Source organism: Streptomyces asoensis (assembly GCF_013085465.1).
GTDB classification, from domain to species: domain Bacteria; phylum Actinomycetota; class Actinomycetes; order Streptomycetales; family Streptomycetaceae; genus Streptomyces; species Streptomyces cacaoi_A.
In genome coordinates, this window is the sequence record NZ_CP049838.1 from 7662527 (window position 1) to 7720197 (window position 57671).

At 71.5% G+C, this 57671-nt stretch carries 49 protein-coding genes and 1 pseudogene (2 of these 50 running past the window's edge); 27 read left to right on the forward strand and 23 right to left on the reverse strand.

Annotated elements, in window-relative coordinates; all coding sequences use genetic code 11:
• The 5 genes from G9272_RS34395 to G9272_RS34415 form a co-directional block, all read right to left on the reverse strand.
• Positions 1 to 13, reverse strand: the 5' portion of a protein-coding gene (locus G9272_RS34395; RefSeq protein WP_171400123.1) for a substrate-binding domain-containing protein. The gene continues 1004 nt to the left of window position 1, outside the view; only the first 13 of its 1017 coding nucleotides appear in the window; its start codon is at positions 11 to 13; its stop codon lies beyond the left edge, outside the window.
• Positions 14 to 259: 246 nt separating this feature from the next.
• Entirely contained in the window at positions 260 to 1105 is an 846-nt protein-coding gene (locus G9272_RS34400; RefSeq protein WP_437184334.1) for an SAM-dependent methyltransferase, read from the reverse strand.
• 258 nt (positions 1106 to 1363) lie between these two features.
• Entirely contained in the window at positions 1364 to 2377 is a 1014-nt protein-coding gene (locus G9272_RS34405; protein WP_171400124.1) for a sporulation protein, read from the reverse strand.
• A gap of 242 nt (positions 2378 to 2619) precedes the next feature.
• Positions 2620 to 3072, reverse strand: a complete 453-nt coding sequence (locus tag G9272_RS34410; protein WP_171400125.1) for a DUF6114 domain-containing protein — start codon at positions 3070 to 3072, stop codon at positions 2620 to 2622.
• Entirely contained in the window at positions 3072 to 3737 is a 666-nt protein-coding gene (locus G9272_RS34415) for a DUF6230 family protein (RefSeq protein ID WP_171400126.1), read from the reverse strand. Before G9272_RS34415 ends, G9272_RS34410 begins: the two co-directional genes overlap by 1 nt.
• A 686-nt stretch (positions 3738 to 4423) precedes the next feature.
• Here G9272_RS34415 and G9272_RS34420 point away from each other — a divergent pair.
• Entirely contained in the window at positions 4424 to 5059 is a 636-nt protein-coding gene (locus G9272_RS34420; protein WP_171400127.1) for a Tat pathway signal sequence domain protein, read from the forward strand.
• A 75-nt stretch (positions 5060 to 5134) separates the two neighbouring features.
• Here G9272_RS34420 and G9272_RS34425 read toward each other — a convergent pair whose 3' ends face one another.
• Positions 5135 to 6070, reverse strand: coding sequence for a lytic polysaccharide monooxygenase auxiliary activity family 9 protein (locus tag G9272_RS34425; protein WP_171400128.1), 936 nt, complete (start codon positions 6068 to 6070; stop codon positions 5135 to 5137).
• Between the two features lie 366 nt (positions 6071 to 6436).
• Between G9272_RS34425 and G9272_RS34430 the strand changes: the two genes are divergently transcribed.
• The 4 genes from G9272_RS34430 (at position 6437) to cyc2 (ending at position 13402) form a co-directional block, all read left to right on the forward strand.
• A complete protein-coding gene (locus G9272_RS34430; protein ID WP_171400129.1) occupies positions 6437 to 8245 on the forward strand; it encodes a S8 family peptidase in 1809 nt (602 codons plus the stop codon).
• A gap of 576 nt (positions 8246 to 8821) precedes the next feature.
• Positions 8822 to 9472: a ScbR family autoregulator-binding transcription factor gene (locus tag G9272_RS34435; protein WP_171400130.1), complete on the forward strand. Its 651-nt coding sequence runs from the start codon at positions 8822 to 8824 to the stop codon at positions 9470 to 9472.
• A 211-nt stretch (positions 9473 to 9683) separates the two neighbouring features.
• A complete protein-coding gene (locus G9272_RS34440) occupies positions 9684 to 10982 on the forward strand; it encodes a damage-control phosphatase ARMT1 family protein (RefSeq protein ID WP_171400131.1) in 1299 nt (432 codons plus the stop codon).
• A 200-nt stretch (positions 10983 to 11182) separates the two neighbouring features.
• Positions 11183 to 13402: a germacradienol/geosmin synthase Cyc2 gene (cyc2, locus tag G9272_RS34445; protein ID WP_171400132.1), complete on the forward strand. Its 2220-nt coding sequence runs from the start codon at positions 11183 to 11185 to the stop codon at positions 13400 to 13402.
• Here the strand turns inward: cyc2 and G9272_RS34450 are convergent.
• Positions 13393 to 14124 carry a CTP synthase C-terminal region-related (seleno)protein gene (locus tag G9272_RS34450; protein ID WP_171400133.1) on the reverse strand — a complete coding sequence of 244 codons (732 nt, stop codon included), beginning with the start codon at positions 14122 to 14124 and terminating at the stop codon, positions 13393 to 13395. The two genes, cyc2 and G9272_RS34450, sit on opposite strands and share 10 nt — an antisense overlap.
• 96 nt (positions 14125 to 14220) lie before the next feature.
• Here G9272_RS34450 and G9272_RS34455 point away from each other — a divergent pair, with 96 nt between their 5' ends.
• The 5 genes from G9272_RS34455 to G9272_RS34475 all read left to right on the forward strand — a co-directional run bounded on the left by G9272_RS34455 (position 14221) and on the right by G9272_RS34475 (position 18831).
• On the forward strand, positions 14221 to 15087 hold the full coding sequence (locus tag G9272_RS34455) for a LysR family transcriptional regulator (RefSeq protein WP_171400134.1): 867 nt from the start codon (positions 14221 to 14223) through the stop codon (positions 15085 to 15087).
• A 107-nt stretch (positions 15088 to 15194) separates the two neighbouring features.
• Positions 15195 to 15803, forward strand: coding sequence for a PDZ domain-containing protein (locus G9272_RS34460; protein WP_171400135.1), 609 nt, complete (start codon positions 15195 to 15197; stop codon positions 15801 to 15803).
• 109 nt (positions 15804 to 15912) lie between these two features.
• Positions 15913 to 16542, forward strand: coding sequence for a LysE family translocator (locus G9272_RS34465; RefSeq protein WP_171400136.1), 630 nt, complete (start codon positions 15913 to 15915; stop codon positions 16540 to 16542).
• Positions 16543 to 16685: 143 nt separating this feature from the next.
• On the forward strand, positions 16686 to 17813 hold the full coding sequence (locus G9272_RS34470; RefSeq protein WP_171400137.1) for an aminopeptidase P family protein: 1128 nt from the start codon (positions 16686 to 16688) through the stop codon (positions 17811 to 17813).
• A gap of 49 nt (positions 17814 to 17862) precedes the next feature.
• Positions 17863 to 18831, forward strand: a complete 969-nt coding sequence (locus G9272_RS34475; protein ID WP_171400138.1) for an aminoglycoside phosphotransferase family protein — start codon at positions 17863 to 17865, stop codon at positions 18829 to 18831.
• Positions 18832 to 18884: 53 nt separating this feature from the next.
• On the opposite strand, the gene treZ is transcribed toward G9272_RS34475, so the two are convergent.
• On the reverse strand, positions 18885 to 20630 hold the full coding sequence (gene treZ / locus G9272_RS34480) for a malto-oligosyltrehalose trehalohydrolase (protein WP_171400139.1): 1746 nt from the start codon (positions 20628 to 20630) through the stop codon (positions 18885 to 18887).
• Positions 20631 to 20795: 165 nt separating this feature from the next.
• Between treZ and G9272_RS34485 the strand changes: the two genes are divergently transcribed.
• The 3 genes from G9272_RS34485 (at position 20796) to G9272_RS34495 (ending at position 23735) form a co-directional block, all read left to right on the forward strand.
• Positions 20796 to 21347 carry a DUF1707 and FHA domain-containing protein gene (locus G9272_RS34485; protein WP_171400140.1) on the forward strand — a complete coding sequence of 184 codons (552 nt, stop codon included), beginning with the start codon at positions 20796 to 20798 and terminating at the stop codon, positions 21345 to 21347.
• A gap of 610 nt (positions 21348 to 21957) precedes the next feature.
• On the forward strand, positions 21958 to 23283 hold the full coding sequence (locus G9272_RS34490) for a M14 family zinc carboxypeptidase (RefSeq protein ID WP_171400141.1): 1326 nt from the start codon (positions 21958 to 21960) through the stop codon (positions 23281 to 23283).
• Positions 23280 to 23735 (forward strand): SSI family serine proteinase inhibitor, encoded by a 456-nt coding sequence (locus G9272_RS34495; protein ID WP_171400142.1) that lies wholly within the window; start codon positions 23280 to 23282, stop codon positions 23733 to 23735. Before G9272_RS34490 ends, G9272_RS34495 begins: the two co-directional genes overlap by 4 nt.
• 88 nt (positions 23736 to 23823) lie before the next feature.
• On the opposite strand, the gene G9272_RS34500 is transcribed toward G9272_RS34495, so the two are convergent.
• The 4 genes from G9272_RS34500 to glgX form a co-directional block, all read right to left on the reverse strand.
• Positions 23824 to 25074 carry a M14 family zinc carboxypeptidase gene (locus G9272_RS34500; RefSeq protein ID WP_171400143.1) on the reverse strand — a complete coding sequence of 417 codons (1251 nt, stop codon included), beginning with the start codon at positions 25072 to 25074 and terminating at the stop codon, positions 23824 to 23826.
• 132 nt (positions 25075 to 25206) lie between these two features.
• The gene (locus tag G9272_RS34505; protein WP_171400144.1) at positions 25207 to 26148 is read right to left on the reverse strand and encodes a nitroreductase/quinone reductase family protein; all 942 of its coding nucleotides are present in this window, start codon (positions 26146 to 26148) and stop codon (positions 25207 to 25209) included.
• Between the two features lie 378 nt (positions 26149 to 26526).
• Positions 26527 to 28878: a malto-oligosyltrehalose synthase gene (gene treY, locus G9272_RS34510; protein WP_171400145.1), complete on the reverse strand. Its 2352-nt coding sequence runs from the start codon at positions 28876 to 28878 to the stop codon at positions 26527 to 26529.
• An 80-nt stretch (positions 28879 to 28958) separates the two neighbouring features.
• Positions 28959 to 31067, reverse strand: coding sequence for a glycogen debranching protein GlgX (glgX, locus tag G9272_RS34515; protein WP_171400146.1), 2109 nt, complete (start codon positions 31065 to 31067; stop codon positions 28959 to 28961).
• A gap of 197 nt (positions 31068 to 31264) precedes the next feature.
• On the opposite strand from glgX, the gene G9272_RS34520 reads away from it, so the two are divergent.
• From G9272_RS34520 to G9272_RS34535, 4 genes are all read left to right on the forward strand, one after another.
• Positions 31265 to 32083: a Tat pathway signal sequence domain protein gene (locus G9272_RS34520; protein ID WP_171400147.1), complete on the forward strand. Its 819-nt coding sequence runs from the start codon at positions 31265 to 31267 to the stop codon at positions 32081 to 32083.
• Positions 32084 to 32159: 76 nt separating this feature from the next.
• Entirely contained in the window at positions 32160 to 33506 is a 1347-nt protein-coding gene (locus G9272_RS34525; protein WP_171400148.1) for a copper amine oxidase, read from the forward strand.
• 71 nt (positions 33507 to 33577) lie between these two features.
• Complete coding sequence (locus tag G9272_RS34530) at positions 33578 to 34846, forward strand: SAV2148 family HEPN domain-containing protein (RefSeq protein ID WP_171402292.1); 1269 nt, start codon at positions 33578 to 33580, stop codon at positions 34844 to 34846.
• Between the two features lie 125 nt (positions 34847 to 34971).
• Entirely contained in the window at positions 34972 to 35694 is a 723-nt protein-coding gene (locus tag G9272_RS34535; protein ID WP_171400149.1) for a 3'-5' exonuclease, read from the forward strand.
• A 100-nt stretch (positions 35695 to 35794) separates the two neighbouring features.
• Here the strand turns inward: G9272_RS34535 and G9272_RS34540 are convergent, their stop codons facing one another.
• The gene (locus G9272_RS34540) at positions 35795 to 36658 is read right to left on the reverse strand and encodes a phosphotransferase enzyme family protein (protein ID WP_171400150.1); all 864 of its coding nucleotides are present in this window, start codon (positions 36656 to 36658) and stop codon (positions 35795 to 35797) included.
• Between the two features lie 176 nt (positions 36659 to 36834).
• Between G9272_RS34540 and G9272_RS34545 the strand changes: the two genes are divergently transcribed.
• Genes G9272_RS34545 through G9272_RS34555 form a run of 3 tightly spaced genes read left to right on the forward strand, consistent with a single transcriptional unit; the run spans position 36835 to position 39883 of the window.
• The gene (locus G9272_RS34545; protein ID WP_171400151.1) at positions 36835 to 37770 is read left to right on the forward strand and encodes a carbohydrate ABC transporter permease; all 936 of its coding nucleotides are present in this window, start codon (positions 36835 to 36837) and stop codon (positions 37768 to 37770) included.
• A complete protein-coding gene (locus tag G9272_RS34550; RefSeq protein ID WP_171400152.1) occupies positions 37767 to 38609 on the forward strand; it encodes a carbohydrate ABC transporter permease in 843 nt (280 codons plus the stop codon). Before G9272_RS34545 ends, G9272_RS34550 begins: the two co-directional genes overlap by 4 nt.
• Entirely contained in the window at positions 38609 to 39883 is a 1275-nt protein-coding gene (locus G9272_RS34555) for an ABC transporter substrate-binding protein (RefSeq protein WP_171400153.1), read from the forward strand. Before G9272_RS34550 ends, G9272_RS34555 begins: the two co-directional genes overlap by 1 nt.
• Positions 39884 to 39892: 9 nt before the next feature.
• Here G9272_RS34555 and G9272_RS34560 read toward each other — a convergent pair whose 3' ends face one another.
• On the reverse strand, positions 39893 to 40849 hold the full coding sequence (locus G9272_RS34560) for a DUF3152 domain-containing protein (RefSeq protein ID WP_253268038.1): 957 nt from the start codon (positions 40847 to 40849) through the stop codon (positions 39893 to 39895).
• Between the two features lie 140 nt (positions 40850 to 40989).
• Here G9272_RS34560 and G9272_RS34565 point away from each other — a divergent pair, with 140 nt between their 5' ends.
• The 4 genes and pseudogenes from G9272_RS34565 (at position 40990) to mgt (ending at position 45071) form a co-directional block, all read left to right on the forward strand.
• Entirely contained in the window at positions 40990 to 41682 is a 693-nt protein-coding gene (locus G9272_RS34565; protein WP_171400154.1) for a response regulator transcription factor, read from the forward strand.
• Positions 41679 to 43208: a sensor histidine kinase gene (locus G9272_RS34570; protein ID WP_253268039.1), complete on the forward strand. Its 1530-nt coding sequence runs from the start codon at positions 41679 to 41681 to the stop codon at positions 43206 to 43208. The genes G9272_RS34565 and G9272_RS34570 overlap by 4 nt, the downstream gene beginning before the upstream one ends.
• Complete coding sequence (locus G9272_RS34575; protein ID WP_171400155.1) at positions 43205 to 43813, forward strand: hypothetical protein; 609 nt, start codon at positions 43205 to 43207, stop codon at positions 43811 to 43813. Before G9272_RS34570 ends, G9272_RS34575 begins: the two co-directional genes overlap by 4 nt.
• Before the next feature lie 3 nt (positions 43814 to 43816).
• Positions 43817 to 45071: pseudogene (gene mgt, locus G9272_RS34580) on the forward strand (macrolide-inactivating glycosyltransferase).
• Between the two features lie 153 nt (positions 45072 to 45224).
• Here the strand turns inward: mgt and G9272_RS34585 are convergent.
• Positions 45225 to 47492 (reverse strand): MMPL family transporter, encoded by a 2268-nt coding sequence (locus tag G9272_RS34585; protein ID WP_171400157.1) that lies wholly within the window; start codon positions 47490 to 47492, stop codon positions 45225 to 45227.
• Positions 47493 to 47920: 428 nt separating this feature from the next.
• On the opposite strand from G9272_RS34585, the gene G9272_RS34590 reads away from it, so the two are divergent.
• Positions 47921 to 48469: a DUF1697 domain-containing protein gene (locus tag G9272_RS34590; protein WP_171400158.1), complete on the forward strand. Its 549-nt coding sequence runs from the start codon at positions 47921 to 47923 to the stop codon at positions 48467 to 48469.
• Here G9272_RS34590 and G9272_RS34595 read toward each other — a convergent pair.
• On the reverse strand, positions 48441 to 49373 hold the full coding sequence (locus G9272_RS34595; RefSeq protein WP_171400159.1) for a transglutaminase-like domain-containing protein: 933 nt from the start codon (positions 49371 to 49373) through the stop codon (positions 48441 to 48443). The two genes, G9272_RS34590 and G9272_RS34595, sit on opposite strands and share 29 nt — an antisense overlap.
• A gap of 101 nt (positions 49374 to 49474) precedes the next feature.
• On the opposite strand from G9272_RS34595, the gene G9272_RS34600 reads away from it, so the two are divergent.
• Positions 49475 to 50509 carry a ketopantoate reductase family protein gene (locus G9272_RS34600; RefSeq protein WP_171400160.1) on the forward strand — a complete coding sequence of 345 codons (1035 nt, stop codon included), beginning with the start codon at positions 49475 to 49477 and terminating at the stop codon, positions 50507 to 50509.
• A gap of 26 nt (positions 50510 to 50535) precedes the next feature.
• Entirely contained in the window at positions 50536 to 51135 is a 600-nt protein-coding gene (locus G9272_RS34605; protein ID WP_171400161.1) for a TIGR03086 family metal-binding protein, read from the forward strand.
• 240 nt (positions 51136 to 51375) lie between these two features.
• On the opposite strand, the gene G9272_RS34610 is transcribed toward G9272_RS34605, so the two are convergent.
• The 7 genes from G9272_RS34610 to cysC all read right to left on the reverse strand — a co-directional run.
• On the reverse strand, positions 51376 to 52137 hold the full coding sequence (locus G9272_RS34610; RefSeq protein ID WP_171400162.1) for a sirohydrochlorin chelatase: 762 nt from the start codon (positions 52135 to 52137) through the stop codon (positions 51376 to 51378).
• 6 nt (positions 52138 to 52143) lie between these two features.
• A complete protein-coding gene (locus G9272_RS34615; RefSeq protein WP_171400163.1) occupies positions 52144 to 53043 on the reverse strand; it encodes an ABC transporter permease in 900 nt (299 codons plus the stop codon).
• Positions 53030 to 53842 (reverse strand): ABC transporter ATP-binding protein, encoded by an 813-nt coding sequence (locus tag G9272_RS34620; RefSeq protein ID WP_171400164.1) that lies wholly within the window; start codon positions 53840 to 53842, stop codon positions 53030 to 53032. The genes G9272_RS34615 and G9272_RS34620 overlap by 14 nt, the downstream gene beginning before the upstream one ends.
• A gap of 10 nt (positions 53843 to 53852) precedes the next feature.
• Positions 53853 to 54965, reverse strand: coding sequence for an aliphatic sulfonate ABC transporter substrate-binding protein (locus G9272_RS34625; protein WP_171400165.1), 1113 nt, complete (start codon positions 54963 to 54965; stop codon positions 53853 to 53855).
• Between the two features lie 235 nt (positions 54966 to 55200).
• Entirely contained in the window at positions 55201 to 56535 is a 1335-nt protein-coding gene (locus G9272_RS34635; RefSeq protein WP_171400166.1) for a sulfate adenylyltransferase subunit 1, read from the reverse strand.
• 2 nt (positions 56536 to 56537) lie between these two features.
• Positions 56538 to 57476, reverse strand: a complete 939-nt coding sequence (gene cysD, locus G9272_RS34640; RefSeq protein ID WP_171400167.1) for a sulfate adenylyltransferase subunit CysD — start codon at positions 57474 to 57476, stop codon at positions 56538 to 56540.
• Positions 57473 to 57671, reverse strand: partial view of an adenylyl-sulfate kinase gene (cysC, locus tag G9272_RS34645; protein WP_171400168.1) — the end only. Its footprint extends 401 nt past the window's final position; only the last 199 of its 600 coding nucleotides appear in the window; its start codon lies off the right edge, out of view; the stop codon is at positions 57473 to 57475. The genes cysD and cysC overlap by 4 nt, the downstream gene beginning before the upstream one ends.

Here is a 57671-nt window from a genome sequence, read left to right on the forward strand (position 1 = left end):
GGGGAGTGTTCATGGGGGGCTGCACCTCGCTGTGCGGCAGAGCAGGGAGGACGGGGCGAGCGCCGCCGGAGCGAGGGGGTGTGCACCGGCGAGAGGCATTCGTTGGCTCGGAGCCAACCGTGTGTGACCGCTGGTAGTCAAGTGAGCAACCACATGGGGTGAGGTGCTGCTGCCGCATTGTGATCCGGGACGGGGCGGCTCGCACGGGAGGGAGCATATCCGCAGCTGAATTGACTGATCGTCAATCGGTCGGTGTGGTTCAGGGCTTGCGGGCCACCGCCCCGTACATCGCGATGTCCGCGTCACGGACGACCTCTGTGCCGGTGCCGTCGGGACGCCAGTGGTGGACCTGGACGATCCCGGGGTCGACCAGGTCGAGGCCGGTGAAGAACTCCGCCGCCTCCGCCCGGGTGCGCAGCCGCATCGGCATGCCGCGGGCCGCGTACTCACGGGCGACGCGGCCGACCTCCTCGGGCGCGAAGTCCGCGGTGCCGATGGACATCGCCAGGTGGCTGCCCGAGGGCAACGGGTCGAGCAGGCGGCGGACGATGCCGACGGCGTCGTGCTCGTCGAGCAGGAAGTGGACGATCACGGTGAGGGCGACGGGCCGGTCCGGATCCAGTGCCGTACGGAACTCCGGCGCGGCCAGGATGCCCGCCGGGTCGCGCATGTCGGCCTCCAGGTAGGCCGTGCGGCCCTCGGGCGTGCTGCTCATCAGGTTCCGGGACAGGTCCAGGACGAGGGGGTCGTTGTCGACGTAGACCACCCGGGAGCCGGGGGCCGCCGCCTGGGCGATCTCGTGGATGTTGGGAGAGGTGGGGATGCCGCTGCCGATGTCGAGGAACTGGCGTATCCCGGCCTCCCGGGCGAGGTGGCGCACGGCGCGGTTCATGAAGTCGCGGTTGGCCCGCATGTGGACGGGAAGCGCGGGCCACTCCCGGACCATCGCGTCCCCGGCCTCGCGGTCCGCAGGGAAGTGGTCCTTGCCGCCGATGATGTAGTCGTAGATCCGAGCGGAGTGCGCGGTCCCGGTGTCGACGGCGTCGTTCTCGGGCCTGGTTTCGGCGCCGGTCATTTCACCGCTGTCCATTGCGTCGCTGTCCATGCGTCCCAACCTCCCACTTATGAACGACGGTTGGGCCGGAAGGTGCGTTTCCGCGCCGGCTGGACCTTGGGGACGGAGCACGGCGAGGTGACCGCTCCCGCGAACGGCACGGCGAACGTCACCGCGAACCCGGCGCAGACCGTGACCGCCCCGGCGGGGCCTTTCGCGACGGCACACCGAAGGCCCCGAGGGCCGAAACGCAGGCCCAGCCCTCGTCCCCGGTTCTCCTGCGGCTCTTCGCGCTCTCTTCCCGCGCTCCTAGTCCTCCTGGACCTCCTCGCTCTCCTCCGCTTCGTCTTCTTCCTCTCCCTCGAAGAAGTCACCGATCTCGTCGACCGCTTCGGCCGCCACCATGCCGCCGACGACCCCCACGGCCGCCCCCGCCGCACCCGCGGCGACCGCCGTACTCACGCCGGGCCCGGAGCCGTGGACGGCGACGTGGCCGGCCAGGTGGTCGGCGTGCGGCGCGGAGTGGACGTACGCCTGCGCGTCGTACGCCTCCCGGTGCTCGGTCAGCCGGCGGATCCAGCCGTCGACCTCGCTGTTCCAGTCGAGGACGGGCACGTCCTCGTGGCGCACGGTGAAGCGGGTCAGCGCGTCGTGGCCGGGGGTGAGCGGGCCGCCGCGCTTGTCGGCCTCCAGCACGACCTCCAGGCCGGACGCGGTGGCGAGGAAGGTCAGCTCGATCTCGGTCACCGCGTGCGCGTACCGCGGGGGAGGGGTGAGCTCGATCTCCTGGTAGAACGGCAGCCGTTGTCCCGTGCCCCCGATACGGCCGTGCTCCAGGTCGGCGGAGCGGAAGCCGAACGCGAGCTGCCCGAGCGCTTCGAGGACCGCCTCCTGCACGGGCAGTGGGCGGACGGTGAGCGGGTCGAGATCGCCCCGGTCGCGGGCGTCGGCCACCGCGAGCTCGGTGCGCACGCCCAGGACGACGCCCAGCGGCTGCCCGTACAGTTCGGTGACCGGTGTCTCCCAGGGCACCGTGACCGAGAACGGCACACTGCGTTCCTCGTTCGCGCCGAGCCGGAAGCCGCCACCGACGACATACCGATCGAAGGCGACGGTGCCCTCGCTCTCGCCCTCCTCGTGCTCCGCCTCGACGCGTGCCAGCAGCTCCAGACAGATCTCCTCGATCTCCACGGCCGCGCCGCCGCCCCGCAGCCGGACCTGACCCGACAGTGCCCCACCGGGCAGCACCCCCTCGCCGTCGAGCACCGTGTCCACCGAGGGGCCGCCTACGCCGATCGCCCCGAGCAGCCGTTTGAACACCATGCCGCTGTCGCTCCTTCACGCCGAACCCATTGCCTCGAACCCATCGCAGTGATCTTCCGCTGAACTCGCTGCGACGGCAAAGAAGTTCCCAAGTCACCTGTTCGAATGACGTGCGGTGGCGGGGTGACGAAACCGGCGGGGCCGGGCGCGGCCTGCTGTACGCAGGTCGTGCCGGCCCCGCCGGTGAAGTGACGTACGGCCGTGTGTCCCGTCCGCGCGTCGGGTCCGCGAGCGTCCGCGGGTCAGGCGGGTTCCCCCGCTCCGGGCAGCGGGCCGTCCTGCCGGACGGACTCGGCCGTCCGCGTCTCCTTGCCCCGCTGTCGGCGGCTCTGGCGCGGTTCCTGGTCGGGCAGCCAGCCGAAGGACAGGCTGCTGCCCACGGCACCCATCAGGAGGCCGATGACGAAGCCGCCGATGTTGGAGGTGAGCCAGGTGCCCAGGGAGAGCAGGATGGCGATGATCGAGTAGAACAGCCGCTGGGTCGGGTTGAAGATGATCAGCAGACCGCAGAGCACCATCAGGGTGGGCAGGAGGTAACCCGCCAGGCCCTGCATACCCACATGAAGGATCACCGGGAGCGGTGCCTTCATGGTCACCAGGATCTCGGCGCCGCCCAGGACGAGCAGCACGCCGCCCGCGAAGGGCCGGTGGCCTCTCCACCCGCGGAAGCGGTCCCGCCACTGGGTGAAGGTCATTACTTGCAGCCCTCGCTCGAGAAGCTCATCTTCAGTCCGGGAAGCTTGAAGACGGCAGCGGTGGCTGCGTAGTTGTGCTGGTACAGGTCCTTGATGACGACCGTGTCCGCCTGCTGGCCGTAGACACCCGCGGGGCCCTGGATCGGGACCTTGTCGAAGGTGCTGGAGTCGCGGCCGATCTCGATGTTGTTGAACTCGGCGTCGCCCGAGATCTCGTCGGAGTCGATGGCCAGGTTCTTCACGCTCACCGGGGTGGACCCGCCGCCGGCCCTGAGGATGAGCTGGATGCCGCCGAGGTCGACGCTCTGGCACATGTTGGTGATCTTGCCGTTCTTCACGACCGAGGTGACGACCAGGACCTGACCGCCGGTGTCGCCCTGGTTGGGGCTGTTCTCGATCATGTTGTCCAGGCCGCCGAACTGCGCGAAGCCCTCACCGTCGAGCCTGTCGGCGGTGACCACGAACGGCATGCCGGAGATCGCGAACTGCACGCCCAGGGCGCCCTGCGCGGTGAGGACCGCGAGCCCCGCGGCGACGAAGGTGGCGGGCACCGCCATGACGGCGGCCCGGCGCAGCCGGACCCGGCCGCGTCTCGTTGCGGAACCGCTTTCGGGGTTCTCAGGGGTGTTGTCGGCGGACGAAGTGACGTCCGGGGACGAGGCCATGTCTGCTCCCATGCGCTTAGTCATGCGGGTTGGGCTTCAGTGGCACGTTGTCCTGGCGCGGACAGCGGCTGCCGCGCACGCCTCCTCGCGACTCCCGGAAACCGCAAGGGCTTTCTGGTTACGCAGCAGTAGCCGTCGAGGAAGTTACCGATGGTTACACCAACCGGTCAAGGGAGATGTGGAAAAAGAGTGTTCATTATGTGCCGCCTGTGGGTCACATGCCCCGACGGGCTTTCGCATATATCTGTCGGGCAATCAACTTTGTTTCAGAGCCTTGACGTTGACAGACCATCAGGTCTACAACTCTCCCTGGCTCAGCCGGGATCCGTGGCGCCGGATCCGCAGCGTGGCGACATCGCCGCGCTCCCGGACGCTTTTCAGCCAGTACGGGCCACTCGGTCCCGAGCTCGATCCCATTACGGCACCGGTACGGCCGCTTCCCCCTGCGGGCCGCGACCGGTCGCCCCTCCCCGCCCGGCCCGGCCGGAGTCACTCGCCAGTGCCTTCGGTCGGTCACCGGCCGGCCGCCGTTGCCGGTCCGTCACGTACGGAGAAGGCGTCACGGGCCGGCGACGGCGGACGCCGATCAGCGTCCCCTCCTGTTGCGACAAGCGACGCGCCGGTTCACCCCCCACCGACCCCCCCCCCCCCCCGAATAAAGCCCCACTTGAGAAAGAGGCACCCGCATGCGCACCCGCTCCCTCCTCGCCCTCGCAGGTACTGTCGCCGCCCTCTCGCTCACCGCCGTCACCCCGGCCTCCGCGGCCGGCGCGGTGCTGACGACCGCCAACGGCGACGTCGCCGTCGGTGACGTCCTCAACGCCTCCCTCGCCAGCGGCACGGCCGCCACGCTGTACTCCAGCGCGACCGGCACCAGCGGCGTCTCCTGTGCCACGTCCGGGTTCAGCGCCACCGTCACCGACAACCCCACCGCGCCCGGCACCGCCACCGAGTCGCTCACCGCGCACACCTTCAGCAACTGCACCGCGAACGTCGTCGGCGTGCTCGGCGTCACCAGCATCACGGTCAACAACCTGTCCTACACCACGAGCGTGGCCTCGGACGGCACCGTCACCGTGACCCCGCCGAGCGGCTCCACCATCCAGACCACGGTCGTGCTGCGCACCCTGCTGGGCAGCATCAACTGCGTCTACCAGGCGCCCAGCCTGACCGGCGTGGCGAGCAACGCCGACAACAGCATCACCTTCACCAGCCAGCAGTTCACCAAGTCGTCCGGCTCTTCGCTCTGCTTCGCGAACGGCTACTTCACCGCCAAGTACGCCCCGGTGACCGACGCGGGCGCGGCCGTCACCGTCAACTGAACACCGTCACGTCAACCGAACACCGTCCGTGCGACTGATCGGCCGACGCACAACCGGGCACCGGAGTAACGGAGTTCAGCGTCGACGCAGGCGCACGACGAGGGCGGCGCCGCCGGTGAGCACCAACACCGCAGCGGCGCCGCCCGCCAGCATCGGCGCGGACGGCCCGGAGCCGGACCCGGTGGCGGACGCCACCGGGGTGGTCTCGGGACTGGCCGCGGCGGCCTGGGCGGGTGTGGCGCCGGACGCGGTCGACACCGACGGAGCGGCGGACGGCGAGCCGGGCGTCGTGCTCGCGGACGCCACGGGCGTGGCCGAAGCGGGCGCCTTCGCCGTCGGGCTGCTCTCCGGCTTGCTTTGTGAAACCGCTTCCGGGAACACCACGTCCGAGCATGAGTAGTACGTGTCCGGCGTGCTGCTGTTCTGCCAGATCGTGTAGAGCATCTGACGTCCCGTCCGGTCGGCGGGCAGCTTCGCCGTGAGGTGGTAGGCGCCGTCCGTCAGCGCCGGGTCCTTGACCTCGGCGAACGGACTCGTCGGCAGGTCGGACCAGGTGAGCGGCTTCGACGGGTCGTACCCCGGCTTCGTCAGATACAGCTTGAACGTGCCGGTGTGCGCGATCGTCGAGGCATACGTCATGCGCAGTGTCCCGCCCGGGGTGAGCCGGGTCGACGGCCAGTCGGCGCGGGCGAGGTCGAGCCCCTTGTACGCGGACAGGCCACCGCTGCACAGCTGTCCGTCGGGAATGGCCTGCCGGTCGCGGCCGTTCACGTTCGCCACCCGCAGGTTGTCCCACGCGGCGAAAGAGGTGCCGTTGGCGTCGATGGCCGCCCGGCAGGCCGCGGTCCTCGCGTCGGCTCCGCCTTCGGGGGAGCAGGCGTACACCCGGCTGACCGGATCCGTGGGGGCGCCGTGCGCCTGGGCCGGTCCGGCGGCCCACAGGCCCAGCAGGAGCGGGCTCACGGCGGCGGCCGCCAGAGCTGCGGTGCGATGTGCGGTCGTGCGGGGCATCGGGGACGTCTCCTCGGCCGGCGCGGGAACGGTCTGTTGTGAGTACGGGAATCCGGTCCGGCGCGTTCAGTGCGCCGCCCGGGGGCTGCCGCGCCGCCCGGACACGATCAAATCGGGCGTTCGCTGACCGATAGTGGTCGTCGAGGGTGGGTTTTTGGCCGGATCGAGGGTTTCCCCTGTATCCGGATGACTGATCCTTTGCCTATCGTTCCTGCACAGCCGACCCACAGGTAACCCCGACGGGGTCGGTTCCCGCGCCTGGCCGGCCTTTCGCGCTGCTCTTCGATGCACCCCCCGCCGCTTCCCCGCCGAAGCGAATCGACCGCCGCTCCGCCCTGTCCGGAGTCGGTTACGAAAGGCACGCCCTTGCGCACCTCACCCGCCCTGAGACGGAAGCTGATATCCGTCGCCGCGGCCTCCGCGGCCCTGCTCACCGCCGCGTCGACCGCTTCGGCCGTCGCCGCCCAGGAAACCGTTTCCCAGGGTTCCGCCGTCCCCGCCGCCCAGACCGAGGCCGCGCCCGGCACCCCGGCCGAGCGACTCATCGTCGGTTACAAGTCCGGTGCCGCCGAGGCCAGGTCGAACCCGGCCGCCGAGGCCGACGCCGCTGCCAAGGGCGAGAAGACCGGCGAGGACGTCGACTTCCAGCGCCGTCTCGGCACCGGCGCCGCCCTGGTCGACCTGGGTGACGACCTCACGAAGGCGGATGTCGCCGACGTCGTCGCCCAGTACCGGGCGGACCCGCAGGTCGCCTACGTCGTCCCGGACCGGCTGAACAAGCCGAAGGCCGACCCGAACGACACCGAGTACACCAAGCAGTGGGACCTCTTCGAGTCCACCGCCGGTATGAACGTGCCGGGCGCCTGGGCCACTTCGACGGGCACCGGTGTCACCGTCGCCGTCATCGACACCGGTTACGTCGCGCACACCGACCTCGCCGCGAACATCGTCGGCGGCTACGACTTCATCGCCGACACCGCGGTCTCCGTCGACGGCGACGGCCGCGACAGCAACCCGGCCGACCCGGGCGACTACTACGCCGCCAACGAGTGCGGCTCCGGCATTCCTGCCGGCAACTCCTCCTGGCACGGCACCCACGTGGCCGGCACCATCGCCGCCGTCACGAACAACAACAAGGGTGTCGCGGGCATCGCGTACGGCGCGAAGATCTCGCCGGTCCGGGTGCTCGGCAAGTGCGGGGGCTACGACTCCGACATCATCGACGCGATCACCTGGGCGTCCGGCGGTACCGTTTCCGGTGTTCCCGCCAACTCCAACGTCGCCAAGGTCATCAACATGAGTCTGGGCGGCGACGGGGCCTGCACCTCGGCGACCCAGAGCGCGATCACCGCCGCCGTGAACCGGGGTACGACCGTCGTGGTGGCCGCCGGCAACGAGAGCGACAACGTCGCGAACCACTCGCCGGGCAACTGCAACAACGTCATCTCGGTCGCGGCGACCAACCGCACCGGCGCCAAGGCGTCCTACTCCAACTACGGCTCCCTCGTGGACATCTCGGCGCCCGGCGGCCAGACCAGCACCGGCACCGCGAACGGCATCCTGTCCACCCTGAACTCCGGGACCAAGACGCCGTCGAGCGAGTCGTACGCCTACTACCAGGGCACCAGCATGGCCACCCCGCACATCGCGGGCCTGGTCGCGCTGGTCAAGTCGGCGAACTCCGCGCTGACCCCCGCGCAGATCGAGACGGCCATCAAGAACAACGCCCGTGCCCTGCCCGGAGCCTGCTCCGGTGGCTGCGGCGCGGGTCTGGCGGACGCGGCCAGGACGGTGCAGGCGGTGAGCGGCTCCGGCGGCTCCACGGGGGGCACCACCTTCTCCAACACGACCGCGGTCCCGATCCCGGACAACGGTTCCGCCATCGAGTCCTCGATCGCCGTCAGCGGCCGCACGGGCAACGCCCCGACCGCCCTTCAGGTCGGCGTCGACATCACCCACACCTACCGCGGCGACCTGGTGATCGACCTCGTCGCGCCCGACGGCACCGCCTACCGGCTGAAGGCGGCCAGCTCCTCGGACTCCGCCGACAACGTCAGCGCCACCTACTCGGTGAACGCTTCCGGCGAGACCGCCAACGGCACCTGGAAGCTGCGCGTCCAGGACACCGCCGCGCAGGACACCGGCAAGCTCAACAGCTGGCAGCTGACCTTCTGAGGAAACTCGCTGCTCGCCGCTTGCGACGAACGGGCGGGCCGGCCGGTGTGGATGGACACCGGCCGGCCCGCCCTCTGCCTGTTTCTGCCTGTTTCCGGCGAAGCCTCTTTCTGCCTGTTTCCGTGCGAGGCCGTGGCGTGGGCTCCGGTGCTTTCGGTAAGTGCCCAGCAGCGGCGACGAGTTGCCTGTGCGTTTCCAGCCGTTTCTGCGAAAAACAAACCGGTTGCCTCGCACAGAGAAGCCGCCCGAAAGGTGTGCTCTGGAGGGTGCCGTGGGAACCTCGGTATGCGGTTACACGTGTCGGTCGAGTGTTCCGGCATCCTGTCCTTGAGAGGCTCACAAGCGGAAACCGCGCACCCCGTCTCTTTTGATTCCGTCTCGATTATGCCTCCGGTACGTTCTCTGTGGGAGGCTTCCGGTAGCGGGCCAGCCGTGGCGCACAAGTCGGGTGAGCGTAGGGGCCGTCGGCGGTCTTCACTCCCATGGCCAATACAGTCTTACCGTGAGCTATTGTGTACGGGGGGTAAGAAAAAACGGCATGACCCGTTCGTTACCGGCCCGGGAGAGTACCAGTCGATGGCGAGGCAGTTACGCGCCGAACAGACCCGCACGACGATCATCACGGCCGCCGCCGACCTGTTCGACCGGCACGGCTACGAGTCGACAAGCCTCAGTGACATCGTCGCGCACGCCCATGTCACCAAGGGCGCCCTCTACTTCCACTTCGCGGCGAAGGAGGATCTGGCCCACGCCATCATGGAGTTGCAGTCCTCGGCCTCACGCCGGATCGCCGGCGAGATCGACGACCGGGGCTACGCCTCGCTCGAAGCCCTGATGCGCCTGACGTTCGCCCTGACGCGGCTGTCGGTCGAAGGCCCGATCACCCGGGCCGGCCTGCGGCTCGCCACGGGGGGAGTGGCGGTCCGACCGCCCTTGTCGCATCCCTTCGTGGAGTTGCTGGACCTGATCTCCCGGCGGCTCGGCGGCGCGCTCAAGGAGTCCGACATCCATCCGGACGTCGACGTCGACGCCGTGGCGCACTCCCTGGTCTGCTTCTTCGTCGGCACCCGAGTCGTCGGCCGCTCCCGCGAACCCGCGGGCCGGCTGCCCCGCCGGATGGCCGAGATGTGGCACGTCCTCATCCGCGGCCTGGTACCGGTACCGCGCCGACCGCGCTATCTCAGCCTCGCGGCACGCCTGGAGCGGGAGATCATGGCGGTGGTGTGAGGGGCGCGCGGGTGCGCAATCCTTGGCCCTTGGCCCTTGGCCCTTGGCCCTTGGCCCTTGGCCCTTGGCCCTTGGCCCTTGGCCCTTGGCCCCTAGTTCTTGGCGCTTGGTGCTCGGTCCTTGGTGCCTGATGCGAGGGGCTCGGGCGGCGCAGCCGTGGCGCGGGTGACGGTCGGCCCGAGCGGTGCGCCCCCGGGATACGGTGAGCCGCATGTCCGACACCCCCGCGCCGCCCGTGATCCTCGGCGACGAGCCCGGCTCGTTCCCTCACAGCGTCCTGGCCGAACGGCATCCGGCGATCATCCAGCAGGTGCGGGAGGCGTTCCCCTACGGTCCCGACATTCACCGGAGTCTGGACGCGCTGCTGGACAACTGCACCAAGGGCGTGATCGAACCGCTTTCCGCCGGCGCGCCCGACCGGGACCGGTGGCGGACCTGGGGTCTCGACGCGTACGCCGGCCGATCCTGGTTCGACGTGCCCTGGCTGTGGTCGGAGAGTTACTTCTACCGTCAACTCCTCGATGCGGTCGGCTACTTCGGGCCCGGCCCCTGGCAGGGCATCGACCCGTTCCGCCCCTTCAAGCTCGCCGAACTCGAAGCAACCGAGACCGACGAGGAGTTGACCGCGCTCGACACCCTCGAGGGCCGCCCGGTCGACGAGCGGGCCCGCGCCCTCCTGCACGGCTCCCTCTGGGGCAACCGCGCCGACCTCGGCTTCCGGCTGTCCGACGTCGAGGCGGAGAAGCGGGCCGCCGTATCCGGGTTGGTCGCCGACGACAGCGAGACGCTGTGGTCGCTGCTGCCGACTGCGGATGCGGATACGTATACGGAGGCCGGTACGGAAACAGGTTCCGAAACCGGTACCAGTATCGATACAGGCGTCGGCACAGCCACAGCCACAGGCGTCGGCACAGGCACAGGCACAGGCACTGGCACCGGCACCCTGTGCCTGGTCGCCGACAACGCGGGCCGGGAGCTCATCCCCGATCTGCTCCTGGCCGCACATCTTCTCGCGCACGGGCGGTGCGGTCGCGTCGTGCTGCACGTCAAGCCGTACCCGTACTACGTCTCCGACGCCACCACGGCCGATGTCGTCGACGCGCTCAGGAAGCTGACGGCCGCGCCGGGAGCGGCCGCCGGCCACGGGCGGCGACTCTGGGCGGCCATGGCCGACGGCACCCTCGCGGTGCGCGCCCATCCCTTCTCCGCCGCCCCGCTGCCCTACGCCGCGATGCCGGACGACCTGCGGGCCGAGTTCGCGGCGGCCTCCCTGACGATCGTGAAGGGCGACCTCAACTACCGTCGTCTGGTGGGCGACAGCCGCTGGAACCCGACCACCCCGTTCGCCGATGTCACCGCCTACTTCCCCGGCCCGGTCGCGGCTCTGCGCACCCTGAAGTCCGACGTGATCACCGGCCTCGACGCCGGCACCGAGGCTGCCCTGGTCGCCGCCGAGGGGCAGCGCTGGCGCACCGGAGGAACGCACGCGCTGATCCAGGTACGGGACTGACGCCCGCGACCGGAGCGCCCGCCGCGGCCCGCCCCGCGTCAACGGCGCCGCGCGACGACGTCCGGGCAGGTGGCGCGGGGGCCGCGCGGACGGATACGCCAAGTCCCGTACGGTTCACGGCTTCCCGCCCGATTCACGCGATGGTGTGATCATGTGTCGCCCCGGGGATGGCGGCGCGGACCCCCGGGTAGGGCCCGGCCATGACGCAACCGTTCGAACTCCCGCACTTCTACATGCCGCACCCCGCGCGCCTGAACCCGCACGTCGAGGAGGCGCGGGCGCACTCGACGCAGTGGGCGCGCGACATGGGCATGCTGGAGGGGTCCGGGATCTGGGAGCAGGTCGACCTGGAGGCGCACGACTACGGCCTGCTCTGCGCCTACACCCACCCCGACTGCGACGGTCCCGCGCTGTCGCTGATCACCGACTGGTACGTGTGGGTGTTCTTCTTCGACGATCACTTTCTCGACATGTTCAAGCGCACCCCGGACCGTGCCGCCGGCAAGGCACACCTGGACCGGCTGCCGCTGTTCATGCCGCTGGACCTGTCGACGCCCGTGCCCGAACCGCGGAACCCGGTCGAGGCGGGCCTCGCCGACCTGTGGGCGCGCACGGTGCCGGACATGTCGCAGGACTGGCGACGCCGTTTCGCCGTCGCGACGGAGCACCTGCTCAACGAGTCGATGTGGGAGCTGTCCAACATCGACGAGGGGCGGATCGCCAACCCCGTCGAGTACATCGAGATGCGGCGCAAGGTGGGCGGAGCGCCCTGGTCGGCGGGGCTCGTGGAGTACGCGACCGCCGAAGTCCCGGCCGCCGTCGCCGGGTCGAGGCCGCTCAGGGTGCTGATGGAGACCTTCTCCGACGCCGTGCACCTGCGCAACGACCTGTTCTCCTACCAGCGCGAGGTGGAGGACGAGGGCGAGAACAGCAACGGCGTGCTCGTTTTGGAGACGTTCTTCGGCTGCACCACCCAGGAGGCCGCCGACACCGTCAACGACATCCTCACCTCCCGCCTCCACCAGTTCGAGCACACCGCGTTCACCGAAGTGCCCGCGGCGGCCCTGGAGAAGGGCCTCACGCCCGACGAGGTCCTCGCGGTCGCCGCCTACACCAAGGGCCTACAGGACTGGCAGTCCGGCGGCCACGAATGGCACATGCGCTCCAGCCGCTACATGAACAAGGGCGCCACCTCAGAGGCGCCCTGGCAGAAGCTGACCGGCCCCGGCACCTCCGCCGCCGACGTCGGCGCGCTGCTCGCCTCGGCCGCCGCCATGGGGGCACCTCCCACGCCTTTCGGGCAGTGGGGGAGGCTGCGTGCGTACGCGCACGTGCCGTACCAGAAGGTCGGCCCGTCGCTGCTGCCCGATTTCCACATGCCCTTCCAGGTGGAGTTGAGCCCGCACCTGGAGGCGTGCCGCCCGCGTCTGACGGCCTGGTCGCACCGGATGGGCATCCTGGAGGAGGGTGTCTGGGACGAGGACAAACTCGCCGCCTACGACCTCCCGTTGTGCTCGGCCGGCCTCGACCCGGACGCCACCGCGGAGGAACTCGACCTCAGCGCCGCGTGGCTCGCCTGGGGCACCTACGGCGACGACTACTACCCGCTCGTCTTCGGTAATCGTCGCGACCTGGCCGCCGCCCGCCTGACCACGGCCCGGCTGTCCGCCTGCATGCCCGTCGACGGCGAGGCGGCACCCGTCGTCCCGGTCAACGGCATGGAGCGCGGTCTGATCGACCTGTGGGCGCGGACCACCGCGGACATGACCCCCGACCGGCGGAGCACCCTGCGCGACGCGGTCGACGTCATGACCGAGAGCTGGGTGTGGGAGCTGTCCAACCAGCTCCAGAACCGTGTCCCCGACCCGGTCGACTACCTGGAGATGCGCCGCGCCACCTTCGGCTCCGACCTCACGCTGAGCCTGTGCCGCATGGGCCAGGGCCCCGCCGTGCCACCGGAGGTCTACCGCAGCGGTGTCGTCCGCTCGCTGGAGAACGCCGCCGTCGACTACGCGTGCCTCACCAACGACGTCTTCTCGTACCAGAAGGAGATCGAGTACGAGGGCGAGATGCACAACGCGATCCTCGTCGTGCAGAACTTCTTCGGCTGCGACTACCCGGTCGCGCTCGGCATCGTCCATGACCTGATGACCCAGCGCATGCAGCAGTTCGAGCATGTCGTCGCGCACGAACTGCCGGTGCTCTACGACGACTTCGACCTCTCGCCCGAGGCGCGCGAGGCGATGGGGCACTATGTCGCCGACCTTCAGAACTGGCTGGCCGGCATCCTGCACTGGCACCGCGAGGTCGACCGCTACAAGTCCGCGTACCTGGCCCGCCGCACCCACGGCTTCCGGCCGGACTTCGCACCGGCGGTGCCCCTGTCGCACCTGTCGGTCTCCGCGCTCTCCTACAGCTGACGCTCCTTGCGGGAGGCGTGCTCGACCGCGGCTCGCGCCAGTGCCCGGACGATCGGGTGCGGGCGCGAGCCGTCGCCGGACAGCTCCGGCTGGAAGAGGGAGGCCAGGAAGAAGGGATGGTCCGGCAGCTCGGCGATCCGGACCTGGCCGTTCTCGTCGTGGCCGGAGAAACGCAGGCCACCGGCGCGCAGGGTGTCGAGGTGGCGGGAGGGGCCGTAGGCGCAGAAGTAGCGCTCGACCGTGCGCTCCGAGCCGATCACGGACTGGGCGAGCGACCCCGGCTCGATCGTCACGACGCCCTCGTGGCCCACGAGCGAGCAGGCCAGGGGCTCGATGAGCGGATCGTCCGCCTCGGGGTCGTTCTCCGCGTGGGCCGCCCGCGACAGCCCGCAGACGTTACGGGCGTACTCCAGGAGCGCGTGCTGGAAGCCGGCGCAGGTGCCGAGGAACGGGATGCCCTCCTCGCGCGCCGTGCGGATCGCGGACAGGACGCCCGCCTCGCTGCGGTAGGGGCTGCCCGGCACCACCCACACCGCGTCGAATCCACGCACCGCGCCCTCGGCCTCCGCCTCCTCGGAGGGGATCCAGTAGGCGTCCAGGACCAGCCGGTCCCGGGCGGCGAGAGCGTCCACCAGGAGCGGGACGCGGGTGTGCGAGACGACGTTCGGGGAGCGGTCGCCGACCAGGGCGACCTTGGCGATGTGAGCTGTGGTGTCGGTCATGCCGTTCATCCTGGGGGCGGCCCGGACTTCACGTCCAACGATGATTCCTGCACCCTCGATAAGCAGAACTGATGTGGGGGCTGCGACCCTGGGCGCATGGATCCGCATCTGCTGCGCACCTATGTCACCGTCGCCCGCCTCGCCTCCTTCTCCGAAGCCGCCCGGGAGCTCGGCTACACCCAGTCCGCCGTCTCCCAGCACATCGCGGCCCTCGAACAGGACCTGGGCGCGCCGCTGCTGACCCGTCGGCCCGTCCTTCCCACCACGGTCGGTGAGCGGCTGCTCGAACACGCGGGACCGCTGCTGCTGCGCCTGGACGCGGCCCGCGCGGACGTCGTCCGGATCGCCTCGGCGCCCTCGCACGGGCTGACCCTGGCCGGCTCGCCGGCCGCCCTCGGCCCGGCCGCCCTCGCCGCGCTCCCGGCCGCCGGTGTGACGCTGCGGGTGCTCGGCCGTGACGCCGTCTGCGCCGCCGTCGCCGACGGCACGGCCGACGTGGGCCTCGTCGACGGTCTGGCCGCGCCCAGCGACCCGCTCCGGCTGCCCGACGTCGCGCCGCTGACCACGTACGGCGTCGGCGAGGAGCCGGTGAGCGTCCTGCTGTCCGCCGGCCACCCCCTGGCCCGGCGCGGCGGCCTGCGCCTCGGCGACCTCGCCGACGCGCGCTGGCTGGACGCCCCCGACGCCGGGCTGCCGCTGCCCCAGCTGCGGGCCGCGAACGGCGGCCACGGCTTCCGCCCCGCCCTGCGCTACGACGGCACCGACGTCCGCGTCCTGACCGCCCTGGTGGCCGCCGGCCACGGCCTCACCCTGCTGCCCCGCTCGGCGGCGGCCGATGTGCCGGGCACGACCGCCGTCCCGGTCACCTACCCCCGGGTCGTCCATCGGATCGAACTCGTGTACGCGGGTACGCCGTCGGGTGCGGCGCGGACGCTGGTGGAGACGCTGTCCACCCGCCCATGACCTGTGGTGCGGCCGACGCGTACCGCTTCTGACGCCAGGTCAGTCTCACTCGTTCGTGGCTCGTGGTGCGCCGGTGCGCCGGGTAGAGCACCAGCCGGAGGCGATCCATGGAACAGACAGCGTTGCGTCCCAAGCCCATGCCCGGTTCCGAGCCCGGCGGCGGTGCCGGGCCGGGCGGCCAGGGCCGACGCCCGCACGCCGCGCGCCGCCGCGGCCGACGGCTGACGACCCTGCTGTTCGGCCTGTTCGCCGGCACCGTACTGGTCCTGTCCGGCGTCGGACTCGGCACCGTGGGGGCGACCGTGATCGGCATGAGCAGACTGGCCGAGCTCCAGCGGCAGGCGGGGCCGGGCGTGCCGGGCGCACCGGGCGCCGCGTCCACCCCGGGCCGACCGAGCCCGGCCGCGCCGGACGGTTCGTCCGGGTCGGCCACCGTGTCGTCGCGCCCGCCGGACGCCACCCTGGGCCTGGAGGCCGTGGACGCGGAGAAGGCGGGCGCCCGGATCGTCGCCGTCCACATCCCCGGCCCCGGCTACACGGCGGGCCTGGTCCGCGGCGACGTCCTGCTGATGTTCGGCGGCACCAGGATCGACTCGGCGACGGACCTCGCCCGGGCGGTCGACGAGGCCCACCCCGGCAGGGCGATCAAACTGACGGTACGTCACCACAGCGGCGGATACGGGAGGTTGACGGTGATCCCCGGCGTCGTCACGTGAGCGGGTCCCGACGCGGTCGCCCGCACCGTCGAGCCGCCGACGCCCGGCCGTCGCCACCGCCGGGCAAACCACTGGCCAGGGCGGACCCCGCCGCGTCACCATGAGCGCCATGTCGACCTCCCTCCCGGCCTTCCTGGGCGCCTGCACCCTCGTCGCCGCCTCACCCGGGCCGAGCACCGTGCTCATCGTCAAGCAGTCGCTGCGCAGCCGCCGCGCCGGCTTCCTGACGGTGCTCGGCAACGAGACCGGCGTGTTCGTCTGGGGCGTCGTCGCCGCGTTCGGCCTGACGGCGCTGCTGACCGCCTCCCAGGCGGCGTACGACGTGCTGCGTGTCGTCGGCGCCGTCGTGCTGGTCTGGTTCGGCGTCCAGGCACTGCGGCAGGCGCGCAGGACCGAGGAGGACGGCGCGTGGGGCGACGGCGGCCGGGAGGGCGTCGAGCAGAGCGGCTGGGCCTCCTACCGGGGCGGGCTGCTGCTGAACCTCGCCAACCCGAAGGCGGCCGTCTTCGCCCTGTCCTTCCTGCCGCAGTTCGTGCCGGAGGGCGCCCCGCACCTGCCGGCCATGGTGGGGCTCGCCGTGCTCTGGGCGGTCTACGAGGTCGGCTACTACGGGCTGTACGTGTGGTTCGTGGGCCGGATGAAGGCAGTCCTGTCCCGGGCCGGGGCGCGCCGCCGCCTGGAGCAGGTCTCCGGCGGTGTTCTGCTGCTCCTCGGCCTGCGCATGGCCCTGGACGGCTGACCCGGGCCGGTCACCCACCCGAAACCCGCGTCGACCGGCTCGCGCGACCCCCGCCGTACGGGCAGGATGCTGCCCGTGGCCATCACGTCAGCGTCACCACGTCCGTCACACGTCAGTCGCCACGTCCTTTCTGGGAGGCCCGGATGACCGGCACCGCCACCGCGCCCTTCACCGCCGACGACTACCGGGCCCGCATGGAGCGGGCCGCGCGCGAGGCCGCCGACGCCGGACTCGCCGGACTGCTCGTGGCGCCCGGGCCCGACCTCGTATGGCTCACCGGCTACGCGCCCACCGCCGCCACCGAACGGCTCACCCTGCTCGTCCTCGCCCCCGGCCGGGTCCCCGTCCTCGTCGTGCCGACGCTGGAGGCCCCCGACGCCGCGAAGGCGGCCGGCGCCCCGGCGCTCACCCTGCGGGACTGGACCGACGGCAAGGACCCCTACGCGGCCACCGCCGCCCTTCTCGACGCGGGCGGCCGGTTCGGGATCAGCGACAACGCCTGGGCGATGCACCTGCTGGGCCTCCAGAAGGCCCTGCCCGCCACCTCCTACGCCTCGCTCACCGAGGCCCTGCCGATGCTGCGCGCCGTCAAGGACGCGGCGGAGCTGGAGCTGATGGCGGCCGCGGGAGCGGCCGCAGACGCAACGTTCGAGGAGATCCGGAAGGTTCCCTTCGGCGGGCGCCGGGAGTCGGAGGTCGGCGCCGACCTCGCCGCCCTGCTGCGCCGCTACGGGCACTCCCAGGTCGACTTCACCATCGTCGCCTCCGGGCCCAACGGCGCCAACCCGCACCACGAGGTCGGCGACCGGGTCATCGAACGCGGCGACATGGTCGTCCTGGACTTCGGCGGCCTCAAGGACGGCTACGGCTCCGACACCTCCCGCACCGTGCACGTCGGCGAACCCACCGACGAGGAGCGCCGGGTGCACGATCTCGTGCGCGAGGCCCAGGAGGCCGGTTTCCGGGCGGTCCGGCCGGGCGTCGCCTGTCAGGAGGTCGACCGGGCCGCCCGCGCGGTCATCGAGGACGCCGGCTACGGCGAGTACTTCATCCACCGCACCGGCCACGGCATCGGCGTCACCACCCACGAGCCGCCGTACATGATCGAGGGCGAGGAGCGGCCCCTGGTGCCCGGCATGTGCTTCTCCGTGGAGCCCGGGGTGTACCTGCCGGGCCGGTTCGGCGTGCGCATCGAGGACATCGTCACCGTCACCGAGGACGGCGGCCGCCGTCTCAACGACACCACCCGCGAGCTGGTCATAGTGGACTGACCCGCCTCCAGGAGTCCCCGGCATCCATCCGAACGGCAACGGCGCGACCATGACCCAGGCACCGACACCCACCGCGGACACCGTCCGCCGACTGGTCCGCGCGCTCCTCGTCGAGGGCGGCGCGAGCGGCTCCGGACCGGAGGTACGGCCCGTCGTCGAGGGCGGCTCGGCCTCCACCTGGTGGGTCGGCACCCGCCACGTGCTGCGCCTCGCGACCGACCGTGAGACGAGTCTGCGCCGCCGCCGCGAACTGCGGCTGCGCGACCTCGTCCGCCCGCACGTCCCGGTCGCCGTGCCCACCAGCGTCGCGCACGGCGAGTGGTCGCCCGGGCTGGTGTACACCCTCGACACCAAGCTGCCCGGCGGCACCGCCGAGGAGCACGACGTGTCGGCCGTCGGCGAGGCCGACCTCGCCGGACTGCTCCGAGGGCTGCGCGAGGTGCCGCCCCGGCAGGCCGAGGCGCTCGGTGTGCCGCGCACCGCCCCGCGCTCCCTGGAGGCGCTGCGCCGGATGGCGGTGGCCGCCGCCGAACGCCTCGCCCGCGCCGACGAGTTCGACCCGGCCCGCCTCCACCAGCTCACCTCGCCCGGCGCGGCCCAGCTCGCCGCCCAGCCCGGCGCCGCCGTCCTCGTCCACCACGCCCTGTGGGGCGAGCACCTCGTGGTGAGCGCGGACGGCCGGGTGCGCGGTGTCCTCGACTGGACCGGCGCCGTCCTCGGGGATCCCGCCGAGGACATCGCCGGGCTCGCCCTCGCCGTCGGCTCCGGCGCCGCCGTCCGCGCCGCCACCCTCGCCGGTTACGGAGCCCGCCCCTGCCTGCGCGGCCTGTGGCTCGCCCGCTGCGACACCGTCATCCGGCTCGCGGAACGCGTCGGCGGCCGCACCACCGGCCCACGGGACGCCGAGGCGCTCACCCTCCCACGGGTCCAGCTGGGACGCGCCTGGGAGGCGATCCTGCTCGAGCGGGTGACGGAGTTCCGCGAGGAGGGGGAGGGCGGGACGGACGACGAGCGGTGAGGGGACGGGGGAGAGGCCGGGCGAAGGAGATGGCGGCCCCGCCACCGGGTTCCTCAGTCCTGCTCCAGCACCACGCACGACTCGCCGGGCACATGCAGCAGCCCGTCCCGGCCGGGTACGTCCACCGGATCCCAGGTGGCGAGGACGCGGGCCGGACGCGGGCCCAGCGGGATCGCGGCCGGCTCCTTGCCGAGGTTGACGGCCACCCGGACGTCACCGCGCCGGAACGCCAGCCAGCGGGCCTGCGCGTCGTGGGCGACCTTGATGTCGGCCAGATCCGGATCGGTGAGGTCCGCGGTCGCGTGCCGCAGTGCGATCAGCTCGCGGTACCAGGCCAGCACGCGCGCGTGGGGCTCGCGTTCCGGCTCGGACCAGTCCAGGCACGAGCGCTCGCGTGTCGCCGGGTCCTGCGGGTCGGGCACGTCCTCCTCGGCCCAGCCGTGCGCCGCGAACTCCCGCCGCCTGCCCCGCCGTACGGCCTCGGCGAGCTCCGGGTCGGTGTGGTCGGTGAAGTACTGCCAGGGCGTGCCCGCCGCCCACTCCTCGCCCATGAAGAGCATCGGCGTGAACGGCGCGGTCAACGTCAACGCGGCCGCGCAGGCCAGCAGGCCGGGGGAGAGGGAGGCGGAGAGGCGGTCGCCCTGGGCGCGGTTGCCGATCTGGTCGTGGGTCTGGGTGTACCCGAGGAGCCGGTGCGAGGGCAGCCGGGTGCGGTCCAGCGGGCGGCCGTGGCGCCGGCCACGGAAGCCGGAGTAGGTGCCGTCGTGGAAGAAGCCGCCGGTGAGGGTCTTGGCGAGCGCGGCGAACGGGGCGCGCGCGAAGTCGGCGTAGTAGCCCTGGGACTCGCCCGTGAGCGCGGTGTGCAGGGCATGGTGGAAGTCGTCGTTCCACTGCGCATGCAGGCCCAGACCGCCCGCCCGGCGGGGTGTGATCAGCCGCGGGTCGTTCAGGTCGGACTCGGCGATCAGGAACAGCGGCCGGCCGGTCTCCGCCGCGAGGGCGTCCACCGCCGTCGACAGCTCCTCCAGGAAGTGGCACGCGCGCGTGTCCGCCAGCGCGTGCACCGCGTCCAGCCGCAGCCCGTCGAGCCGGTAGTCGCGCAGCCAGGCCAGCGCGCTGCCCAGCAGATAGGCGCGCACCTCGTCCGAGCCGGGCGCGTCCAGGTTGATGGCGGCGCCCCACGGCGTGTGGTGCGTCTCCGTGAAGTACGGGCCGAATTCGGGCAGGTAATTGCCGGACGGGCCGAGGTGGTTGTGCACCACGTCCAGGACGACGCCCAGACCGAGCGCGTGAGCCCGGTCGACGAACCGCTTCAGCGCCTCGGGGCCGCCGTACGGCTCGTGCACCGCCCACGGCGACACCCCGTCGTACCCCCAGCCGTGCCGACCGGGAAACGCGCACAACGGCATCAACTCGACGTGAGTGATGCCGAGTTCGGCGAGATGGCCCAGGCGCTCCGCGGCCGCGTCCAGCGTGCCCTCGGGGGTGTACGTGCCCACGTGCAGCTCGTACAGGACCGCGCCCGGCAGCGGTCGTCCGGACCACTGCGTACGCCACTCGTGGCGGGCCTGGTCGACGACCGCGCTCAGCCCGTTCGGGCCGTCCGGCTGACGGCGCGAGCGGGGGTCCGGGCGGACGGGTCCGTCGTCCACCGCGAACCCGTACCGCGTGCCGTCCGCGGCCTCCGCCTCACCGGTCCACCACCCCGCCCGCCCCGGATCGCGTTCCAACGCGCACGTGACGCCGTCGCACTGGAGCGTCACACGTTCGGCCTGCGGTGCCCACACCTCGAACTGCACGAACGGTTCCCCTTCGTCTGCTCACCGTGATGTAGCCCGTCGCGTCCATCGTGCTCCACCCGAGATCAATCCGCTTTTGGAACACTCCCATTGGCGGCATGCGGGCGGGCCGGGCGTTTTCGCGTCTTCTGGACACCCGGGGCCCGCTGACCGAGAATCAGCACCGTGACGTCGTCTTTCGAGTTCAACACGTACCCCGCGCGGTTGTCCGACGCGGAGCGCGACCGGGCGCTGAAGGTGCTGCGTGACGGCGTCGCCATGGGGCGACTGTCGCACGACACGTTCATCCGGCGCATGGAGCTGGCTCTTGTCGCCCGCCGCTCCGACGAGCTCGCCGTCCTCACCGCCGACCTGCCCAGGGAGAGCCGCCTCTCGCGGGCCGTCTTCGGCACCGTCGGGGCGGTCTCCGGCTTCTCGGTCCGGCTGCGCAGAGCCTGGCAGGCCGAGCGGCTGCCCAAACTGCTGCTGCCGCACCCCGGCACCGAGAGCGCGCTGCGCATCGGCCGCGACCCCGCGAGCGGCCTCAGGCTGACCCACGAGAGCGTCTCGCGGGTGCACGCCGAACTCAGCCGCCAGGGCGGGATGTGGGTGCTGCGCGACCTCGGCTCCACCAACGGCACCACGGTCAACGGACGTCGTGTCATCGGCGCGGCCGTGGTCCGCGAGGGCGACCAGGTCGCCTTCGGCCGCATGGCGTTCCGCCTCTCGGTGAACTGAACCGACCCACCGACCGGCTCGCTCCGCCGACCGGCTTGCTCCGCCGACTGGCTTGCTCCGCCGACTGGCTTGCTCCGCCGACCGGCTCGCTCCGCCGACTGGCTTGCTCCGCCCACTGGCTTGCTCCGCCGACCGGCTCGCTCCGCCCACTGGCTCGCTCCGCCGACCGGCTCGCTCCGCCGGCCGGCCGGACCGACTTGGACCGCTGACCGACTTGGACCGCTGAGCGGCCTGGCTCGCTGACCGGCCGGACCGACCCTGACCGGCGTCCTGCCGGACCGGCTCGGCATGCCGTGTCACTGGATCGGCCTGGCCCCGCCGACCTCCGGACACGTCGGGCCGTCCGCCGACCGAACGGACCGGACTGCCGCTGCCGGGGCCGTCGACCCGTCGGTCCGCATGCGGCCCGTCGAACCGTGGCGTCCCGGCGGGCCGACGGGACCCTCGAGCGCGCTCGAGTTGCCACAGCCCGCTCAAGTCCCCACGCGTACCGCGGTGTTGACGAACCCCCGGCCCATGACTCACTGTGCGTACACCAGACACGCCAGGTGAACCGACGGAGCCGCCCTGTGGGAGGTGTGCCCTGCCGCCCCTCCTCCGCTACCCGACCGTGGACGAACTCGCGGCCCGCGCGGCCGCGCTCGCCGTCCGGAGTTCCGGGGACGTCCGGCTGCGCCGCGTCGGGGTCTCGCGCGCGGGCTCGCCCCTGTGGCTGCTCTCCGTCGGCCGCGGCGCCCGCCAGGTCCTCGTCGTCGCCGGACCGCACGCCAACGAGCCCGTCGGCGGCGCCACCGTCCTGCGGCTGGCCGAACGCGTCCTCGCCGACCCGCGGCTCACCGTCGGCGCCGACGCCACCTGGAACCTGCTGCTCTGCCTCGACCCCGACGGCCTGCGCCGCAACGAGGGCTGGCTGACCGGCCCCTACAGCCTCGGCCGCTACTTCCGTAACTTCTTCCGGCCCGGCTTCCTGGAGCAGCCCGAGTGGCTGCCCGACGGCGCGGCCGCCGCCGCGCTGCCGGAGACCCGTGCGCTGCTCCGTCTCCAGGACGAACTGAAACCCTTCTTCCAGTGCTCGCTGCACGGCGTCGACGTCGGCGGCGCCTTCGTGGAACTCACCCGCGACCTGCCCGGACTCTCCCGGCGCGTCGCCCACGCCGCCGCCCGCCTCGGCATCCCGCGCGAACTCGGGCCGTACGACACCCTGTACTGGCCGCGCCTCGGACCCGCCGTCTACCGGATCCCGCCACCGCGCCCGCGTGATCGGGCCGCCGCCATCACCGAGGCCGCCGTCGAGTCGACCTGGTACCACCCGCACCGGCACGGCACGGTCACCGCGGTCGTCGAGGCGCCCATGTGGGGCGTCGCCGCCGTCGAGGACGGCTCCCCGCCCGCCGACCGGGACGCGGTACTCCGTGCCGTGAGCTCTGCCCTGCGCCATGACGCACAGTTGCTGGAACGTATCCTCACTCGGGTGCGACCCCACCTCGCCGGTGCCCCCGACGCGGCCCGGCTGCTCGCCCCGGTCGACGACTATTTACTGGTCTGCCCCGGTCTCGCGGACGCCTGGGACCCCGCCACCGCCGACCCCGCCCGCCCGCTGCCCGCGCTCAGCACCGCCCATCTGACCGCCCTGCGCATCGCAGGCCGCCGGATCGCCGTCCGGACGGCCGGCCTGCTGCACCAGCTCGTCCTCGGCACGGGACGCGATCCCGCCGGCGCGCTGCCGGAGCTGGACGGGCTCATCGACGCGTGGTGCGCCGGCTACCAGGAGTGCGGGGCGCGCTGGATTCCCGTCGCGCGCCAGGCGGAGTACCAGGCGCGGGTCGTGTTCGCCGCGTTCGAGCTGGCCGGCCGCCGCGCCGCCGAGCCCGCCGGTGCCCGTTCGGGTGAGTCGGACTGGGGTACACAGCCGGCCGTGCCGATGCATCGGGAATGACGTACTTCCTCACCTGTCTCCGGTCGGCGAAAGCCGTACGGCGCGCGCTCCCGGCCGCGGCCGCCCTTCTGCTCGCCGCCGGCGCCACCCCGGCCCTGGCGGCCTCCCACGACGCCCTTCCCGGCAACTGGCTCCAGCTCACCGTCACCCGCGGCGACTCCCGCTCCAGCGACACCCGAGGCACCCTGCTGCTGTGCGACCCGCCCCAGGGTCACTCCCGCGCCGCGGAGGCCTGCGACGTCCTGGCGCGGGCCGACGGCGACGTCGAGGCCCTCACCGCGGACGGCAGCCGGATCTGCCCGCTCATGTACGCGCCGGTGACGGTCCGCGCGCAGGGGCAGTGGAACGGGCGTCCGGTCGACTACCAGCGCACCTTCGGCAACGACTGCGAGCGGGAGGCGCTGACGGGGGCGGTGTTCGCCCTGGACGACCAGGAGGTGCCCGAGGTCTGACCCGGCCAGGACGGCTGTGGGCACCCGCGTGTGCCCGCAGCCATCGCCCTGTCCGTCGTCCGGCCCGTCCTGTCCGTCGTCCCGCCTGTCATGCCGCCCGTTCGCGCGCGTGCAGGGCCGCCGCGACGACCGTGCGGGACTGGTGCTCGACCTGGTGCTCCAAGGGCACCCAGCGGGCACGGAAGCGATAGGCGAAGGCGTCGCTCCAGGTCTCGACGAGCTGTTCCAGGCGCGGGGCGGCGTGGTCGTCGCTCTCCTGGAGGACCCGCCACAGCATCGCCGCCGCCCGCAGGGGCAGCCGGCGGGCGAAGGCGTCCACGCTGCCGACGTACGCCATCGTCGTGTCGGCGGGCGGGGTGTCCGTCCAGTCCGCGGCCAGCCCCGGCACCAGCTCCAGCGCCCACTTCGCCGCCCGCAGCAGCGGCCCGTCTACGCCCTCCAGACGCGGCAGCGCCTCGACGAGCACCCGCTCCACCTCCGTGGTGTCCCGCAGCAGCCGCCGCGCCAGCCGCCGTATCGCCGCGGCCGGGGCGGGATGCGGGGCGGGGTCGTCCACCATGTCGCTCGCCCACATCGGCACCTCCACCACCGCGGTCAGACCGCCGTAGCGATGGGCGTGGTACCAGGTGCTGTGCCGTGCGTCGTCCGGCATGCTCGGATACGCCGCCTCCGCCCCGGCGGCCGGCATCACGTGCACGCCGGGCCCGGACGCGGGCCAGCCCGCCGCGTCGGAGGCGCCCGTCTCCACCGGGATGTGCAACTGGGCCGCCGACTTGACGAACGGCTCGGCGAGACCCGGGATGTCCTTGGTCAGCTGCACCCAGCTGCCGCCCAGATCGGTGCCGTGCAGCGTCACCTGGAGGTAGGGCCGCAGCTCGTCGATGACCCGGGTCAGCGCGCGCGTCTCGGGAGGCAGCCGGTCCGGCGGCAGCACGGCGGGGGACCACTCCGGCTGCTCCGGACCGGCGGGCCGGAAGAAGCCGAGGTGGTACTCCAGCAGGCTGCGCGGCGCCGGGGTCACATGCAGGCTCGCCCCGTCGGGGTCCGCGCACAGCAGGAAGTGCCAGGACGTTCCGTCCCGCAACTCCCTTTCCTGTACGACCCGTTCGGCGAGCGCCAGCAGCGTCGAGCCCCCGGTCGGCTCGTTGGCGTGGGCGCCCGCGACGACGAGCACTGCCCGCCGGGCGTGTCCCACGGACAGCAGGTGCAGGGGCCGGCCCGCACGGGAGACCCCCACCTGTCGCAGCGTGCACATTCCGGGCTGGTGCGCGGCCAACGCCCGGACAGAGGAAGTCAGTTCGGTCACCGTGGGGTAGCGCAGCTCCGGCAGGAGACTCACCCCCGTATTCGTCCGCCCGGCCTTCGCATCCGCAGTACCCCATGGTCTCCGAGAACTGTCAAGAACGCCTGGGGGGAGGCTCCAGGGGGCGCTCGGATGCGTACGCCGGCGGAGGGTACGACCGTCCCGCCTTCACTCCCCGTGTTCCCTCCCGGCTTCGGCCGGCTTCGCGGGCGGGGCCGGGGGCCAGGGAAGCTCGGCGAGGAGAGGGACGATCGTCTCCTCCTCGAAGTCGAGGTGGGCGTTCAACTCCCGTGACATGGCGCCGAGTTCCGTACGGAAACGCTCGGGGTCGGCGATCGCGACGTCCGCCAGCAGGGCCACCAGTTCGTCCTGGATGCGCGCGACCGTGCGGTGTTCCTCGGTGAGCCGGGCGAAGGTGTCGGCCAGGTCCGGGTGGTAGCGGGCCATCGTGGGGAACACATGCGCGTCCTCGCTGATGTGGTGGAACCGCAGCGCCTGACAGAACGCCAGGCAGCGCTGCCGGATCTCCAGCCCGAGGCCCGGAGCGGGCGGCTCGCCGGGCCCCTCGTGGGCCGCGCGGGCGGCGAGATGGGCATCGGCCTGCGCCGCCACCTGACGCACCTGACCGCGCAGCCAGGTGTGCACCTCCATGATCTTGTCGGCGAGGGTGCGGACCTCGCGGGGGCCGTCCCAGCCGTCGGGCTCGGCGGGCTCCAGCACGACGACCGGCAGGGGACGGGCGGTGCGGGCCTGGTAGTCGCCGTATCCGGGAGCGGTCCGCACGGCGTGCTCGAAGAGTTCCTCGCGCCGGTCCCCCTCGGCGGGGACCGCGAGCGCCTGGAAGGACTCGGTGCCGAGCTCCACCCGGACCACGGGGTGGGCGAGCAGGTTGCGGTACCAGTCGGGGTGGTTCGGGGCACCCAGGTTGGATCCGACGACCAGGAGCGAGTCGCCGTGGCGGACGTAGCCGAGCGGAGTGGTCCGCTCGGTCCCCGACTCGGCGCCGGTGGTCGTCAGCAGGAGCAGGTTCCCCCCTTCGAAGGGGCCGCCGACCTTCCCGCCGTTGGCGCGGAACTGCTCGATGACGGATTCATTGAACGACGTGGGCATACGGGTGGGTCTCTCCGGAAGTCACGGTGCGCGTGCACACGGCACTCGGCGCGTGGCACGCAGCACAGGGCACAGAAGGTGCCGGGAAAGGTGAGGGAAAAGCGCACGGAAAAGCGCGGAAAAAGCGCAGAAAAGAGACGCATGGAGGGAGCGCGAAGCCGACGTGCGTCAGCGCTGTGCCGGCTGGGTCAGCTGCGGGGCGCGGAGTGTGAACTCATGGCGTGTCCCTGGAAGAAGGGTGTTCGCCCGACCGCCGGCCGGCCCGCTGCTCTTTGACCGGCGTCACGCGACACCGCCTCCATTACATGCACCCGACCGTCACCTGTCAACGCCGGAGATCAACACCGGTGATCAACGCCGGAGATCACCTCCGCGGCCTCACTCCGCCCGCTCCAGCAGCGCCACCGGCAGCTGCTCGAACAGTTCCGCCACGCGCGCGTGGCCCGTGAACTCCCGCTCGGGAGCCAGCAGGTCGACCCACGTCCCCGGAGGCAGCGCCAGCCGGGTCTCGCGCCAGCCGCCCGCCTCCGCCAGCCGCAGGGACAGCCGCGTCACGGCCGTCACCACCCGGCCGGAGCGGGCGAACGCCAGGCAGTGGGCCGCGGCCGCTCCCTCGGCGGGCAACGGCTCGTACCCGGCGGAGTCCCCGAAGACCTCCGGCCGCCGTCGGCGCAGCCGCAGCGCGGCCGCGGTCACCGTGCCCTTGGCGCCGGGATCCTCCGGCGGGAACCGCACCGGGCGCCGGTTGTCCGGGTCCACCAGGGCCCGGTACTCGCTCTCCGTGCCCTGGTAGACGTCCGGCACCCCGGGCATCGTCAGATGCACCAGCGCCGTACCGAGCACGTTCGCACGGATGTACGGCTCGAGCGTGCCGCGCAGCGCGGCCACCCGCTCACCCGGCACCCCGCACGGCCCCGCCGCCACGAACGCGGCCACCGCCTCCTCGTACGCCGGCTCCTGCTCCGTCCAGCTGGTGTACAGCCCCGCCTCGCGCGCGTGCTTGAGCAGCGCCTCCTGGACGCGCTCCGGGGCAGCCGGGCCGAGTCCGAAGACCGTCTGCCAGGCCGCCCACGCCAGCTGCCCGTCCGGTGCGCCCTCCTCCGCGCGGGTGACCTCCTCCAGGAGGTCCGCCCAGCGCCGCGGGCACTCGGTGAGCACGGCGAGCGCGGCGCGCACGTCGGCGCTGCGCTTGGTGTCGTGCGTCGACACGACCGTCCCGGTGGCCGGCCAGTCGCGCTGCACGCGCGCGCAGTAGGCGTGGAAGTCGGCCGGGGACACCCCCGGGGCGCCCGGGTCGCCGCCCACCTCGTTCGCCGCCGACAGCGGCACGTACCGGTAGAACGCCGTGTCCTCCACCGACTTGGCGCGCAGCGCGGACGCCGTCTGAGCGAACCGCGCCCGGAAGTCCGCCCCCGACTGCCCCTCCCCGCCGAGCACCAGTCCCCGCACCACGTCGACGGCGCCCGCCTCCTCCGGCACGACGAACGCCTGCCGCGCCTCGGCGGCCGCCTCCTCGGTGACGACGGCGGCCGGGTCGCCCGAGGTGTACGGCCGGTAGACCTCCAGCCGCACGAGCAGCTCCTCCAACGCCGTCCGCAGCGCCCACGGCGCCCGGTCGCGCAGGCCGGGGTCGTCCGACGCGGCGCACACCCGGGACGCCGCCCGCGTCAGCCGCTCCGTCTCGGCCGCCAGTTCGTGCGTGAGCACCTTGTACGCCGCCCGTCGCACCGTCGCCGCCCAGTCGCCGCCCCGGTCCGTCTGCGGGGCCGCGAAGCGCCGGTAGCGGTCCAGCAACTCCCCGGCGCCCCGGGGATCCGTGAAGAGGCCGTCGACGTGGCGCAGGGCGTCGTAGCCGGTGGTGCCGGCCACGGGCCAGGAGTCCGGCAGACGCTCCCCGTCGGCCAGGATCTTCTCGACGACCGTCCAGCGGCCGCCGCTCGCCGTGTGCAGCCGCTCCAGGTAGGCGTCGGGGTCGGCGAGGCCGTCGGGGTGGTCCACGCGCAGCCCGTCGACGACGCCCTCGTGCAGCAGCCGCAGGATCGTGCCGTGGGTGGCCTCGAACACCTCCGGGTCCTCCACCCGCACCCCGATGAGCTCGGAGATGCTGAAGAAGCGCCGGTAGTTCAGCTCGGTACGGGCCAGCCGCCACCACACCGGCCGGTACCACTGGGCGTCCAGCAGCCGCGGCAGCGGCAGCCCCTCGGTGCCCTCGCGCAGCGGGAGGACGTGGTCGTAGTAGCGCAGTACGTGGCCGTCCACCCGCAGGTGCGCCAGCTCCGTCCCGACGGGGCCGCCGAGCACCGGGAGCAGCACCTGGCCGCCCTGCGCCGCCCAGTCGATGTCGAACCAGCGCGCGTACCGCGACTTCGGCCCCTCGCGCAGCACCTCCCACAGGGCGTGGTTGTGACGCGGGGCCATCGCCATGTGGTTCGGCACGATGTCCACCACCAGCCCGAGCCCGTGCTCCCGCGCAGCGCCCGCCAGCGCCCGCAGCCCCTCCTCCCCGCCCAGCTCCGCACGCACGCGCGTGGGGTCCACGACGTCGTAGCCGTGCGGGGAGCCCGGTACGGCCTCCAGGACGGGGGACAGGTGCAGATGCGAGACGCCGAGCGAGGCCAGGTACGGCACGGCCGCCGTCGCCGCCCGGAACGGGAACTCGGGCTGGAGCTGCAACCGGTAGGTCGCCGTGGGCGGCACGGGAACGGAGGCGTCACGTCGCTCAGGGGTCATGACAACCTACGTACCCGTCCCGCCGCGTTTCGTGTCACACCTCCCTCCAGGCGGGTCGCTCCCGTCCCCCCACGGATCGGCTAGGTCGGCCGCTGGAGCACCGTCATGCTCCGGTCGACCAGCGTCAGCCGGGCCCCGGCCTGCACCTTCGGGCCCGCGCCCGGCGCCGGAGCCTCCGGGTTCCCGGTGTCCACGACCACCTGCCACTGCCGCCCGTGGTCGACCGGCACCACGAACTCCAGCGGCTTGGCGGAGGCGTTGAACATCAGCAGGAAGGAGTCGTCGGTGATCCGTTCGCCGCGCGCGCCCGGCTCGGAGATCGCGTTGCCGTTGAGGAACACCGACAGCGCGGACGCCTGCGCCCGGTCCCAGTCCCGCGGTGCCATCTCCTTGCCCTCGGGAGTGAACCAGGCGATGTCCGACAGCTCGTCGTGCGTGCCCTCCACCGGCCGGCCGTGGAAGAAGCGGCGCCGCCGGAAGACGGGATGCTCCTTGCGCAGCCACACCAACGCGCGCGTGAAGTCCAGCAGCTCGCTGCCCTCCTCCGGCCACTGGACCCAGGCCAGCTCGCTGTCCTGGCAGTAGGCGTTGTTGTTGCCCTTCTGGGTGCGCCCGAACTCGTCCCCGTGGCTGATCATGGGCACGCCCTGGGACAGCATCAGCGTGGCGAGGAAGTTCCGCATCTGCCGGGCCCGCAGCGCCAGCACCCCGGGATCCTCGGTCGCGCCCTCCGCGCCGCAGTTCCAGGACCGGTTGTGGCTCTCGCCGTCCCGGTTGTCCTCCCCGTTGGCCTGGTTGCGCTTGTTGTTGTAGGACACCAGATCGTGCAGGGTGAACCCGTCGTGGCAGGTCACGAAGTTGATGGAGGCCAGCGGGCGGCGGCCGTCGTCCTGGTAGAGGTCGGAGGAGCCGGTCAGCCGGGAGGCGAACTCGCCGACCGCGCGGGGCTCGCCCCGCCACACGTCCCGCACGGTGTCGCGGTACTTGCCGTTCCACTCGGTCCACAGCGGGGGGAAGTTCCCCACCTGGTAGCCGCCCTCGCCCACGTCCCACGGCTCCGCGATCAGCTTCACCTGGGACACCACCGGGTCCTGCTGGACCAGGTCGAAGAACGACGACAGCCGGTCCACCTCGTGGAACTGACGGGCCAGGGTCGCCGCGAGGTCGAAACGGAACCCGTCGACGTGCATCTCCAGCACCCAGTACCGCAACGAGTCCATGATCATCTGAAGGACGTGCGGGGACCGCATGAGCAGTGAGTTGCCGGTGCCGGTGGTGTCCATGTAGTAGCGGGGGTCGTCCGTCAGCCGGTAGTACGACTGGTTGTCGATACCCCGGAAGGACAGCGTCGGGCCCAGGTGGTTGCCCTCGGCGGTGTGGTTGTAGACCACGTCGAGGATGACCTCGATCCCCGCCTCGTGCAGCGCCCGCACCGCCGACTTGAACTCCAGGACCTGCTGACCGCGGTCGCCCCAGGAGGCGTACGCGTTGTGCGGGGCGAAGAAACCGATCGTGTTGTAGCCCCAGTAGTTGTTCAGGCCCATGTCGACCAGCCGGTGGTCGTTGACGAACTGGTGCACCGGCATCAGCTCCAGGGCCGTCACCCCGAGCTCCGTCAGATGCTCGATGATCGCCGGGTGCGCGAGGGCCGCGTAGGTGCCGCGCAGCTCCTCCGGCAGCCCCGGGTGGCGCATCGTCAGGCCCTTCACATGGGCCTCGTAGATCACCGTGTGGTGGTATTCGGTACGCGGCCTGCGGTCGTCGCCCCAGTCGAAATAGGGGTTGACCACGACCGACGTCATGGTGTGGGGCGCCGAGTCGAGGTCGTTGCGCCGCTCGGGGGTGTCGAAGTGGTAGCCGTACACCTCCTCGCCCCACCGGACCGAACCGCTGATCGCCTTCGCGTAGGGGTCGAGCAGCAGCTTCGCCGAGTTGCAGCGCTGCCCCCGCGCGGGTTCGTAGGGGCCGTGCATCCGGAATCCGTACCGCTGTCCGGGCATGACGCCCGGCAGGTACGCGTGCCGGACGAACGCGTCGCTCTCGCGCAGTTCCACCGCCGTCTCCGAGCCGTCGTCGTGCAGCAGACACAGCTCTACTCGGTCCGCGGCCTCCGTGAAGACCGCGAAGTTCGTGCCGGCGCCGTCGTACGTGGCACCGAGGGGATACGCCTCTCCAGGCCAGACCTGCATGGACACGACTCTTTCAGGTGTCTCGCCCCGTCGGGGGCGCCTTGAGGTCGAGTCTCCAGGAAAGTGAGGGAACCACCTGTGACTTACGCCCCTCTTAACGAACGACCAGTGCACAGGACGACAAATGACACACGTCCTGTGCCGAACCAGTGGGGCAGACACGTACTCCCGGGCAACAGGGGGAGTAGGGGGAATTTGTGCGCACGACAGTGCGCCGCCACCTGGGCAAGGTGGTGGCGGGTACGGCCATCGCGGTGGCCGCGACGGCCGTGATGGTGGGGATCACCCTGCCGGGCACGGCGGGGGCGGACGACACAGGAGGCGGCAAGGGCGGGCAGAGCACGCGGCAGGCGGCCGGCCAGCAGGGGGACACGACGGCGGCGGTACAGCCCGGTGTCGTCGAGGAGGCGCCCGCCGAGGGCACGAAGGGCGAGGGCCGCGACCCGCTGACCGACGACGAGATCGCGCGCGTCGAGAAGATCGCGCTCGACCGACAGCAGTTCAACGCGAGTGAGGACGTGGACGGCGACCGCGGCCCGCAGCGCCTCGGCGTGGACCTCGCCGATCCCGCGGCCGACGAGGTGGACGACCCCGACGGGCCCCGGCGCGCGGTGGTGTCGTTCTACGACTACAAGGACGACACGCTCGTCACCAAGACCGTCAACCTCGACACCGGCAGGGTCGAGGGCACCGGCACCCAGCACGGCGTCCAGCCGCCGCTCAGCGCCGCCGAGCAGACCGAGGCCGCGAGCCTGCTGATCGCCGACCCGCTCGGCGCGGGCCTGAAGGCCGACTTCAAGGACGCCACCGGCAAGGAGCTCAGCTCCCCGGACCAGCTACAGATCGCCGCCATGATCTACCGGGCGGTGCCGGGCGCCCAGCCCGCCGTCCTCGACAAGTGCGGCGAGCACCGCTGCGTACGGCTGCTGCCGAAGGTCAGGAACGGCCCGTGGATCGACGCCCGGTCCCTGGTGATCGACCTCAGCACCCGCAAGGTCGCCCGGCTCACCGGCTGAATCCGTAGCAGGCCCACCTCCACGTCCGTTTTCCGACCTGCTTCCCGGAGCGGGAGGCACAGGGAGTCATGTCCTCATGCGTGTTCCGAATCTGATCGGCGGCCTCCGGCCGCAGGGCACCGGCCGTGCCCGCAGGGGGGCCGCCGTCGGCCTCTGTGTGGCCGCGCTGGCCGCCGGCGCGGCCGCCGGAGCCGGTCCGGCCGCCGCCCAGCCGAAGGCGGCCCCCGCGGCGGCCGCCGAGTGCAGCGCCGCCTACCGCATCGAACAGAAGCTCGCCACCGGCACGACCTGGCGCATGTGCTGGCGCTTCGAGGCCAAGTCCGGCCTGGTGCTGGAGAAGATCTCCTACCAGCCGCCCGGCGAGGCCAAGCCGATCAAGGTCCTCAACAGCGCCAAGATCGCCCAGATCCACGTGCCGTACGACGACGGCAAGAACGAGTACAACGACATCACCGACTACAACTTCGGCTCGGGCCTGGTCAACATGGCTCCCGCCGAGTGCCCCGGCGGCACCATCAGGACGGTGAAGGTCCCGGAGTCCTTCTCCGACACCCCGAACGTCAAGGGCCTGTGCACCACGACCCGTTCGCGCGGTCACGCCTACCGCATGCAGTCCGACACGGGCAACAAGGTCTTCCAGGCCCAGGGCAAGGACCTGCTGATCTACACCGTCAACAAGGTCGGCTGGTACGAGTACATCACCGAGTGGCGTTTCTCGGACGACGGCGCCGTCAACATGAACGTCGGCGCCACCGGCAGCCTCTCGCCCTTCGACTACGACGCCGGCGACGGCCGCGGCTGGCCGATAGGCAAGGGCGCCAAGTCCTACGCCACCAGCCACAGCCACAACGTCTTCTGGCGGCTCGACTTCGGCCTCGACGGCTCCTCGGCCACCAAGGTGGAGCAGTACGACTCGGTGGTCAGCCCGCCCGCGGGCGGGCAGCAGGGCCCGACCAACAAGACCACCCGCACGGCCGTCACCAAGGAACTCGCGGGCGACGCCCAGAACATGCGCTGGTGGCGCGTGGTCAGCGCGACCGGCAAGAACAAGGACGGCCACGCCCGCTCCTACGAGCTCGTCCCCGGCGCCACCACCAAGTACTCGGGACGCCGTTTCACCCAGCACGACGTCTACTTCACGCAGTACAACCAGTGCGAGCAGTACGCCAGCAACAACGTCCGCGACTGCGGCAGCCCCCTGCACGGCACCTCCGTCGACAAGTGGGTGAACGGACAGACCCTCACCCACCCCGTGACCTGGGTGAACGTCGGCTTCCACCACATCGCCCGGGACGAGGACCAGCAGCCCATGCCGGTCCACTGGCAGGGCTTCTCGCTCGTCCCCAGGGACGTCACCGCTATGAATCCGCTCACTCCGTCCGCGCTGGCGGGACAGAACGGACAGTCGAACAGCGGTAGTTGAGAAACGACCTGTCCATCCGGCTGCACCGCCCGCCGCTCCCGGAGTACCCTTCCTTGATCGTTGGGACGGGGATGCTCGGGGGAGCGGAAGGCGGTGCGCGGGTGGGCTCGGGAGGGCTGGAGCTGCCCCCTGGTGACGAGGGTCACGAGGGGGGCTCCGCAGACGCCCCGCCCGGCACGGTGTCCCTGGCCCGGCCGATGGAGACGAACGCCATCGGACCGGAGCTGGACTGGGACGCCGAAGCCTGGCGCGAGGTACGCACCCGCGCCCAGCGGGCCGGCCGGGCCTACATCTGGCTGAATCTCGTCGAACAGCGGCTGCGCGCCGTCGTGGCCGCCGTGCTGCGGCCCATCTACGAACCCGTCCACGGCGACGAGTGGGTGGTCGCCGCGGCCGGACCCGCCGGCCAGGAGTGGGTGCAGCGCGCGGTCGCCGTACGCGAGGTCAGCCGCCGCAAGGGCTACTTGCTGGATCCGGCCGACGACAACGTCATCTCCTTCCTCACGCTGCCGCAGCTGCGCGAGCTGATGGTGCAGCACTGGCCGTGCTTCGAGCCGTACTTCGACGACCGCCGGGACGTCGAACTCGCCCTGGACGAGCTGGAGGTGACCCGCAACGTCGTCTCCCGCAACCGGGCTCTGTCCGAGGCCGTCCTGGGCCAGGCCGAGCGGGCCTCCGCGCGCCTGCTGGAGATGCTCGGCACCAGCGGTGACGTGCCCTCGGCCCGCCGGCTGCGCGTCGACGCCGTGGAGGACCTCGTCGGCGACCGGTACGCGGACGTGGTCGCCGTCCACTCCGACCGGGTGCGGCTGCTGCGGCAGTTCCCCGCCGAGGACATCTTCGACGGCGCCCGCCGCCTCGACGCCATCGGCATCGGCCTCAACCTGCTCGTGCAGAACTTCTCCGGGCGCCGCATGGTCCGCCTCGCCGAGGCCGGCGCCCGCGTACGGCTGCTGTTCCTCAACCCGGCCTCCAGTGCGGTCAAGCGCCGTGAGCGCGAACTCGGGATGAAGCGGGGCGAGTTGAGCCGGGCGGTGGAGATGAACATCCTGCACATGCGCCGGGTCCGCGCCCGGCTGCGCGACCCGGACGCCTTCCAGATCCAGGTGTACGACGAGACGCCCCGCTTCACCGCGTACCTGGTCGACGGCGACGGCACCGACGGCATCGCGGTGATCCAGTCCTATCTGCGGCGGATGCGCGGCATGGAGGCGCCGGTGCTGGTGCTGCGCAACGGCAACCGGGTGGTCAAGGCGGGCGAGATGGACGATGGCGGACTTTTCTCGGCATACCGTGAGGAGTTCGAGCTGGCCTGGGCGGACTCGCGGCCGGTGTCCTGAATTATCCGTTGTTCTGAATTGTCCGTTTCGGACGGAGGGCAAGCGGAACGCGATCCTCTGATTGTCAGTGGTGCATGCGAGGGTGGAGACCACTGGGGGAAGCACCACCAAGAAGGGGGGCCACCATGGCCTGGTACCGGGAGCTGCTTGTCGGCTTCGACCTGGAGACGACCGGGACGGACCCGCGCGAGGCGCGCATCGTCACGGGAGCCGTGATCGAGGTCAGGGACGGGCAGGTCCTGGGACACCGCGAGTGGCTGGCGGACCCGGGCGTGGAGATCCCGGCGGACGCCGTCGCGGTGCACGGGATCAGCAACGAGCGGGCCGCCGGCGAAGGCGCCCCCGCCGACCGGGTCGCGGACGCGATCGCCGACGTCCTCGCGGGCTACTGGCGCACCGGCGTCCCGGTCGTCGCCTACAACGCGGCCTTCGACCTGACCCTGCTCTCGGCCGAACTGCGACGCCACGGCCTGCCCTCGCTGCGCGACCGCCTGGGCGGCCTGGACCCGGCGCCGGTCGTCGACCCGTACACCATCGACCGCTCGGTCGACCGCTACCGGCGCGGCAAGCGCAACCTCGAGGCGGTCTGCGCCGAGTACGGCGTCCTCCTCGACTCCGCGCACGACGCCTCGGCCGACGCCCTCGCGGCGGCCCGCCTCGCCCGCGCGATAGCCGGCCGCCACCCCAAGGTCGCGGCCCTCGGCCCGGCGGAGCTGCACCGCCGCCAGATCGAGTGGTACGCCGAGTGGGCGGCGGACTTCCAGAGCTTCCTGCGCCGCAAGGGGGAAGCGGACGCGGTGATCGACGGCGCCTGGCCGGTGCGGGAGCCGGCGGAGAAGACCGTCTGACGCTCCCGCGACCCCGACCGTCCTCACCGACCGTCGGACGGGGGCCCGTCGGCGTCCTTCCCGAGCCGGGCGGCGGCCCGCCACGCCCGCAGCACCCGGATCAGAACGGATACCACCGCACCGCCTCGTCCCCGTCCCGCAGCGACGCCACCCGGCGCCGGAACTCCGTCAGCGCCTTGGGGTCGGCGGGCGCGTGCTGGGCCACCCAGGCGCAGCTCGCGGTCTCGCGGGCGCCCCGCAGGACCGTGCAGCCCGCCCACTCCCGCACATCCCAGCCGTAGGTCCCGGTGAAGGCGTCGTAGGCCTCGGCGGGCAGTCCGTACCGGTCGCGGGAGAGCGCCATGACCACCAGGTCGTGCTCGCGCAGATCGGCGGAGACGGTCTCCAGATCGACCAGGACCGGGCCGTCGGGCCCGATGTGCACATTGCGGGGCAGCGCGTCGCCGTGGATCGGGCCGGGCGGCAGGTGCGGGGTGAGCGCGGCGGCGGCCGTGGCGAAGCCGTCGCGGCGCTCGCGCAGATACGCCGCGTCCGCCGGGTCGATCGCGTCGCCCGCGAGCCGCAGCCAGCGTTCGACCCCCGACAGCAGATCACGCGCGGGCAGGCCGAAGTCGGGGGCGGGCAGGGCGTGCACGAGACGCAGGAGTTCGGCCAGATCCCGTGGCCCGGCGGGGCGCACGGGGTCGGGCAGCCGGTGCCACAGGGTCACCGGGTGCCCCTCGACGAGCAGCGGCTTCGGCTCGGCGGCCCGCACCGCCGGGACGCCCGCCCCGGCCAGCCAGGCTGCGACCTCCAGTTCGCGCCGGGCCCGGTCGAGGAGTTCGGCGTCACGGCCCACCTTCACCACCAGGTCGCCGGCGGCGAACACCGCGTTCTCGCCCAGGGCGAGGAGCCGCGCGTCCGCCACCGGACCGGGCAGAACCTCCGCCGCGGCGAGTACGTCCCGCGCCCGTGCCTCGTCCATCGTCCGCCTCCGTGTGATGCGCCGCCCGACCCTGCCGGACGGCATCGGGATCCGGCCATCCGACGGCCAGTGTCGCATTCGCACAGATCGGGCCGTGCGCACGGTCTCTTGACGGGGTACAGCACCTTCACGACCATGGCGGGGCCCGTCACAGCCGCGGGAAGGGGGCCGATCCGGTGTCGTTGGCGACCGAGAAGAGACGGACCGTGCGTCGCGCGTCCGGCACCGGCCCGCCGCGCGGCACCGCGGGCCACGGCGCGTGGTTCCTCGTCCTCCCCGCCCTGATCCCCGTCCTGGCCCTGAGCGTCGGCCCGCTGCTCTACGGGATCCTGCTGGCGTTCACCGACGCCCAGTCGGGCCGCACCGCGCCCACCCGGTGGATCGGCGTCCTCAACTTCTCCGACCTGCTGCACGACACGCTGTTCTGGGAGTCGTTCCGGATCGGCCTGGTCTGGGCGGTCGGGGTGACCGTCCCGCAGTTCCTGCTCGCCCTCGGCCTCGCCCTGCTCCTGGACCAGGACCTGCGGCTGCGCTGGCTGGCCCGCGCCCTCGCGATCATCCCCTGGGCGATGCCCGAGGTCGTGGTCGGCGTCATGTGGCGGCTCGTCTACAACCCGGACGCCGGCATCCTCAACGAGACCCTGCGCGACCTGGGTCTGGGCGACGGGCGGGACTGGCTCAGCGGGCTGGCGACCGCCCTGCCCGCGGTGATCGTCGTAGGCGTGTGGGCGGGCATGCCGCAGACGACGGTCGCCCTGCTCGCCGGTCTCCAGAACACCCCGAGGGAACTGCACGAGGCGGCCGCGGTGGACGGTGCGGGCGCCTGGCGCCGCTTCCGGACCGTCACCTGGCCCGCCCTGCGGCCCATCGCCCTCGCCATCACGGCCCTCAACTTCATCTGGAACTTCAACTCCTTCGCCCTGGTCTATGTGCTGACCAACGGCGGCCCCGGCGGCCGCACCCGGCTGCCCATGCTCTTCGCCTACGAAGAGGCCTTCCGCTACGGCCAGTTCGGGTACGCCGCGGCGATGGGCTGTGTGATGGTCGCGGTGATCTCGGTGTTCCTGGCCCTGTTCCTGGTGGGCCGGATCAGGGGAGGTGACGACGCGTGAGAACCCGCCCCGCGGCCCGGGCCGGCCGGGCCGCCCAGTACACGGCCCTGATCGGCTATCTCGTCTTCCTCGCCTTCCCCTTCCTCTGGCTGCTCTCCGTCGCGTTCAAGCCCGCGCGCGAACTGGGCAGCCTGCACCCCACGTGGATCCCGAAGCACCCCACCCTCGCCAACTTCCGCCAGGCGTTCGACGAACAGCCCCTGCTGCACGCCGCGTCCAACTCCCTGCTCGCCGCGGTGAGCGCCGCCGTGATCGCCGTGGCCCTCGCCACCCCGATGGCGTACGTCATGGCCCGGCAGCGCACCCGGCTCGCGCGGGCGGCGTCCGGGTGGGTGGTGGTCAGCCAGGCGTTCCCGTTCGTGCTGGTGATCATCCCGCTGTTCCTGGTGCTGAAGAACCTGCGGCTGATCGACTCCGTGCCGGGGCTGGTGATGGTGTACGTGGTGTGGGCGCTGCCCTTCGCGCTGTGGATGCTCGTCGGATACGTCCGGGCCGTCCCCGTCGAACTGGAGGAGGCGGCGGCGATCGACGGCGCCGGGCGGCTGCGGACGCTGGTCTCGGTGACGGCGCCGCTGCTCGCTCCCGGGATCGTGGCGACGGCGCTGTTCGCGTTCATCACGGCCTGGAACGAGTTCTTCTTCGCGCTGGTGCTGCTGAAGACCCCGGAGAAACAGACCCTGCCGGTGGTCCTGACCCACTTCATCGGCACGGAGGGCGTCGCCGACCTCGGGCCCCTGGCCGCCGCCGCCTTCCTCGCCACCCTCCCCTCGCTGGTCGTCTTCGCGATCGTCCAGCGCCGGATCACGGGCGGCATGCTCGCCGGGGCGGTGAAGAGCTGATGCGGACCAGAGCGCTGATCGTGGCCGTCCTGCTGCTCCTCGCGGGCTGCACCGCCGGCGGCGGGGACGACGACGGCCCCGTCACCCTCCGCTTCCAGTCCCTGGCTTGGCAGGAGGAGTCCGTCCAGGCCAACAAGGAACTGGTGAAGGAGTGGAACGCGACCCACTCCGACGTCAAGGTCGAGTACATACAGGGGAGTTGGTCGAGCGTCCACGACCAGCTGCTCACCTCCTTCGAGGGCGGCGAGGCCCCCGACATCATCCACGACGCCTCCGACGACCTCGCCGACTTCGCCTACGGCGGCTACCTCGCCGACCTGACCGATCTGCTGCCCGCCCGCCTCAAGTCGGACATTCCACAGCGCAGTTGGGAGACGACGACCTTCGGCGACGGCGTCTACGGCGTGCCGTTCCTCCAGGAGCCGCGCGTCCTCGTCGCGAACGCGACCTGGCTGAAGCGCTCCGGTGTACGGATCCCGACCCCCGAACACCCCTGGAGCTGGGCGGAGTTCCGGCAGATCACGGAGCAGCTCACCGGCGACGGCAAGTACGGCGTGGCCTGGCCGCTGAAGGAGCCCGTCTCCGCCACCCTCAACCTCTCCCTGTCGGCGGGCGGACAGCTCTTCCACCGGGGAGCGGACGGAAAGGTCACCGTCCGCTTCGAGGCCGGCGACGAGGTCGTACCGCGCACCGTCCACGACCAGGTCGACACCGACCACAGTGCCTCGCCCACGACGCTGGGCAGCGGCGGCTCGGACACCCTGCCGGGGTTCTTCGGCGGCCGGTACGCGATGGTCCCGCTCGGCTTCTCCTACCGCCAGCAGATCGTGCAGCAGGCGCCCAAGGGGTTCGACTGGCAGGTGCTGCCCGCCCCGGCGGGCGCCGACGGGCTCGCCCAGGGGGTCAGCCCGCAGACGCTGTCCGTCGCCGAGGACAGCCCGCACCAGCAGGAGGCGGCGGCGTTCATCGACTTCCTGCTCCGGCCGAAGAACATGGTGCGCCTCGCCCTGGGCGACTGGATGCTGCCGACCGGCACGCAGGCCCTCGCCGACCCCGCCCTGCACACGGCGAAGGACGACTGGGCGACCGGCACCGCCCTCGCCGAGCACCTGCGCCCGGCGCCCGCCCAGTCCGTCCGGGGCTACGCCGAGTGGAAGGACAAGGTCGCCACCCCCGCGTTCCAGGAGTACTACAGCGGGGCGATCGATCTCGGTGAACTGCGCGAGCGGCTCGAGAAGGACGGCAACCTGGTGCTGGCGCGCTACCAGCGGTGAACGGCCGGTTCAGGCAACGGCGGGGCCGGTGACGAGCTGCCCCTGGTCGTCGTACGGCCAGACGTTGGGGACACAGCCGTCCATGCCCTTGATCTGCTGCATCATCGCCGGGGCCGGCTTGCCCGGGCCGGGACAGCCGACGTGGCCGTGGCCGAGGAAGTGGCCCACCTCGTGGTTGACGATCAGCGCGCGATAGGCGGTGACGTCCTTGGCGTAGACGGGGGTGGCCAGCAGCCAGCGCTTGAGGTTGACCATGACGCTGTCGGCCACGTTGCAGTTGACCTCGCCGCCCGTGTCCAGTCCGTACTGCCCGCAGATCTTGTCCACGGTGCCGGGTGTCGCGACCCGTACGACGAAGTCGGTGGTGCCGCCGGAGACCCGTTGGAACGCCGAGCGACCGTCCGCCGTCCAGCCGCGCCGGTCGCCCAGGATGGTCTCCACCTGCCGGGCCACGTCCGTGGCGGACAGGTCGAGGCCGTCCTCGACGTCGACCCGGTAGCGCAGGGCCGTGCCCCGGCCCACCTTGGCGCTGGAGCCGGGGGCGGTGGTGAAGGTGCCCGGCCCCGAGGCCGGGATGTCCGACTCGGACGGCCCGTCGGACGCTCTGCCGGATGTTCCGGCCGACGGACTGCCGGACGGACTGCCGGACGAACCGGCGGACGGACCGGCCGACGGGCTGCCCGAGGTGTGCGCGGCGGCCCCGGAGCCGGCCGTCGGCCCGGTGGGCGCGGGGCCGGACTCCCCGGATCCGCCCGGCTCGGCGGACGCGGTGGCGCGGCCCTCGGCCGAAACCCCGCCCGCGTCGGCGGACGTCCAGCCCACGGCCGCGAAACCGGCGGCGCCCAGCACGGCCAGCGCGGCCGTCCCACCCCACACCGAACCCTTCCGGACGCGTCGGCCGGAGGCGTGCGCGGGGCCGCTCCGACGGCGACGGACGGGGGAAGAAGTTGCTTTGTGCGCGGTCATGGTTGTTCAGATTGTGATTGCCATGTGATCGGATCTGGCCCGGACGATAACGAAACAGTAACGACCCGACCGGTTCCGTTTCATGTGATCATCCGGTAACAGTGCTCCGAACGGGCCGACGGCGTACGGATACTGAGCGCATGCCACGAGTTCTGCTGATCGAGGACGACCGTGCCGTGCGGGACGGCGTCGCCCTGGCGTTGCGCCGTCAGGGCCACGAGGTCGCCGCCGCCGAGACCGGGGAGGACGGCCTGAACCGGCTGCTGTCCTTCCGGCCCGATGTCGTGGTGCTCGACCTGATGCTGCCCGGTATGACCGGCCTGGACGTCTGCCGCAGGATGCGTGCCCTGGACCAGACGCTGCCGATCATCATGGCCACCGCGCGGGGCGACGACGAGGACATCGTTGTCGGTCTCGAAGCCGGAGCCGACGACTACGTGGTCAAGCCCGTGCCGGCCCGGGTGCTCCAGGCCCGGATCCGCGCCGTCCTGCGCCGGGCGGCCGGCGCACCCGCCGACGGCGGCATACCGAAGATCGACACCTACGGCGACCTGGCCGTCGACCGGGCCGGACTCTCGGTCACCTGGCAGGGGGAGCCGGTCGCCCTCGCCCCCTCCGAACTGCGACTGCTGCTGACCCTGTCGGCCTCGCCCGGCCAGGTGTTCAGCCGACAGCAACTCCTCGAGGCGGTCTGGCAGCACAGCTACCACGGCGACGCGCGCCTGGTGGACGCCTGCGTCAAACGGCTGCGCGCCAAGCTGGGCGAACCCCCGCGCGAGCCCCGCCACATCCACACCGTGCGCGGCTTCGGCTACCGGTTCGCCTCCCGGTGAGGCACCTGGGAACCCGGGTCAGGACGCACCGACTGCGTGGTCTGCGCGTGCGGCTGGTGGTGGCGTTCGCGCTGGTCGCCGCTGTCACCGCCACGACCACCGGCGCGCTCACCTTCCGGGAGGCGCGCACCGGAGTGCTCCAGCAGAGCCAGGACACCGTGATCGTGCAGCTGCGCACCCAGGTGACACGGCTCGCCCCCGCACTCGTCCTGCCGGCCGGCCGGGACGAACTGCGGCGGTTCGCCTCCGAGGTGGCCGGCGCCGAGCCGTCGGGCGCCTGGCGCGTACTGGTCGTCTACCGCGGGCTGGAGGCCACGTCCGTCCCCGACGACCCGTTCGAGGAACTGACGCCCGCCCTGCGCGAGGCGGTCGACTCCCGGTCGGCCACCGTCTTCCAGCGGGTGAACCGCGCGGACCACACCGCACTCGTCGTCGGCATGTCGGTCGCCTTCACCTCCTCCCTGTCGAGCAGCTGGCCGCTCACCGGACTCCAGGTGTTCCTGACGGTGCCGCAGACCACCGAACAGGCCTACGTGGACGCCCTGGTGACCGCCGTCGAGCGGGCCGCCGTCCCCGCCCTGGCCCTCGCCGTCCTGCTCGCGCTGCTCGCCGCCCGCGGAGTGCTGCGGCCGGTACGCGCACTGCGCCACGCCACCCGCAGCATCGCCGAGGGCCGACTGGACACCCGCCTCGCCGTCGACGGCTCCGACGAACTCGCCGAGCTGTCGCACACGTTCAACGAGACGGCCGCCGCCCTGGAGGAGTCCGTGGCCGAACTGCGCGGCATGGAGGCCCGTGCCCGCCGATTCGCCGCGGACGTCTCGCACGAGCTGCGCACTCCGCTGGCCGCCATGTCGGCCGTCACCGACGTGCTCGACGAGGACGCGGCCGGCCTCGACCCCGACACCGCCACCGCGGTCCGGCTGATCAGCGAGGAGACCGTGAAGCTGGCCCGGCTCGTGGACGACCTGATGGAGATCTCCCGCTTCGACGCGGGCGCCGCCGTGCTGCATCTGGACGAGATCGACCTCGCCGAGTCCCTCCGGCGCACGCTCGCCGCCCGCGGCTGGACCGACACGGTGGAGGCCCGCCTGCCGGAGCCGGACGCGCTGCGCGGACGTGTCGACCCGCGCCGACTCGACGTCGTCGTCGCCAACCTGGTCGGCAACGCCCTGCGGCACGGCGCCCGTCCGGTGCGGTTGGACCTCCACGAGGGCGAGGGGTCCGGTGCCGGGCGGCGGGCGGTCATCGAGGTGCTGGACAGCGGGCCCGGGATCCCCGACGACGTGCTGCCTCATGTCTTCGAGCGCTTCTACAAGTCGGACGCCGCCCGGTCCCGGACCGAAGGCAGCGGACTGGGACTGGCGATCACCGAGGAGAACGTCCGGATGCACGGCGGCACGGTCCGGGCGGCCAACCGGCCGGAGGGCGGCGCCGTCTTCACGGTGGAACTCCCACTGCGCCGGGACGAGCCGACGCGGGACGAGCCGACGCGGGACGAGCCGACGCGGGAGGAACGAGCATGAGGGCCGTACGTCGAGCCGTGCTGCTGTGCGGCCCGGCGCTGTGCACGCTGGTCTCCTGCGGCATCCCGGCGACCGGCGTGGTGGAGGCGGGCGGACCCGCGCACGGGATCGTGCCGATGGTGCGGGTCTACCTCGTCGAAAACGGTTCCCTGGTCGCCGTACCCCGCAGGCCCGCCGACGCGGTCGACGCCGAGTCGGCGGTGAAGAACCTCCTCGAGGGTCCGACGGAGGCGGAACGGGCGAAGCGACTGACCACGCTGCTGCCCCCGCTGGAAGTCGGCCCGACACTCGCCCCGACGCCCGACGCGAGCGTGCCTCCCGCCGCCGGTCCGGCCGACGCTCCGTCGGGCGGTTCCGCCGTCGAGGCTCCGGCGTCGGCCACCGTGTCGGTGAACGCGCGAAGGGGCGTGGTGTCGATCCAACTGCGGTATGTCACCGAGGAGTTGGCCGACCTCGCGGTGGCGCAGCTGATCTGTACGGCAGCCGAGGCGCAGCGCACCTCGGACACCGGCACCGGCATCGGCGCCGAGGCCGTGGCGGTGAAGGTGACGAACGGGCGCGGGTGGAGTGTCGAGGGATCCGACGGGAGCTGTCCCGATGGCTGACCCGTGCTATTCAGGTTGCACGAGACGTATCGTCTCGCTTACGGTCGACGGTATGACCAGTCGCCCCGCCCATGTCGCCATGTTCTCCATCGCCGCCCACGGCCACGTGAACCCGAGCCTCGAGGTGATCCGCGAGCTCGTCGCACGCGGGCACCGGGTGACGTACGCGATTCCGCCCGTCTTCGCCGAGAAGGTGGCCGGTACCGGCGCCGAGGTCAAGCCGTGGCACTCGACGCTGCCCTCGCCCGACGACGACCCTTCCGCCTGGGGGAGCACCCTCCTCGACAACGTCGAGCCCTTCCTGGCCGACGCGATCCAGGCCCTGCCCCAGCTGATCGAGGCGTACCACGGGGACGAGCCGGACCTGGTGCTGCACGACATCACCGCCTATCCGGCCCGCGTCCTCGCCCACCGCTGGGGCGTGCCGGCGATCTCCCTCTCGCCCAACCTCGTGGCCTGGGAGGGCTACGAGGAGGAGATCGCCGAACCGATGTGGGCGGAGCCGAGGGAAACGGAGCGCGGAAAGGCTTACTACGCACGGTTCCACGCCTGGTTGGAGGAGAACGGGATCACCGAGCACCCCGACTCCTTCGCCGGCCGCCCGGCCCGCTCCCTCGTGCTGATCCCCAGAGCGCTCCAGCCGCACGCCGACCGGGTCGACGAAAGCGTTTACACGTTCGTCGGCGCCTGCCAGGGCGACCGCGCCGCCGAGGGGGAGTGGACGCGCCCCGCGCGGGCGGAGAAGGTCGTCCTCGTCTCGCTGGGCTCGACCTTCACCGACCGGCCGGACTTCTACCGGGAGTGCGTGCGGGCCTTCGGTGAGCTGCCCGGCTGGCACCTCGTGCTCCAGATCGGCAGGCGCGTCGACCCCGCGGCGCTGGGCACCGTACCCGACAACGTCGAAGTACGTTCCTGGGTACCGCAGTTGGCGGTCCTGAAGCAGGCCGACCTGTTCGTCACGCACGCCGGAGCGGGCGGCAGTCAGGAGGGGCTGGCCACGGCCACACCGATGATCGCCGTACCGCAGGCCGTCGACCAGTTCGGCAACGCGGACATGCTCCAGGGGCTCGGTGCGGCCCGGCAGATCGCCACGCCCGAGGCGACGGCCGAGACCCTGCGGGAAGCCGCCCTCGCGCTCGTCGACGACCCGGAGGTGGCCCGTCGGCTCAAGGTGATCCAGGCGGAGATGGCGGACGAGGGCGGCACCCGCCGGGCGGTGGACCTCATCGAGGCCGAGCTGATGAGGAAGCGGTCCTGAACAACCGTCCTGAAGCGTCCTGAACCGGCCCTCGACCGCTTCTGAACCGGTCCCGGACATGGTGACGAACCGGGCGTGAAAGAGGGCCCGTTGACTCCCCCGGGAGGTCAACGGGCCCTCGGTTCAGGTTGCTTCAGAAGGCCTCGAACGGCGTCAGACCCGCAGCGGCTCGCCCTCGTCGTCCCGCGCCACCGGCGCGACCGCCTCCGGCGACTCGTCGTGCGTGAGGTCGGGCAGCCAGTGCAGCCACTTCGGCAGGTACCAGTTGCGCTCGCCCAGCAGCGCCATCACGGCCGGGAGCAGCACACCCCGGATGATCGTCGCGTCGATCAGCACCGCGGCCGCCAGGCCCACGCCCATCTGCTTCATGGACTGCATGGACAGCGTTCCGAAGATCGCGAACACGGCGACCATGATGACCGCGGCGCTGGTGACCACACCGGCCGTGGTGACCACACCGTGCTTGATGGCCTCGTTCGTCGAACGGCCCCGCATCCGCGCCTCACGGATCCGCGAGACGACGAACACGTGGTAGTCCATCGACAGGCCGAACAGGATCACGAAGAGGAACAGCGGCAGCCAGGTGATGATGGCGCCGACGCCCTCCGCGCCCACCAGCGACGCGCCCCAGCCGTGCTGGAAGACGGCGACCAGGATGCCGTAGGCGGCGCCCACCGAGAGCAGGTTGAGCACGATCGAGGTGATCGCGACCGTCAGCGAGCGGAACGACAGCAGCATCAGCAGGAAGGCGAAGACCACGACGAACGCGAAGACGGGAGCGACGGCTCCGGCCAGCTGGTCGTTGAAGTCCTTCGAACCGGCCACCTGTCCGGTGATCGGCGCCTGGAGGCCGTCGACCTTGCCCAGCGTGGCGGGCCGCACCTCGTCGCGCAGCTTGTCCAGGCTCGTACCCGCCTTGTCCAGGTCGGAGCCGCCGACCAGCGGAACGTACACGTAGGCGATGTTCTGCGCGTCGTGCAGCTTGATCTCGACCGGACCGCGGGAGGCACCCGAGCTGACCGCCTGCTCCTTGAACTCCGCGAGCGCGGTCTTCACCTCGGCGGCGTTGATGTCGTCCGCCTTGACGATCACCTCGGCCGGTTCGGAGCCGCCCGGGAAGGCGTCGTTGACCCGGTTGTAGGTCTGCACGATCGGCAGCGAGTCGCCGAACTCCTGGTCCAGGGTGAGGTTCTGGGTCTTCATGCCGACCGCCGGAGCGGCGATCGCGAGCAGCGCGCCGGCCGCCACGACCAGCGACACACCGGGCTTGGCGAGGACGACCTTGAGGACGGCGCTCCAGAACCGGCTGCCCTCGTCGGCATGTCCGCCGTTGCCGTTCTTGCGGCGCTTGTCGGGGTGCAGGAACGGGATCCGGCCCTTCTCCACCCGCCGGCCGAGCAGCGACAGCAGCGCGGGCAGCACGGTCACCGAACCGACCATGGCGACCGCGACCACCATCAGGGAAGCCAGGCCCATCGCCTCGAACGTCGCGAGCCCGGTGAACAGCATGCCCGCCATCGCCACGCACACGGTGACACCGGAGACGATCACGGCACGGCCGCTGGTCGCCGCGGCGATCCTGAGAGCGGTTTCCGGATCACGTCCCGCGGCCCGCTCCTCGCGCTCCCGGCGCAGATAGAACAGGCAGTAGTCGACGCCGACGGCCAGACCGACCAGCAGCATCACGGAACTCGCCGTGTCGTCCATCGGCTGGAAGTGGCTGACGATGCTCATCAGGCCCATCGTCGCCATGATCGCGGTGACCGCGAGCGCCACCGGCAGCAGCGCCGCCACCAGCGCGCCGAACGCGATCAGCAGAATGCCCAGGGCCACCGGCACGGCGGAGTACTCCGCCTGCTGGAAGTCGTCGCCGAACGCGTCGTCGAACGTCTTCATCATGCTGGCGCCGCCGATCTCCTCGATCCGCAGCGAGGAGTGGTCCTTCTGGACCCCCTCGACGGCCTCGAGAACCGGCTCGACCCGCTCGCCCGCGGTTTCGGAGTCGCCGCGCATGTCGAACTGCACGAGCGCGCTGCGACCGTCCTTCGAGATCGTGTCCGAGTCGTAGGGCGAGGTCACGTCGGTGACCTTGCCGGTCTTCTCCACGGCCGCGACGACCGCCGCGACGGCGGCCTTGAAGTCCGCGTCCGTGGCCTTGACGGAGCCGTCCTTCGACTGGACGAGGACCGTCTCACTGGCCGGCTCGTCGATGCCGGCGTCCTCGATGATCCGGGCGGCCGTGTGGGTCTCGCCCCCGAGCTGGTCGCTCTCCTTGACCTCGACCGTGCCCACCGCCGAGCCGATCCCCATGGCCAGGACCACGAACAGCACCCAGATGCCCACGGCGGCCCATCGGTGCCGGGCGCTCCAGCCGCCGGCCCGCGCGGCGAAGCCCCGCACCCGTATATCTCCGTTCCCCATGACGGGCCTGCCCTCTTGTGATGCGGTGGCAACCCCCTGCCGCCACCTTCAGATTCGAAGGTATGGGCTGGATAAAGCCATCTCGTCGTGCTGCCCGGTGAGGTGCCGGACACCCGACTCCTCCCGTCGGACCCCGCCCTCTCACCGCTGGGGAGGACAGAGGCCCCCTACATCTATCCGGTGATCTCGGGGATGACGATCAGGGTGCGGGCCGATGGCGCGGGCTGTGACGGTGATGGGGGAGTTCGGGGGCGAAGGCCGGAATGGTGATTACGAAAGTCTGTTGAACAAGTCGCGAGCCTGTGGAGATGTCCGGCAGATGTTGCTCCGCATCCCGTCGATCGGCCAGAGTTTCGCCCGACGCTCCACGCCGGCCGCGGCCGTCGTGCCCACCCCCACGGGGCACGACGGCCGCTTAAGGTGAGCGGATGACGACGACGTACGCGGCACTGCTGCGCGGCATCAACGTGGGCGGCAGCAGGAAGGTCCCGATGGCCGAACTGCGCACGCTGTTGGAGGGGCTCGGCCTCGGGGACGCCCGCACCCATCTCCAGAGCGGCCAGGCCGTCTTCTCCTCCGGGCACGGGGACGAGGAGAGCCTCGCCGCCGAGCTCACGGCGGCGATCGAGAGACACTTCGGCTTCGCCGTCGGCGTGATCGTGCGCGACCACGCTTATCTGAAAGCGGTTGCCGACGCTTGCCCGTTCCCGGCCGCCGAGCTGGAGGGCAAGCAACTCCACGCCACGTATTTCTCCACCCCCGTCGACGCGGAGCGCTACGCCGGGATCGACCAGGCCGCCCACCTTCCCGAGGAGTTCCGCCTCGGCGACCGCGTCCTGTACCTGTACGCCCCCGAGGGCCTCGGCCGGTCCAAGCTCGCCGAGCAGCTGTCCAGGCCCCGGCTGAACAAGGGGCTCATCGCCACGACCCGGAACTGGAACACCGTCGTCAAACTGGTGGAGATGACGGAAGCGTGATCTTGCGCGGGCCGTGGAAGGGCGCCAGGGAGAGGATCTCGCGGGGCACGGTGAGCCGCGGATCGGCATAGAGCCGGCGGGCCTCCTCGTGGGTGCGGGCGGCGGCCACGGCGTCCACGAGGGCCAGGTCGTCCTCGGTGAGCTCGGTGAGCTCGGTGGGCTCGGTGGGCTCGGTGGGCTTGGTGAGCTCGGTGAGCTCGGTGAGCGAGTCGTGATTCCTTAACTCCGACAGTCCCCAGCCGTCCCAGGGAAGCGGTTCCATGCCGTTACGGGCGGCGAGGTCAAGGACCACACTGTTGAGGACGAGCGGCAGACCCCTGAGGTCGGGATCGGCCCACACCCCGAACGTCTCCGGGTCCGCCGCGCCCGCCCGGCAGGCCTGCCACGCCTGCCCGGCGACCAGGAAACGGTTCCGCGGCACGTCCATCGGGTCGAAGGGCACGTCGTAGAAGTCGGCGGTCACCTGTGCGTCGGCCAGCCGCCAAGTGCCGTCCGGGAGGCGGTATTCGGTGACCCAGTGGTCGTCGTGGAAGCCCTCGACGAAGTAGGTCGCGTACCCGCCCCGGATGCGGGACGGCGTCCCGGTCGCCCGCAGCAGCGAGCACAGCAGCAGCGAGTAGTCCCGGCACGTGCCCACGAACTGCTCGTCGTACGAACGCCGTCGGGTGAGCGGGGCGTTCCTGCGCGCCCGCAGGATCCGCAGGATGGCGATCACGTACCGGGATTCGGCGTCGTGGTGCAGCCGCGCTTCGGGAATCTCGTACCCGACCCGTTCCCCTTCCAACCGATGCACCATCAGATTGCGTACGAGGCAGGTGAGTTCGCGAGGATCGCGAGGCAGGTCGGAGACATCCAGGTCGCCCGGGTCGCTGTACGGCGTCTGCCGCAGGTAGTAGTCGTCCATGCCCGGACCCTCGGCCCTGCCCCAGGGACAAGGTCAACCTCGTGCGGACCTTTTCCCACGCTTTTGATGGGACGTACACACGCTTGTGCGAGGCTCGTCCCATGCGTTACATCATCATCGGGGCAGGGGCGATCGGCGGCACGGTCGGCGGACGACTGGCGGAGGCCGGGCGCGAGGTCGTGCTGGTCGCACGCGGCGCGCACCGGGCGGCGCTCACGGAGGGCGGACTGCGGCTCAGGGTTCCGCAGGGCGAACTGACGTACCGGCTGCCCGTCGTCGACGGACCGGACGCACTCGGCACGCTGCGCGTCGACGACGTCCTCTTCCTCGCCGTCAAGACCCAGGACACCGAGGCGGCACTCCAGGCGTGGGGCCCTGCCCCGGTCGAGGGCGGCGGCACGGCCGCGGAGCGACTGCCCCTGGTCTGCGCGCAGAACGGCGTGGAGAGCCCGCGCCTCGCCCTGCGCCGCTTCCGGCACGTCTACGGCGTCTGCGTCTGGCTGCCCGCCACCCATGTCGAACCGGGTGTCGTCTCCGCCGCAGGCACCCCGCTCACCGGCATCCTTCACCTCGGCCGGTACCCGCACGGCACCGACGACACGGCCCGCCTTATCGCCGCCGACCTGGAGCAGGCGCACTTCGAGGCACCGGTCGTACCCGACGTCTCCCGCTGGCAGTACGCGAAGCTGCTGTCCAACCTCGGAAACGCCCTGGAAGCGGTGAGCGGCCCGGTGGGCGACCCCGAGGCGGAGGCGCTGTACGCGAGGGTGCGAGCCGAGGGCGAGGCCGTGCTGCACGCCGCCGGGATCGTGTGGGCGAGCACCGAGGAACAGCAGGCCCTGCGCGGAGACAAGGTCACCCTCGTCCCGCTCGACGGCGTCCCGCGCGGCGGCGGCTCCTCCTGGCAGTCCCTCAGCCGTGGCGCCGGCACCATCGAGGCCGACCACCTCAACGGCGAGATCGCGCTCCTCGGCCGTCTGCACGGCGTACCGACCCCGCTGAACGAGTTGCTGCAACGGCTTGCCAACCAGTTCGCCCGGGACCGGAGAGCACCCGGGTCCCTGCCGCTGCCGGAACTGCTCCGACTGGCGGACGACCGGGCCGCCGACGCTGTCGCGTTTGTTCAAGAGTCCTGAGCACTCCGCTGCCTAGCGTGAGACGCATGAAGAACGACGAGACGCACCAGTACATGTACGAATGCGCCGCCGAGGCGTCGCGCGTCGCCCGCGGTGTCCCGGCGGCACGGTTGAGCGATCCGACGCACTGCCCGGGCTGGGACGTCCGCACCCTGGTCGACCACTGGGTCCTCTACACCTCCCATGGCCTCGAGCACCGCGCCCTGCGCAAGCAGCTCCCCGACGACCTGATCGCCCGCGACTTCACCGCCGACCCGCAGTGGGCCGAGGCATACGCCGACCAGCTGGAACGCGCGGTCGCGGCCTGGGCGGATCCGGCCGTGTGGGAGGGCGAGGTCGACCTGGGAACGGCCGCGATGCCCGCCACCGAGATCGCCTCGATGATCGTCAAGGAGACGGCGGTGCACGGCTGGGACGTGGCGGTCGCCACCGACCAGGAGTTCCACATCTCGGACGACGCGGCCCGGTTCGTCCTCGACGTCGTCGAACGGCACGGCGACCTCTACCGCCAGTACGACGGCTTCGCGGCGGTGGTGCCGGTGGCGGAGGACGCGTCGGTGTTCGAGCGGGCGCTCGCGGCGAGCGGGCGCGATCCGCGCCAGGGCGCCGCACGAGTGGACCACTGAGCGATTACCTCGGGCCGCCTGCTGTGGGGGCGGGGGGTGCGGGGTGCGGGGTGCGGTGCGTGGGGCGCACGTCGACGCTTGGTCGGTTGGGGTGGCTTCAGGAAAGGGAGCCGGTACCGCAGCGGAAACCGGTACCGCAGCGGAAACCGGTACCGAAACGGAAACCGGTACCGAAACGGAAACCGGTACCGAAAAGGAGATAGACAGTGCCCCTCGCGGCGCGAGGGAGCCCGTCGTCGGTCAGGCGCCGACAGCCGCCAGCGCCGGCGTGCGCGCCGCGTCGTACCGTTCCAGCAGCACCCGCGCCACCTCCGGCGCCGGACCCAGCACGTCGGCCAGGAAGTCCGCCGCGGCCGCACCTCGCGCGATGCGGTCCGGCAGGAAGCCGGGGGCCAGGACGTACGGGGCGACGGCGACCCGCGAGCACCCCAGCGCCCGCAGTTCGCGGACCGCGTCCCCGGTGCGCGGGAACCCCGAGGGAGAACCGGCGGAGGCGAACGCAGGCCGCACGGCACACCAACCGGTGCGCCGCCACTCCCGCGCGATTTCTGCGATCACTGCGATCGCCTCCGGGTCCGTGGACCCCGCCGAGGCCAGCACGACCCCGGTCGAGGACTTGTCGGCGGGCGTCAGGCCGGCCTCGTACAGCCGTCGTTCGAGGACGGTGAGCAGCAGCGGCGACGGGCCGAGTACCTCGGCCTGTCTGATCCGCAGCTGTGCCGGAGCGTCCCGCAGGACCGCCGGGATGTCCGCTTTCGCGTGGAACGCTCGGGTCAGCAGCAGCGGCAGCGCCACGACGTCACGGACGCCCTCCGCCGCCAACGACTCCAGCACCCCAGGGACAGAGGGGATGTTGAAGTCCAGGAAACCGGTCTCTACACGCAGACCCGGCCGCAACGACCGCACCCGCCGCACCAGGGCGTGCACGGTCGCTGCGTGCCGCGGATCACGACTGCCGTGGGCAATCACCACGAGAACGGGAGGAACCGGTTTCCTGTACATGGGACTTCAGCTCTTCACCAGCAGACCACGGCTGCGCAGCACCCACCGCTCCAGCGGACTGAAGATCAGCAGGTCGATGGCGATTCCGACGAACAGGATGAGCAGGATCGCCTCGAACACCATCGACATGTCACTGGCGTTGCGCCCGTTCTCCAGCAACTGACCGAGACCGACGCCGAGGTCGGGGAAGGACGCGATGATCTCCGCCGCCATCAGCGAACGCCACGAGAACGCCCAGCCCTGCTTCAGTCCTGCCACATAACCCGGCAGGGCGGCCGGCAACGTGATGTACACGGTTCCCTTCAACCCCGTCGCACCCATCGTGCGACCCGCCCGCAGGAACAGCGGCGGCACCTGGTCGACGCCGGACACCAGCCCGTTCGCGATGGACGGCACCGCGCCGAGCAGGATCACCGCGTACATCATCGAGTTGTTCAGACCCAGCCACAGCACGGCCGGCGGCACCCACGCCACCGACGGCAGCGACTGGAGACCGGACAGGATCGGACCGATCGCCGCCCGCACGAACTTCACGCGTGCCACCAGCAGGCCCAGCGGGGTGCCGATCGCCAGCGCGAAGAGGAAGCCGAGCAGACCGCGCGAGACGCTGGTCCAGATGTAACCGAGCAGCTTGCCCTCGAGCCAGGCGTCCTGGAGCGTCCGCCAGACGTCCACGGGGGAGACCAGCTTGGTCGGGTCGTCGACGATCTTGAAGGTGATCTGCCAGACGATCAGCAGCAGCACGGTCGCCAGGATCGGCGGCAGGATCTTGTCGACGAAGGTCCGCCGAAAGGGCGTACGGCCGGTGGGCGCCACGACGTCCAGCGCGTCGAGCCCCGCCTCCACCCCGGCAAGCTCGGTGGTACCCGCTTTCGTCACCGTCGTCCTCGTCTCAGTGCTGGCCATGACGGCGGATCTCCCCACGCAGGACTTCGGTGATCTCGATGGACAGTTCCGCCACCGGGGCGTCCTCGATCCGGCGCGGCTGCGGGATGTCGACCGTCCACTCGCGCGCCACCCGGCCGGGCCGGGAGGACAGCAGGACGACCCGCTGCGCGAGCCGCACCGCCTCGCGCACGTTGTGCGTGACGAAGAGGACGGACAGTCCCGTCTCCCCCCAGATCCGGGTCAGCTCGTCGTGCAGCACATCCCGCGTGATGGCGTCCAGCGCCGCGAACGGCTCGTCCATCAGCAGGATGTTGCTCTCCTGCGCCAGCGCGCGGGCCATCGCCACGCGCTGCCGCATACCGCCGGAAAGTTCGTGAACACGCTTTCCGTACGCGCCCTTCAACCGGACCAGCTCGAGCAGTTCCTCCGCCTTGCCGCGCCGCTCGGGCTTCGCGACTCCCCGGAGTTTCAGGGCGAGCTCGATGTTCTTGCCCGCGCTCAGCCACGGGAAGAGGGCGTGCTCCTGGAACATCAGCGCCGGGCGGCCGTCCGTCGTGATGGAACCGGTGGTGGGCTCGTCGAGCCCCGCCACCAGGTTGAGCAAAGTGGACTTGCCGCAGCCCGAAGCCCCCAGGAGGGTGACGAACTCGCCGGGAGCGACATCGAGAGTGATGTCGTCCAGGACGAGCTGCTGCCCGCCCGGCCCTGCGAAGGACTTCGAGACGTGCTCAAGCCGGGCCGCGTACTCCACGGACTCCGCGGACTCGGCGGCCTTGGCGAAGGTCGTGGCCATGGTCGTCACCTCCTGGGAACTCATCGGATTCCGATCAGCTGACGCCGAGACCGGCGTCGTCGACCGTGGACTCGCCCTCGGCCTTGAGGACCTTGTTCAGGATGCTCAGGTCGTAGATGCCCTTGAGGTCCGGCTTCTCCAGCAGACCCGCCTTGACCGCGTGGTCCGCCTCGGCGTTGAGCGTGGAGGCCAGCGGGTCGTTGATGAACTGGATCGACGTCCACGCCGGGTCCAGCACCTCGGTCGGCAGCGCCTTGCCGGAGTCCGCCTCCAGCTGCTTGTTCGCCGCGGCCTTCGCCGCTGCCGGGTTGGCGTTGATCCACTTGTTGGAGTCGACCGAACCCTTCAGTACCGCCTCGACGACCTTCGGGTGCTCCGTGAGGAACTTCTGCGACACGATGATGTTCGTGATCACGAACTTCTTGTCGGGCCACAGCGACGCCTCGTCGAGCAGCACCTTGCCGCCCTCGGCGACCAGCTTGGACGCGGTCGGCTCCGGCACCCAGGCACCGTCGATCGAACCGGCCTTGAAGGCGTCCGGGGTCACCTTGTTGTCGCTGCGGACAACGGTTACGTCGCCCTTGCCGCTCTGCGCGTCGACCTTCCAGCCCTGGTCCGCGATCCAGTTCAGGAACGCCACGTCCTGCGTGTTTCCGAGCTGAGGCGTCGCGATCTTCTTGCCCTTGACGTCCTTGAGGGACTTGACCTTGTCCGGGTTGACGACGAGCTTCACACCGCCGGACGCCGAACCGCCGATGATGCGCAGGCTCTTGCCGGCGGACTTGGTGAAGCCGTTGATCGCCGGGGAGGGGCCGATCCAGCCGATGTCGATGGAGCCGGCGTTGAGCGCCTCGATCTCGGACGGGCCCGCGTTGAAGGTCGCGTACGACGCCTTGGTGGCGCCCAGCGCCTTCTGGAAGATGCCCTGCTCACGGCCGACCAGCGCGGTCGCGTGCGTCAGGTTGCCGAAGTAGCCGATCTTGACGGTGTCGAGCCCGTCGATCTTCTCCGATCCGGCGGCGACCTTCTCGTTGGCGTTGTCGTCCTTGGACTCGGAACCGTAACCGCAGGCGGCCAGGGCGAGCAGGGGAAGGGCCGCTACGGCGGCGATGCCGCGGCGAAGAAGAACTGAGCGGTTGGCAGGCACGGGAGGGGTTCCTCTCGTTGGCCCGGCGGTCACGGGTTTTCAGGTCGTGGCCGGGAAATCGGCAAAGGGTTTTCGTCGCTTCCGGGACGGCGGGTGGGGGGACGGGGCGCGCAGGCAGTGCGCGTACGTCAGAGCGCACATCGCGCCACTCCGCCCTGCCCGCTGCCGAGGGCGCCGCTGCCGACGCGGCCGCCCTCCTTCGCGAACGTGGAGTAGAAATCGGTTGTGGTCATTTTCAGAAGTCCCAACCGTCGTCGTCGGACTCGTCCTTGACCGGCTCCGGCGACGCGAACGACTCGCCGACCATGCCCGCGGTGAGCGTGGTGCCGTCGGCCGGGTCGATCAGGATGAACGAGCCGGTGCGGCGGGAGTCGGCGTAGGAATCCACCGGAAGCGGTTCCGAGGTGCGGATCTTCACGCGGCCGATGTCGTTGGCGATGAGCTGTCCCGGGTGCGGGTGCAGGGACAGGTCGTCGAGCGTGAGACGGGACGGGATGTCCTTGACGATCGCCTTGACCGTGCGGGTGCCGTGCTTGATCAGCACCCGGTGCCCGACGGTCAGCGGCTGGTCGGCCACGTGGCACACGGTCGCCTCGACGTCCTGCGTGGTGGGCGGCGCGTCCTTGGTCGGCACGATCAGGTCGCCGCGCGAGATGTCTATGTCGTCCCTGAGCAGCACGGTCACCGACTGGGTCGTCCACGCCGCGTCCACCGGCTCGCCCAGCAGGTCGATGCCGGAGATCGTCGAGGTACGGCCGGACGGCAGGACCGTCACCGCCTCGCCCACATGGAACGTGCCGGCCGCGATCTGACCCGCGTATCCCCGGTAGTCCGGGTGCTCGGCGGTCTGCGGACGGATCACGTACTGCACCGGCAGACGTGCGTGGCAGTGCGCCAGGTCGTGACTGACCGGAACCGTTTCCAGGTGTTCCAAGAAGGTCGGCCCGCCGTACCAGTCCATGTTCGCCGACGGATCCACCACGTTGTCACCGGCGAGCGCCGAGATCGGGATCGCGGTGACCTCGGGAACGCCGAGCTCGCTCGCGTACGCCGTGAACTCCTCGGCAATCTCCGCGAAGACGGTTTCCCTGTACTCGACGAGGTCCATCTTGTTGACGGCGAGGACGACGTGCGGAACACGGAGCAGGGCCGCGATCGCCGCGTGCCTGCGGGTCTGTTCCACAACCCCGTTGCGGGCGTCGACCAGGATCACCGTCAGCTCGGCCGTGGAGGCACCCGTCACCATGTTGCGGGTGTACTGCACATGACCGGGGGTGTCGGCGAGGATGAAGCGGCGCCGGGGCGTGGCGAAGTAGCGGTAGGCCACGTCGATGGTGATGCCCTGCTCGCGCTCGGCGCGCAGGCCGTCGGTGAGGAGCGCCAGGTCGGGAGCTTCCTGGCCGCGGCTCGCCGAGACCCGCTCCACGGCCTCCAGCTGGTCGCTCAGGATCGACTTCGAGTCGTGCAGGAGCCGGCCCACGAGCGTGGACTTGCCGTCGTCGACGGAACCGGCGGTGGCGAACCGCAGCAGGGTCGTTGCCGAGAGTTCCTCGGAGGTGATCGTGCTCATGCTTAGAAGTACCCCTCGCGCTTGCGGTCTTCCATCGCGGCCTCGGACATCTTGTCGTCGGCGCGGGTGGCGCCGCGCTCGGTGAGCCGGGAGGCGGCGATCTCGGCGATGACGTCGTCGAGCGTCAACGCGTCGGAGTCGACGGCACCGGTGCAGGACATGTCGCCGACGGTCCGGTAGCGCACGAGGCGCTTCTCGACGGTCTCGCCGTCCTTCGGCCCGCCCCACTCACCGGCGGTCAGCCACATCCCGCCGCGCCGGAAGACCTCCCGGTCGTGCGCGAAGTAGATCTGGGGCAGTTCGATGCCCTCACGGGCGATGTACTGCCAGACGTCGAGCTCGGTCCAGTTGGACAGCGGGAACACACGGACGTGCTCACCGGGGGCGTGCCGGCCGTTGTAGAGGTTCCACAGCTCCGGGCGCTGGCGGCGGGGGTCCCACTGGGAGAACTCGTCGCGCAGGGAGAAAACCCGTTCCTTGGCGCGGGCCTTCTCCTCGTCGCGGCGCCCGCCGCCGAAGACGGCGTCGAACTTCTCGGACTGGATCTTCTCCGTCAGCGGAAGCGTCTGGAGCGGGTTACGCGTGCCGTCGGGGCGTTCGCGCAGCGCACCGCGGTCGATGTAGTCCTGGACGGAGGCCACGTGCAGGCGCAGCCCGTGCGCGGCGACGACCCGGTCGCGGTACTCGAGGACTTCGGGGAAGTTGTGCCCGGTGTCGACGTGCAGGAGCGAGAAGGGGACCGGGGCCGGGGCGAACGCCTTCAGCGCCAGGTGCAGCATGACGATGGAGTCCTTGCCACCGGAGAAAAGGATCACCGGGTTCTCGAACTCGCCCGCCACCTCGCGGAAGATGTGCACCGCCTCGGACTCCAGAGAGTCCAGGTGGCTGAGGGCGTACGGACTGGCCGTGCCCTCCTCGGCCTTGGCGACGGTCGTCGTCATGCCAGTCCCCTCTCGGTGAGCAGGGCGTACACGGATGCCGCGGACTCCTGCACGGTCTGGTCCTGGGATTCGATCCGCAGATCCGGCGACTCGGGGGCCTCGTAGGGGTCGTCGACCCCGGTGAGTCCGGTCAGCTCGCCCGCCGCCTGCTTCGCGTACAGACCCTTCACGTCCCGGACCGAGCACACCTCGACC

Coding starts and splice junctions, on each gene's coding strand:
- G9272_RS34400 (WP_437184334.1), bottom strand. CDS start 1,105: ATGGACAGCGACGCAATGGACAGCGGTGAAATGACCGGCGCCGAAACC.
- G9272_RS34405 (WP_171400124.1), bottom strand. CDS start 2,377: ATGGTGTTCAAACGGCTGCTCGGGGCGATCGGCGTAGGCGGCCCCTCG.
- G9272_RS34410 (WP_171400125.1), bottom strand. CDS start 3,072: ATGACCTTCACCCAGTGGCGGGACCGCTTCCGCGGGTGGAGAGGCCAC.
- G9272_RS34415 (WP_171400126.1), bottom strand. CDS start 3,737: ATGGCCTCGTCCCCGGACGTCACTTCGTCCGCCGACAACACCCCTGAG.
- G9272_RS34420 (WP_171400127.1), top strand. CDS start 4,424: ATGCGCACCCGCTCCCTCCTCGCCCTCGCAGGTACTGTCGCCGCCCTC.
- G9272_RS34425 (WP_171400128.1), bottom strand. CDS start 6,070: ATGCCCCGCACGACCGCACATCGCACCGCAGCTCTGGCGGCCGCCGCC.
- G9272_RS34435 (WP_171400130.1), top strand. CDS start 8,822: ATGGCGAGGCAGTTACGCGCCGAACAGACCCGCACGACGATCATCACG.
- G9272_RS34440 (WP_171400131.1), top strand. CDS start 9,684: ATGTCCGACACCCCCGCGCCGCCCGTGATCCTCGGCGACGAGCCCGGC.
- cyc2 (WP_171400132.1), top strand. CDS start 11,183: ATGACGCAACCGTTCGAACTCCCGCACTTCTACATGCCGCACCCCGCG.
- G9272_RS34450 (WP_171400133.1), bottom strand. CDS start 14,124: ATGACCGACACCACAGCTCACATCGCCAAGGTCGCCCTGGTCGGCGAC.
- G9272_RS34455 (WP_171400134.1), top strand. CDS start 14,221: ATGGATCCGCATCTGCTGCGCACCTATGTCACCGTCGCCCGCCTCGCC.
- G9272_RS34460 (WP_171400135.1), top strand. CDS start 15,195: ATGGAACAGACAGCGTTGCGTCCCAAGCCCATGCCCGGTTCCGAGCCC.
- G9272_RS34465 (WP_171400136.1), top strand. CDS start 15,913: ATGTCGACCTCCCTCCCGGCCTTCCTGGGCGCCTGCACCCTCGTCGCC.
- G9272_RS34470 (WP_171400137.1), top strand. CDS start 16,686: ATGACCGGCACCGCCACCGCGCCCTTCACCGCCGACGACTACCGGGCC.
- G9272_RS34475 (WP_171400138.1), top strand. CDS start 17,863: ATGACCCAGGCACCGACACCCACCGCGGACACCGTCCGCCGACTGGTC.
- G9272_RS34495 (WP_171400142.1), top strand. CDS start 23,280: ATGACGTACTTCCTCACCTGTCTCCGGTCGGCGAAAGCCGTACGGCGC.
- G9272_RS34505 (WP_171400144.1), bottom strand. CDS start 26,148: ATGCCCACGTCGTTCAATGAATCCGTCATCGAGCAGTTCCGCGCCAAC.
- treY (WP_171400145.1), bottom strand. CDS start 28,878: ATGACCCCTGAGCGACGTGACGCCTCCGTTCCCGTGCCGCCCACGGCG.
- glgX (WP_171400146.1), bottom strand. CDS start 31,067: ATGCAGGTCTGGCCTGGAGAGGCGTATCCCCTCGGTGCCACGTACGAC.
- G9272_RS34525 (WP_171400148.1), top strand. CDS start 32,160: ATGCGTGTTCCGAATCTGATCGGCGGCCTCCGGCCGCAGGGCACCGGC.
- G9272_RS34530 (WP_171402292.1), top strand. CDS start 33,578: ATGCTCGGGGGAGCGGAAGGCGGTGCGCGGGTGGGCTCGGGAGGGCTG.
- G9272_RS34535 (WP_171400149.1), top strand. CDS start 34,972: ATGGCCTGGTACCGGGAGCTGCTTGTCGGCTTCGACCTGGAGACGACC.
- G9272_RS34540 (WP_171400150.1), bottom strand. CDS start 36,658: ATGGACGAGGCACGGGCGCGGGACGTACTCGCCGCGGCGGAGGTTCTG.
- G9272_RS34555 (WP_171400153.1), top strand. CDS start 38,609: ATGCGGACCAGAGCGCTGATCGTGGCCGTCCTGCTGCTCCTCGCGGGC.
- G9272_RS34560 (WP_253268038.1), bottom strand. CDS start 40,849: ATGACCGCGCACAAAGCAACTTCTTCCCCCGTCCGTCGCCGTCGGAGC.
- G9272_RS34565 (WP_171400154.1), top strand. CDS start 40,990: ATGCCACGAGTTCTGCTGATCGAGGACGACCGTGCCGTGCGGGACGGC.
- G9272_RS34575 (WP_171400155.1), top strand. CDS start 43,205: ATGAGGGCCGTACGTCGAGCCGTGCTGCTGTGCGGCCCGGCGCTGTGC.
- G9272_RS34585 (WP_171400157.1), bottom strand. CDS start 47,492: ATGGGGAACGGAGATATACGGGTGCGGGGCTTCGCCGCGCGGGCCGGC.
- G9272_RS34590 (WP_171400158.1), top strand. CDS start 47,921: ATGACGACGACGTACGCGGCACTGCTGCGCGGCATCAACGTGGGCGGC.
- G9272_RS34595 (WP_171400159.1), bottom strand. CDS start 49,373: ATGGACGACTACTACCTGCGGCAGACGCCGTACAGCGACCCGGGCGAC.
- G9272_RS34600 (WP_171400160.1), top strand. CDS start 49,475: ATGCGTTACATCATCATCGGGGCAGGGGCGATCGGCGGCACGGTCGGC.
- G9272_RS34605 (WP_171400161.1), top strand. CDS start 50,536: ATGAAGAACGACGAGACGCACCAGTACATGTACGAATGCGCCGCCGAG.
- G9272_RS34610 (WP_171400162.1), bottom strand. CDS start 52,137: ATGTACAGGAAACCGGTTCCTCCCGTTCTCGTGGTGATTGCCCACGGC.
- G9272_RS34615 (WP_171400163.1), bottom strand. CDS start 53,043: ATGGCCAGCACTGAGACGAGGACGACGGTGACGAAAGCGGGTACCACC.
- G9272_RS34620 (WP_171400164.1), bottom strand. CDS start 53,842: ATGAGTTCCCAGGAGGTGACGACCATGGCCACGACCTTCGCCAAGGCC.
- G9272_RS34635 (WP_171400166.1), bottom strand. CDS start 56,535: ATGAGCACGATCACCTCCGAGGAACTCTCGGCAACGACCCTGCTGCGG.
- cysD (WP_171400167.1), bottom strand. CDS start 57,476: ATGACGACGACCGTCGCCAAGGCCGAGGAGGGCACGGCCAGTCCGTAC.